This window comes from Streptomyces sp. NPDC002564 (genome assembly GCF_042889645.1).
Taxonomy (GTDB): domain Bacteria; phylum Actinomycetota; class Actinomycetes; order Streptomycetales; family Streptomycetaceae; genus Streptomyces.
This window is the reverse complement of record NZ_JBIARE010000013.1, coordinates 55,211-111,718: the sequence shown is the minus strand read 5'-3', so window position 1 is coordinate 111,718 and position 56,508 is coordinate 55,211. Positions and strand designations below refer to the sequence as shown.

Sequence of the window (56,508 nt, the reverse complement as noted above, 5' to 3'; positions counted from 1 at the left end):
CGGTCCGCCTGGCGGCCTCGCACCCGGGCTTGACGGGCCGCCGCACGTTCAGCCGCCAGTTCGCCGAACTGGCCGGGTCGGTGGGGAGCACGGCCGCGGCCCTCTCCCGCGCGGCGGCCGCCTGGCGCCAGGGCGGCGAGGAGGGCCTGGCGGTCCTGGAGACCCCCTGGGACCCCCCGGCCGGCCCCTTCGACCGGGCGCGCGGCGCACTGATCTCGGCGGACCTCCCGCGCATGACGATCCACCGCAACCACCTCACCAACGAGGAGGGCACGCTCCAACTCCGCTACGGCAGGGACGGCCGCTGGTACCCCTACGAGAGCGAGCCGGGCGCGGCCGACTGGTGGCCGGAGGGCGAGCCGGACACGGACCCGGTGGGCGCGGTGACGGGGATGACCGAGGTGTGACCGGCAACAACAACAATCGGGGCGGTGGCGGTCGTTGCCGTCGTGCGGGTGTCGGCCGGAGGTGAGGCCCGGGGCCGTGCGGTCCGGGGCCGTGAGCCGGGAGGCGCGGTGGCGACGGGGTGGGTCAGAAGTCGACGCGTGTGTGTTCGTCCAGGCGGGCCACCGAGTCCTGGGCGAAGGCCTTCTCGTAGTCGCCGCGGATCTCCTCGATCTGCGCGTCCCGCTTGCCCGCCTCGGGTGTCGGGTACAGCAGGATCAGCTCGTACGAACGCTCGCGCTCGATCTTGCCGTGGGAGTCGCGCCACTGGCCGCGGCCGTCCTGGATGGTGAGGCCGTCGGGGAAGCCCGGCGTGACCTCCTTGTCGATGAAGGCCATGAACTGCTTGTCGGTGACGGCCGGCCCGCCGTCGGGGCGCTCCGTGCCGAAGAAGAGGCGCGTCTCGGTGAAGGGCTTGCCGCGGGAGACCGTCGATGCGGCGGCGGCACGTGCCGAACCGCTCGAACCGCTGTCGTCCAGCGAGGCGTACGCGGCGGGCGCGCCGACGGCCAGGGCGGTGGTGGCGGCGACGGCCACGGCCAGGCGGGTGCCGGAGACGCGGGGGAAGGAGAGGGCCATGGGGCGTTCCCTTTCGGGGAGAAGGTGCGGGGCGGCCGCGGGAGCCGTAGATCCATAACGGCGGCAAACCGTAGCGGACCCGCGCGTGCCCGATGCCCGCCTTCCGGCGGTATGGCCTGATTGGCCGTCATCGGTTTCACACGTGTGTGGCCAGCCCGTCACACAGCCGTCGGCCCGCCCGTCCCCAGCCGGTACTCCGCGAGGTCCCGCCAGCCCCTGCCCGGCCCGTCCGTCACGATCAGCTGGACGGACGTCACATGGCTGACCAGGGGAAGGTGCGGGGCCAGCCGGCGCTCCAGCGCGTCGTACGCCGCCTCGTACGTGTCCGGCCCCTCGTGGTTCGCGAGGGTCAGGTGGGGCGCCAGGGGAGGGTGGAAGATGCCCCGGTAGGGGAGTGCCTCGGGCCAGCGGGTCGTGAGGGAGCGGGTGAGGGCGCGTACGGGGGCGTCCGGGACCGGCGGGAGGTAGAGGACGCCCGGATAGCGGCGGAACTCGCCGAACGTGAACGTGAACGGGTCCTGGGCGGCGAAGAGTTCCGCCAGCTCGGCGTGCGTGGCCGAGGTGAGGCGGGACACGTCGAGGAACGGGTAGAGCACCGTGACGTGGGCCGGGAAGCCCGCCCGCACCAGAGGGTTCGCCTCCGGGACGCGGATCGTGAGGGCCGTGTCGCCGGGAACGTCCGGCCATCCGTCCGCCTCGGCCGCTGCGGCAGAGGAGGAGGCTGCCGACGTCTCGTCGGCCTCCTCCGGCGCTCCCCGGGGATAGCCCCCTCGCGTCCCCGTCGTCCCTGGCTGATCACGTACCTCGGTGTTCACAGCGGGACATCGTGTCACGGGCGGGCGGTCGGGCGGTCGGGCGGTCGGACGGACGTTCGGGGGCCGGGACGGCCCGGTCCGCCCGTCCTTCGCGCCTCCTGCCGCCGGCTAGCCCTTGCGCCGCAGCTCCGCCGCGAGGTGGTGCTGCAGGGGCTGGTCCACCGCCGCCATCTCGTGGGTGAAGGTGAGCGTGTCGGCGTCGGTCAGCGTGTAGCGGCGGCGGGTGGCGGTGACCTCCTTCGCGGTCGGGGTGAGGGCCACCCCGTGCGTGGCGAGGTCGATCGTCCCGTCGGCCGCGGTGCCGACCGCGATCTCGGCGATGCCGGTGGGCTGGGTGACCAGCGCCTCCACCCGCCCGTCGGGCTGCAGCCGCCACCAGCCGCTCTCCCGTGCCGCGGGGCGCAGCGGCCGGTCGTCGGCGTCGACGATCCAGGCGCGCGCCTCGTAGCGCAGGAAGGGGCGGCCGTCGTGGCTGAAGGTGACCTCCTGGGCGTACGAGAAGTCCGCGGGCAGCGTCGGATATGCGCCGCGGCCCCGGCCCTGCCACGTGCCGAGCAGCCCGAGGACGGGCGCGAGCAGCGCGTGCGGCGCGGGCACCGCGTCCGGTCCCTGGTCGAGGCTGTCGGGGTACGGGTGCGCGGACGTGGCGGCTGCGTCGGCTGCGGCTGCGGGGTCGAACACGGTGGCGGCTCCTGGGAGTCGGGAGAGGCGGGTGGGTGGGTGGGTGCCGTGTGGGCGGGATGGGGCGGGAGGTGGTTGAGGGCTGACGGGCGGCGGGGGTCGGCGCCGGTCGGGTGCGGAAGACCCGGCTGGGGCCGGGAGCAGCTTAGGGGGCGTGCCCCCGCGCCCCGCTCGCACCTCTGCGTCGACCCGCACCCCCCTGCCGCGCCCCGCTCGTACCTCTGCGTCGACCCGCACCCCCCTGCCGCGCCCTGCGCGCGTCTCTGCGTCGACCCGCACCCCCCTGCCGCGCCCCGCTCGCGTCTCTGGGCCGTCCGTCCCCTCGCACCTCTGCCGCGCCCCCGCACCTCTGCCCGCTTCGGCGCCACCCCCCCACCCCCGAACCCGGCCCTACGGCTGTATCCGCATCCACACCGGTGCGTGATCCGACCCCGCCGCGTCCCTCCGCGCCGCCGGATCCCCGTCCGCCACCGACGGCAGCGCGGCCGTCGAGGTGCCCGGCGCGCCCGTGCCTGCGCCCCGTACCTGGTCCATCAGGCCGCGGCTGACCAGGACGTGGTCGATGAGTTCGCGGCGGCCCGCGTGGATGCGGGAGAAGCGCTGCTCGGGCGGGATCAGCGGGGCCACGTTCCACAGCCGCGCCGCATCGCCCTTGTCCGGGCGGTCGAAGCCGGGCGTGCCGATCTCCGAGCCGGGCGGGCCGAGCAGGATCTGCGTCGTGGCCGCGCCGACCTCGTCGTTGAGGTCGCCGAGCACGGCGACGTGGTGCTCCCGGCCGTCGCCCTTGAGGAGCCGGTCGGCGACCGCGCGTACGACGGTGGCCTCGGCCGTACGCCGGTACAGGGCGTAGGCGCCGGCCCGCGCCCGCTCGCCCTCGTCGCGCGGCTGGAAACGGCCCCCGGGGTAGGTCAGGAGCTTCGACTTGAGGTGGCAGACGACCGCGTCGAAGAAGAACGCCCGCGTCGTCACCGTCACCGCGAGGATCCCGCGCCCGGCCCGTCCCGTCGTCCGGCCCGCGTCGTCGGCCTGGACCGGACGCAGTTCCTCCGGGAAGGCGGCCTCGTCGGCCTGCACGAACACCGGGAGGCTGGTGAGGAACCCGACCCGGATGCCCCGGTCGTCCGCGTGCTCGGAGAGGGTGACGTGCCAGGTGCCCTCCAGCATGCCCGCCAGGTCCGTCAGGGCGGCCGGGTCGCCGACCTCCTGCACGGCGAGGACGCTCGGCCGCAGCGCGGTGACCGTCGCCGCGAGCGAGCCGAGCTTCGCCTCGTACGCGGCCTTGTCCTTGGGGCCGAACGCCCCGCCGGGCCGGTACAGGTTCTCCAGGTTCCAGGTGCCGACGATCATGGCCGCCTCCCTCGTCCGTCCCCCTCGGCCGATCGGCGGGTGGGGTCAGCGTGCTCGCGAAACCGTCCCCGCGACAGGGCCTCGGGATGCGCACTCGCACTACCGTGAAGAGATGACGCCGCCTCCCCCGCCGGGCCCCGCCGGACTCATCACGCACGGTCCCGCCGACCTCGTCGTCACCGGCTGCACGGCCGTGACCCACGGTCCGCGGGGCGAGATCGTCTTCGTCGACGACGCCACGATCGTCGTACGCGACGGACTCATCGCCTCGGTCACGGCGGCCGGACCCACGGCCGGACCCACGGCCGGATCCACCGCCGGACCCGAGGGCGGGGCAGCGGACAGACCTGTGGACGGACCGCCGGAGGGGGCAGCGGGCGGCCCGCCCCGCGCCGTCGCCCCCGAACACATCGACGGCCGCGGCACCGTCGCCCTCCCCGGCCTCGTCAACTGCCACACGCACACCCCGATGGTGGCCCTGCGCGGCCTCGCCGAGGACCTGCCGGCCCACGCGTGGTTCAACGACTGGATCTGGCCCGTCGAGTCCAACCTGACCGCGCGCGCCGTCCGGCTCGGCGCGCGGCTGGCCTGCGCCGAGATGATCCGCGGCGGCGTCACCACCTTCGCCGACCACTACTTCCATATGGACGAGGTGGCCGCCGCCACCGACGAGAGCGGCCTGCGCGCCCTGCTCGGCCAGGCCTACTTCAGCTCGCAGGGACCCGAAGGACGCGCCGCCTCCCTCGACTTCGCGCTCCGGCAGCGCGGCGCCGCCGACGGCCGCATCACCACCTGCCTCGCCCCGCACGCCCCGTACACCGTCGACGAGGACGATCTCGCCGCGACCGCCCGGCTGGCCGGGGAGCACGGCCTGCCGGTCCATCTGCACGCCGCCGAGAACCGCGAGCAGACCGACAACAGCCTGGCCCGGCACGGTCTGACCCCGGTGGAGATCCTGGCGCGCGCCGGGCTGCTCGACGTCGACCTGCTGCTCGCGCACGCCACCGGCCTCGACACCGCGCGCGACCTTCCCGTCCTGCGCCGCGCGGGCGGCCGTGTCGCGGTGGCGTCCGCGCCGCGCGGGTATCTGAAGTTCGGCTGGGACACCACGCCCGTACGGGCCCTGCGCGAGGCGGGCATCCCGGTCGGCCTGGCCACCGACGGCGCCGCCTCCAACAACACGCTCGACGTGTGGGAATCCATGACGCTCACCGCGCTCGTCCAGAAGTACGTGGAGCGCGACCCGGCCTGGCTCACCGCCCGGCAGGCACTGGACCACGCCACCCTGCAGAGCGCGCGGGCCGTCGGACTCGGGGAGGAGATCGGCAGCCTGGCGCCGGGGCGGCGGGCCGACCTCGTCCTCGTCGACGTGAGCGGACCGCACACCCAGCCCGTGCACGACCTCGCCGCCACGCTCGTGCACAGCGCGCGTTCCGCCGACGTCCGCACCACGGTGGTCGCGGGCCGGATCCTGATGCGCGACCGTGAACTGCGCACCCTGGACGTGCCGGACATCGTCGGTGAGCTGGGCGAACTGCTGCCCGCACTCGTCGACCGCGGCCACGGCGGACGCATCCAGGAGTACGGGGCCTGAGCGCTCCGCCGCCGGGCCTGCCCGCGGTCCCCGTCAACTCCCGGTGATTCTTTGGAACTTCTTCGCCCCAGAGCGATGAGTTCCGCGAAGCCCGCGGGTCCACCCTCCGCAGAGGTACGCGCCCGAAGGGTGGAGGAGACACACCATGGGACTTCCGGACATCGTCACGCGCGAGGAGTGGCTCGTCGCGCGCGAGGAGTTGCTCGCCGAGGAGAAGGCGGTCACCCGCGCGCGTGACGCGCTCCATGCCGCGCGCCGCGGGCTGCCGATGGTCGAGGTCGACAAGGAGTACTACTTCGACGGCTTCGACGGGAAGGCGACGCTGCTCGACCTCTTCGACGGCAGGGACCAACTGATCGTCTACCACTTCATGTTCGCCCCCGAGTGGGACGAGGGCTGCCGCAGCTGCTCCGGCTTCCTCGACCAGATCGGGCACCTCGCGCACCTGCGGGCCCGCAACACGAACTTCGTGGCGGTCTCGCGCGCCCCCTTCACCAGGCTCCTCACGTTCAAGGCCCGGATGGGCTGGACCGTGCCCTGGTTCTCGACGAACGGCGGCGACTTCAACCACGACTTCGGGGCGTCCTTCGAGGAGGAGCCGTACGACGTGCCCGCGATCAACTGCTTCCTGCGGTACGGCGACCGGGTCTTCCACACGTACGGGACGTTCGCCCGCGGCCTGGACGGTATCGGCTCCACCACCAGCCTCCTGGACCTCACGGCGCTCGGCCGGCAGGAGGAGTGGGAGGAACCCAGGGGACGGGCGTCGGTGTTCGGGGCGCCCGCGGGCAGCGCACGGGTGCGCTACCACGACGAGTACGAGGACTGAGCGGGCCGCCCGGGCCGTGGGCCCGGGGAGAACCCCGGGATTCGCCCCTGCTCCGTCTCAGTTCCGTCACGCCGCGCATCCGGAGGGCCTTTTCGCGCGTTCTCCTCCGTACAGGGTCCGCGGACCGCGCACGCGACGGAACGACACGGGGGACAGGGATCATGACGAACGGACGAACGGTACTGGAACGCTTTCCCGCGGGCGGCCCGCGCGGCTCATGGCCCGCGGAGGACTTCGCCCGCGCCCGCCGCCAGGAGGGCCAGCCCGCGGAGGTCGTGATGGACCTCGCGACGGACACCTTCCTGGTGATCGTCGAGGAAGACGCCTGCGCGACGCCCTGACGGGCCTCTTCCGCAGGGACGCCCCACCGGGGCGCCAGGGGCGCGGGGGACCGCGCGCACAGCCCCGCTACCCCGCCCGGCCCGGCGGAGCGCTCACGCGCTGAGGGCCCGCGACCATCCCGGGGTGGTCCCCGTCACCCGGCACAGCGCCAGATACAGCGGAATCGGCGGCGTATAGGGGACGTCGTCACTGGGGCAGTTGATCAGGACCGGCGGACGGCCGGCGTCCCGCACCACTGCCCCCGCCGAGTACGCGACGGGCGCGGGCCACTCCATGGCGACGTCCGAGTCCGCGGGCACGATCCACCACCAGCGCGCCCCCTCCTCGTACACGCACCCCACCCGGGGCAGCCGGGACATGAGGCCGGGGCCGAACGACGCGGGCACCGCCACCGCGTCGCAGCCGAGCGGCTCGGTCATCCCCTCGGGCAGGTCGAGCCGCAGGGGTGGTGGCGTCGCGGCCGCGGACCGCTGTCGCCGTCGCGACAGGCGGACCAGGGTGTTCAGATCCAACGGCCGCACCGTACCCGCGCTCACAAGCCCCCCGCCCGCATCACTGCCACGTTCGATCGATCCGTTCTACGCACACGCCGGCGCCGCCGACGCCGTTCTTGGCAACTCCGCCCACACCGTGAGCCCGACACCGGGCCCCGCGTCGTGAACCCCCCACGCGCTGCTGACCGCGTCGACCAGGAGCAGTCCCCTCCCGTGCTCCTCGTCGGCCCCCCTGTGAGCCGGGCGCGGCGTTCCTGAACCGCAGCCTTCGTCACGTACGGCTATTCGCAGCTTCTCCGAATCCGCGCAGAGCTCGCAGATGATCCGCCGGCTCGCGGTGTGCACCACGGCATTGGTGACCAGTTCGGAGAGGACGAGTGCCGCCGCGTCGCATGCGTCGTCGTCGCGCACCGCCCACCCGTCCAGCTGCTCCCGCATCAGGCGTCTGGCCTGAGCGACGGAGCCCGGACGTGGTGCGAGGGCGAAACTGACGCAGACCTCGGCGGCCTCGGGCCACGCCTCGGCGAGATCGCCAAGACGCCCTTCGGCGGCTTCGGTTCGTAACGGCGCGGGCGGAGTCACGCTCTCCACTATCGCCCCGCCCGGAACACCTTGGCAAGACCCACTCTGAAAAGTGCACAGTGGCGTGTTCCTTCGAGACCTCACATGGCACACTGCTCGCTACGGCTCGCGGTGCGGTGCGGGCCGAGGCACAGCGGAGTCAGGTGGAGGTAGGAGACGTGAGCGAACCGCGGTCCGCGCCGACGGTCGGCCAGGTCGTCCTCGGTCGTCGCCTGCAGGACCTGCGCGAGGGCGCCGGCCTCAAGCGCGAGGAGGCCGCGAAGATCCTTCGCGTCGCCCCCGCCACCGTCCGCCGCATGGAGACGGCCGAGGTCGCGCTGAAGATCCCGTATCTCCAGCTGCTCCTGAAGGCCTACGGCGTCGCCGACGAGGAGGCCGACGCCTTCGTCACGCTGGCCGAGGAGGCCAACAAGCCCGGCTGGTGGCAGCGTTTCCACGACATCCTGCCGGGCTGGTTCAGCATGTACGTCAGCCTGGAGGGGGCGGCCAGCCTCATCCGCTCCTACGAGCCCCACTTCGTGCCCGGACTCCTGCAGACCGAGGAGTACGCGCGCGGCGTGATGCGGTCCGGCGCCATCGGCCAGACCCGGCCCACGGACATCGAGCGGTACGTGGCGCTGCGCATGGAGCGCCAGTCGCTGCTCAGCCGCGAGGACGCGCCCCGGCTGTGGGTCGTGATGGACGAGACCGCGCTGCGCAGGCCCGTGGGCGGCCCGGACACGATGCGCGCCCAGATCGACCGGCTGCTCGAGGCCGCCGAGATGCCCCACGTCACGCTGCAGGTCGCGCCGTTCGCGTCGGGCCCGCACCCGGGGACGTACGGACCGTTCGTGCTGTTCCGCTTCGCCATGGCGGAGCTGCCCGACATGGTCTACAGCGAGTACCTGACCGGCGCCGTCTACCTGGACGCGCGCACCGAGGTGGCCACCCACCTGGAGGTCATGGACCGCATGGCGGCGCAGGCCGCCACCGCACAACGCACGAAGGAGATCCTCCGGGACCTCCGCAAGGAGCTGTGACATGGACCGACATCGAGCCGGAACGCGCCCTGCCGGTCCGCGTTCACCCGGGGCCCGCGACGACTCGCGCAGCGAGATCCGCGAGGCCCGGATCTACAACGGCATGCCCGCCCGTGACCTCGGTACCGAGGGCTGGCACAAGCCGTGGAGCGGCGGCAACGGCGGCAACTGCCTGGAGGCGATGAAGCTGTCCGACGGCCGCGTCGCCGTGCGGCAGTCCGCCGACCCGGACGGCCCCGCGCTCATCTACACCTACGGGGAGATCAACGCGTTCATCCAGGGGGCCAAGGCCGGGGAGGCTGACTTCCTGCTGTCGTGACCACCGCCCGCCGTCGAGCAGGCGGCGGTTGATGCTTGGAGCCCGCATGGCCGATTCGACGTACATCGACACCAGCACGCCTCACCCCGCACGGATGTACGACTGGTTCCTCGGGGGCAAGGACAACTATCCGGTGGACGAGGAGATGGGCCGCCAGCTCGTCGCCATGGACGGCCGGGTGCTGACGACGGCCCGCGCCAACCGCGCCTTCCTGCAGCGCGCCACGCGCTGGCTCGCCTCGCAGGGGGTACGGCAGTTCCTGGACATCGGCACCGGCATTCCGACCGAGCCGAACCTGCACCAGATCGCCCAGCGGATCGCCCCGGAGAGCCGGGTCGTCTACTGCGACAACGACCCGATCGTCCTCGCGCACGCCGAGGCCCTGCTGCGCTCGTCGCCGCGGGGGGCCACCGCGTACATCCAGGCGGACTTCCGCGAGCCGGAGAAGATCGTCGAGGAGGCGGCGCAGGTCCTGGACCTGGAGCGGCCCGTGGCGCTGTGCCTGGTCGCGCTGCTGCACTTCATCGCGGACGAGGACGGGGCGTACGAGCTCGTGGACCGCCTGATGGCGGCCCTGCCGTCGGGCAGCCACCTGCTCCTCTCGCACGGCACCGCCGACTTCAGCCCGCGGACGGCGCAACAGGCGGCCGAGCTCTACGCGGCGCGCGGCATGACGCTGGCGCTGCGCTCCCACGCCGAGGTGGAACGGTTCTTCGCGCGGTACGAGCTGGTGATGCCCGGTGTGGCGGTTCTCGACCGGTGGAAGCCGGAGCTCGGGGAGTGGACACCGCAGTCGGACGAGGGGCCCACGCCCGGGTACGGGGCGGTCGCGCGCAAGCTGTGAGGCCTCCGCGGTGCCGGGCGTGACCCGTCCGGCGTGGCGGCCCCGCCGAGGAGCTCCGTCGCCTCCGCCTCGTTCCGTCGGTACGCCGTCGTACGCGCCCCTCGCGTACGCCCCCAGCACACCCCCCCCGCACACGCCCCCGTCACGCGGTCATCGGGCGGTCGTACGGCGTGATCGGGCACGGGAGTTCCGTCGTGCCCGTCAGCCAGCGGTCCACCGCCGCGGCCGTCGCCCGGCCCTCCGCGATCGCCCAGACGACGAGCGACTGGCCGCGGGCCGCGTCGCCCGTCGCGAACACCCCGGGGACGTTCGTCGCGAAATGGTCGTCGCGGGCGAGCACGCCCCGCCCGTCGAGCTCCACGCCGAGCTGGTCGAGCAGCCCGCCGGGCGTGCGCTCGGGCCCGGAGAAACCGAGCGCCAGCAGCACCAGATCGGCCGGCAGCTCCCGTTCCGTGCCCGGCAGCGGCCGCCGTTCCGCGTCGACCTCCGTCAGGCGCAGCGCCCGCACCCGGCCGGCCCCGTCCCCCTCGAAGCGGAGCGTGGACGCGGCGAACAGCCGGGCGTCGGCGTCGGCCACGGGGGCGGTGCGCAGCTCCCCGGCCTCCTCGTGTGCCGCGGAGAGCCGGTAGAGCCTCGGGTACGTCGGCCAGGGCTCCGCCGTCTCGTCGCGCACGGCGCCGGGGCGCGCGTAGATGTCCAACTGGGTGACGGACGCGGCCCCTTCGCGCACGGCAGTGCCCAGACAGTCCGCCCCGGTGTCGCCGCCGCCCACCACGACGACGTGCCGTCCCGCCGCGCTCAGCGGCGAGCGGTCCAGTTCGCCCGCGCACACCCGGCCCGCCAGCGGAAGGTAGGCCATGGCCTGCTCGACGCCCGCCAACTCGCGTCCGGGCACGTCCAGTTCGCGCCATGCGGTGGCGCCCACGGCGAGCACCACCGCGTCGTGCCGCCCGCGCAGCTCCACCGCGTCCACGTCCCTGCCGACCTCGGTCGAGGTGCGGAACCGCACGCCCTCGGCGGTCAACTGCCCCAGCCTGCGCTCCAGGTGGTGCTTCTCCATCTTGAAGGCGGGAATCCCGTACCGCAGCAGCCCGCCGGGTCTCCCGTCCCGCTCGTACACCGCGACGGTGTGCCCGGCGCGGGCCAGCTGCTGCGCCGCGGCGAGGCCCGCGGGCCCGGATCCGACGACGGCGACCGTCCGCCCGGAGGGGCGCCCCGCGGGCCGGGGCGGGGCGAGTCCGTCGGCCCAGATGCGGTCGGCGACGGCCGCCTCGACGTTCTTGATGGTCACCGCGGGCTGGTTGATCGCGAGGACGCAGCCCGCCTCGCAGGGGGCGGGGCACAGCCGCCCGGTGAACTCGGGGAAGTTGTTCGTGGCGTGCAGCCGCTCCGCCGCCGCGTGCCAGTCGGCGCGCGAGACGAGGTCGTTCCACTCGGGGATCAGATTGCCCAGCGGGCACGCCTGGTGGCAGAAGGGGATTCCGCAGTCCATGCAGCGGTCCGCCTGCCGCTCGACGATCGGCAGCAGGGCCCCGGGGACGTGCACCTCGGCCCAGTCCTTCACGCGCTCCCCGACGGGTCGGCGCGGCCAGTCCTGGCGCCCGGTGGTGAGGAAGCCCTTGGGGTCGGCCATCGCCGTCTCCCTCGCGCAGGCTTTTTGTCACCATACGTCGGGTGGGGGCGGGCGGCGCGCGGGAGAGCAGGGGCGGAGGAGGAGGGCGGGAGAGACCGGGCAGGAGGGGGCGGGAGACCGGGCAGGAGGGGGGCGGCTCAGGTCAGGGCGAGGATGTACGACACCGTCGCGGCGGCCGAGGCGACGCTGCGGACGTGGTTCCACCGGGTCCACTCGCGTACGTACGCATGCCAGTACGCGGCGCCCTCCGCGCTGTCCTGGTCGACCTCGGCGAGGGCATCGTTGCGCGGGATGTTCGCCACGACCGTCACCCCGAACGAGCCGACGAGGAACAGCGCGCTGCCGAGCAGCAGCTCGACCGTGGCCCCGTCCGGCCAGAGCACGAACGTGACGACGGCGAGCACCGCGCAGAGCCCCGTCGCGCCGAGGAAGACGGCCATGAACGCCGGGCCGACCGCGGCGACGTTGATCCGGTTCATCGCGGCGATGCCCTGCGCCGGGGGCAGCGCGGCGAGCCCCTTCATCACGAAGGTCGAGAACGCGGTGAAGACCCCGGCGACGAGGCCGCAGGCGAGCGCCCCCAGCACGGTGAGCACGAAGTACGGTCCGTCGATCATGGCAACTCCCGTGAGGGTCGCGGTGGTGGGTGCGGGACTGGCCGGCCGCTGCGGGATCGAACGGTCGTCGTGCAGGGTGGGGCGAGTGATCCTCCAGGGCCGCCCGGCGTCACCACAAGTCAATTCCCGGGCGCGCGCGATCGCCATACGCGACGCTCGCCGCCGCATACGCGGGAGTCTTCGGACCCCGCCCCGGCGCCCGGCGGGCCCGCGCCCCGCACGGGGCATCATGGGCACGTGCGACTCGAACCGATCACCTGGGAACGCCTGGCCGACTCCCTCGCCGACCGTCTGCTCGACCTGAAGACGGCCGACGGGAGCGCCTGGCCGCGCGTGGCCGTGGACGGGGCGCCGGCCGGCGGCACCGGTGAGCTGGCCGGACGGGTGGCCGACGCGCTGCGCCTGCGGGGGCGGAGCGCGCTGGTGATCGGCACGGAGGGGTTCCTGCGGCCCGCGTCACTGCGGCTGGAGTACGGCCACGAGGACGTGGAGGCGTACTACAGCGGGTGGTTCGACACGGGCGCGCTGTGGCGCGAGGTGTTCGGGCCGCTCGACCCCGGCGGCACCGGGCGGGTGCTGCCCGACCTGTGGGACCCGGCGGCCGACCGCGCTACCCGCAGCCCGTACGCCGAACTCCCGCCCGGTGGCGTGCTGTTGCTGCACGGCCCGCTGCTCCTCGGGCACTGGTTCCCGTTCGACCTGACCGTGCACGTACGGCTCTCGCCGGGGGCCCTTGCGCGGCGCACCCCGCAGGACACGCGCTGGACGCTCCCGGCCTTCGAGCGGTACGAGAGGGAGACCGACCCCGCGGGCGCGGCCGACGTGGTGGTGCGGGCCGACGATCCGCGCCATCCGGCGTGGAACGGCTGAGCGCGCGCCCGGCCCCCGCCGCTCCGGATGCGTGCCGTCGCGGGCGCCGCGAGAATGAGGGGCGCCGGGACCGGCGGCGCCGCCGCGCCGCTCCGGACACCGCCCGGCGACGGGAGGCAGTGATGACCACCGCCGGAGACATCATGCACCGGGGCGCCCGGTGGATCCCCGGACACGAGACCCTGGACCGCGCCGCTCAGCTGATGCGGGAACTCGACGTGGGCGCGCTGCCCATCAGCGACGAGAACGAGCGCCTCTGCGGCATCCTCACCGACCGCGACATCGTCGTCGGCTGCGTGGCCATGGGGCACGACCCGTCCCGGGTCACCGCGGCCGACATGGCGAAGGGCACACCGCGCTGGGTCGACTCGGGCGCCGACGTCGACGAGGTCCTCCAGGAGATGCAGGGGCACCAGATCCGCCGGCTGCCGGTGATCGAGAACAAGCGGCTGGTCGGCATGATCAGCGAGGCCGACCTCGCGGCCCACCTCACCGACGACCAGCTCGCCGGCTGGGTCGGGAGCGTGTACGCCAAGGGGTGACGCGGCGCCGGCCCGCCGCGTCCCGCCGTCCTACAGCCAGCCGCTCCGCCGGAAGCCGCGGTAGAGCGTGAAGCAGGCCGCCACGACCAGCGACATGACGATCGGATAGCCGAACCGCCAGTGCAGTTCGGGCATGTGGTCGAAGTTCATGCCGTACATGCCGCAGACCATCGTCGGCACCGCGATGACCGCCGCCCAGGCGGTGATCTTCCGCATGTCCTCGTTCTGCGCGACGGTCACCTGGGCGAGGTGGGCCTGGAGGATCGAGTTGAGCAACTCGTCGAAGGCGGCGATCTGTTCGGTGGCGCGCTTGAGGTGGTCGTCCACGTCCCTGAAGTACGCCTGTATCTGCGGGGCGATGACCCGCATGGGCTGGGTGGCGAGGATCTGGAGCGGGCGGCCGAGCGGCACCACCGCCCGCTTCAGCTCCAGCAGTTCGCGCTTGAGCTGGTAGATCCGGCCGGGGTCGGCCCGCGCGCCGTCCGGGGCGAACACGTCCGTCTCGACCTGGTCGATGTCGATCTGCACCGCGTCGGTCGCCGCGAGATAGTCGTCCACGACCTGGTCCGCGATGGCGTGCAGCACCGCGGCCGGGCCCTGGGCGAGCTGCTCCGGGGAGGCTTCGAGCTCCTCGCGCAGCGGGCCGAGCGAGCCGTGCCTGCCGTGCCGGACGGTGATGACGAACTCGCGGCCGACGAAGACCATGATCTCGCCGGTGTCCACGACCTCGCTGGTCGAGGTCAGCTCGCCGTGCTCCACGTAGCAGACGGTCTTGAAGACGGCGAAGAGCGTGTGGTCGTACCGCTCGACCTTCGGGCGCTGGTGGGCGTGGACCGCGTCCTCCACGGCGAGGGGGTGCAGGCCGAAGAGGTCGGCGATGTCGGCGAACTCCTCCTCCGTCGGCTCGTGCAGCCCCAGCCAGACGAAGCCGTCGCCGGACTTGCGGATCCGCTCCACCGACTCGACCAGATCGCGGCCCGGCGGCTGGCGCACACCCTCCCGGTACGTCACGCAGTTCACCACCGACGAGCCCAGCGGGGAGCGGGCCGGGTGGCTCAGGTCGACGCGGGCACCGCGGCGGGCCAGGCGCGCGACCTTGCGGAGGCCGCCCACCCTGCGCAGGCCGCCGACCTTGCGCAGATTCCCGACCTTCCGCAGATTGCCTGCCATCGACATAGGGGCTCCTCGCACCGACAACTAGGCGTGCCAGTCTGCCAGTACGGTCCGAAGGCCCGCCAAGGCCTGTGGGAACGGACCACTCCGTTCCGGATTGCCCGGTTCTGCCTCCCGGGAGCAAGCGGGGCAAATGGGATGATCACGGCATGACGCGAATCGACGGTCATCTCCTCGACCCCCGCCGGTACCCCGGTCCCCGGCAGCTCTCCGACCACCGGCAGCTCGCCGACGCCGGGCACACCGAGGCGCGGTCGCGCTCCGACGCCTTCGCCGCCCTCTTCGACCCCACCACCTTCGGGCACATCGAACGCCTCGGCATCGGCCCCGGCTGGCGCTGCTGGGAGGTCGGGGCGGGCGGCACCTCCGTGATCTCCTGGCTCGCCAAGCGGGTCGGTCCCACCGGCCGCGTCCTCGCGACCGACCTCGACACGTCGTGGCAGACCCGGGCCGCGCGCTCGCCCCTCGAGGTGCGCGTCCACGACGTGGCCGCCGACCCGCCGCCCGTCGAGGGCTTCGACCTGGTGCACGCTCGGCTGGTCCTGGCCGACGTGGCCGACCGGGAGCGGGCCCTCGCCGCCATGCTGCGGGCGCTGCGCCCCGGCGGCCGGCTGCTCGTCGAGGAGCCGGACGCCGAGCTCCAGCCGCTGGCCTGCCCCGACGCGCACGGCCCCGCCCAGGAGACGGCGAACCGGCTGCGGCACGGCGTACGGGCGCTGCTCGCGGAGCGCGGCGCCGACCCCGCGTACGGGCGCAGGCTGCCCCGGCTGCTGCGCGAGGCGGGGCTGCGGCAGGTCGAGTCCGACGTGTACTTCCCGCTCGCCTCGCCGGCCTGCGCGGCCCTGGAGACGGCGACGCTGCGCCAGCTCGGCCCCGACCTGGCCGCCGCGGGCCTGGCCACGCCCGAGGACGTCGAGCACCACCTGGCGAACGTGGCGACCGGCGGCCTGGACCTGGCGACCGCGCCACTGATCTCCGCGTGGGGGCGGAAGGGATCGGTGTAGCGGGCGAGCGGATCGGCGCGTCACGTGCTCGCGGGCGGGGTGGGCTTGTGGGGTGGGGCGGGCTTGTGGTGCGCCATGTGCTGGCGGTGCGTGAGGGGCGGCTTGCCCGGGAGGCGTGCGGTCGGCGGTGCGGGGTCGGCCGGGGTGGTCACGGATGGTGGCCGAGGGGAGCCGGGGAGGGGTGGTGGTCGAGCGGAGCCGGATACGGGTGGTGGTCGTAGGGGGCGGGGCGCGGGCCCGCGACGAGCGGGTCGTCCGGCGGTCTGCCGCCGACCAGTTCGACCGCCCGCGCGCCCGCCCCGCACCCCTGCGCCACCGCCTCGCGCAGCCCCGCGCCCCCGAGCCGCGCGGCGAGGAACGAGCCCGTGAACGCGTCACCCGCGCCCGTCGAGTCCCGCACCCGCGCGGGCCGGGCCGGGCAGCGCCCCACCACCCGGCCGTCCCGCGCCACCAGCGCGCCCTCGGCGCCCAGCTTGACGACCACGGCGGGGAAGCGGCGGCTCAGCTCGGCCGCCGCGTCCGCCGCGTCGGCGAGCCCCGTCAGCTGCTCCGCCTCGCCCCGGCTCGGCAGCAGCGTGTCCACCCCGTCCACCGCCGACAGGAACCGCTCCGCGCCCGACTCCGCGAGGAAACCGGCCGACGCCGGGTCCACGCTCACCGGCACCCCCCGCGCGCGGGCCGCCGCCAGCGCCGTACGCGCCGCCGCCCGGCCCGGCTCCGCGAAGAACAGGTACCCGGAGAGGTGCAGCAGGGCCACGCCGTCGAGCAGGTCGGGCGTCCAGTCGGCGGGGGAGAGCCGCAGCGCCGCCCCGCTGTCCGTGAGGAACGTCCGCTCGCCCGCGGCGCCCCGGTCCACCAGGCAGATCACCGTCCCGGTCGCCGCCCCGGGGTCGACGACCAGCCGGGGCCGCACCCCCGCGCGCGTGAGGGCGCCCTCGTGCCACGCCGCCGCGTCGGCGCCGACCCGCCCGAGCAGGCGTACGTCCCGCCGGCCCCCCTGCGCCGCCCAGCAGGCCACGTTGGCGCCCGCGCCGCCCGGCACGGTACGGATGGCGGCGGCCGTGTCGGTGCCGGGCACGAGCGCCGTACGGTGCCGGGCCACGATGTCCGTCACCACGTCGCCGACCACCAGCAGGGCGCCCGGCGCCCCGGGCGTCCCGGCGGCGCCCGTCACCGCCCGGCCCAGGCCGACGCGATCCGTCCCGCCAGGCGGACGTTGCCGCGCACCGCGGCGAGGTTGGCCGCCAGCGATGCGCCTCCGGTGCGCCGCACCAGCTCCGCGAGCAGGAAGGGCGTGATCGCCTGCCCCGTGATGCCCCGTTCCTCGCACGCCCGCAGCGCGTCGGCGAGCACGCGCGCGTGGAGCGCCGGATCGAGCTGCTCCTCGCGCGGCACCGGATGCGCCACGACGAGCGCCGAGTCGGGCCCGCCGAGCGCGTCCTGGGCCCGCATCACCTCGGCGACCTGACCGGGCGAGTCCAGCGTCCAGTCCACCGGGTGCCCGGAGTCCGCGAGATAGAAGCCGGGGAAGCGGTCGGTCCCGAAGCCCGCCACCGTGACGCCCAGCGTCTCCAGGCGCTCCAGGGTCGCCGGCACGTCCAGGATCGACTTCACGCCCGCGCACACCACCGTGATCCTGGTGCGGGCGAGCAGCCCCAGGTCGGCCGACTCGTCCTGCGTCTGGGCCCATTGCCGGTGCACCCCGCCGAGCCCGCCGGTGGCGAACACCCGCACGCCCGCGCGTGCGGCGAGCAGCGCCGTCGCCGAGACCGTGGTGGCCCCGCTCGCGCCGGTCGCGACGGCGAGCGGCAGATCGCGGTGGCCCAGCTTGCGGAAGCCGTCCTCGTTGGCGACCCGCTCCAACTGCCGCTTGTCCAGGCCGACCCGGGGGCGCCCGTCCAGGACGGCGATGGTCGCGGGGACGGCGCCCTCGTCCCGTACGGCCGCCTCGAGTTCCTCGGCCACCTGGAGGTTGCGCGGGCGTGGCAGGCCGTGCGCGATGATCGTGGACTCCAGGGCCACCACGGGGCGTCGCTCCGCGACAGCCGTCTGCACCTCGTCGGACACCATCAGCACGGGCCTGCCTCCTGCCTGTCGGGTCTCCCCTCATCCCTGGCGGGCGGCGCGCCCCGGCAAACCCCGGGCGTGAAGGCCGGTGTGGAGGCGGGCGTGAAGGCGGGCGTGAAGGCCGCCCCCGGCCGACGCGCCTTCGAAGCCCCGGCTAGGGTGACCGGCCATGACCACAAATGATCAGTCTGCCGCGTCGTTTGCCGTGCATATCCCGGATGTTGCGCTGGAGGTCGAGCCGCTCGACCCGGAGCAGATCGTCTCCGGCGACCCGGTCGTGACCGGCAAGGTGCTCTGGGAGTCCGCCGACGGCAAGCAGTTGCGCGGCATCTGGCAGATCACGCCGGGCGTGGTCACCGACACCGAGGCCAATGAACTCTTCGTCGTCGTCAGCGGCCGGGCCACCGTCGAGGTCGAGGGCGGCGACACCCTGGAGATCGGCCCCGGCGACGCCGCCGTGCTGCGCGAGGGCGACCGCACCACCTGGACCGTGCACGAGACGCTGCGCAAGGCGTACCACATCACGCTGCCCTGAACGCGGCCCCGAGCCGGGGCGCGGAGGCGAAGCCCGGCGTCGAGTCCCGGGGCCGGGCGGCTCTTCTCTGTGGCCTGGCGTCGAGGTCCAGGGCCGGGTAGCTCGTCTCTGTGGCCTGGCGTCGAGGTCCAGGGCCGGGTAGCTCGTCTCTGTGGCCCGGCACCGAGGTCCAGGGCCGGGCGGTTCTCCTCCGCGGCCCGGCACTGATGCCCACAGCCGGGCGGTTCTCCTCCGCGGCCGGCACCGATGCCCAAGGACGGGCGGTTCTCCTCCACGGTCCGTCCCGCCGGCCAAGGCCGGGCGCCCCTCCTCCGTAGCCCGGCACCAAGGCAAGGCCCAAAGCCGCCCGCCCCTCCTCCACGGCCCGGCCCGCCGCCGGTCAGGCCTTCTTGACCGCCCTGCGGACGGCGAGCGCGGCCATCGGCAGCAGCACGCAGACGCCGACGAGGTTGAGCCAGCCGTAGCTCGCCCGCGCCACGATCAGGCCCGCCGCGGCGCCGCCGATCCCCGCCGCCGCGTTCATGGTCAGGTCCGACAGGCCCTGCACGGCGGCCCGGGCGGGCGGCGGCACCGAGTCGGTCAGCAGCGCCGACCCCGCGACCAGGCCCGCGGACCAGCCGAGGCCCAGCAGGAAGAGCCCCGCCGCGGTCTGCCCGTGGCTCGGCCCCGCCGTCCCGGCGAGCAGCGCGGCACAGCACAGCAGCCCCACCGCGAGACCGATCACGGAGAGCCGCCCGAACCGGTCCGCCAGCCACCCCATCACCGGCGAAAACGCGTACATGCCCGCGATGTGCCCGCTGATGACCAGGCCGACCAGCTGCAGATCGGCCCCGTGGTGCCCCAGGTCGACCGGGGTCATCACCATGATCGAGACCATCACGGTGTGCGACGCGGCCACCGTCACCAGCGCGAGCCGGGCCATCGGCGACGCGGCCACCGCGGCGATCCCGGCCTTCAGCGAACGGGACTGCACGGACCCGCTCTCCTCCGGCGCCAGCGCACGCGCCGTGAGCAGCGGGTCCGGCCGCAGCAGCACCGCCACCACCAGCGCGGACACCGCGAAGATCCCGGCCGCGAAGAGGAACGGGCCCGCCTCCTTCGGGATGGAGGTGTCGGTGAAGAGCCGGCTCGCGGGCGCGGAGATGTTCGGGCCGAGGACGGAGCCGATGGTGGTGGCCCAGATGACGTGCGAGATGGCCCGGCCGCGGCGCTCGGGCTCGGCGAGGTCGGCCGCGGCGAACCGCGCCTGCAGCGTGGCCAGCGAGCCCGAGCCGAAGGCCGCCATGCCGAGCAGCAGCAGCGCGAAGCTCCCGACGACCGACGCGAGCACCACGAGCCCCCCGCCCACCGCGCCGATCACATACGCGAGGACGAGCCCGGCGCGCCGCCCGCGCGAGTTCATCAGCGCGGCGAGCGGCAGCGAGAGCAGCGCGGTGCCCGCCACCGACGCGGTCGGCGCGAGACCGGACAGCGCCTCCGTCCCGCTCACGTCGGTCGCCAGCACCGGCGCCAGGGCGATGCCGATCGGCACGCCGAGCCCGCCCAGTATCTGACTGGCGATCAGGACCGCGTTCGTGCGGCGGCGCAGGGCGGGCAGCGCCTCGGGAGCGGGTATGTCAGGGGCGTCGACGGTCGAAGTCACTGACGCAGTGTGTCAGTGACTTCGCACGCACGAAACATGCCCGATCGCGTCACGGGAGGCGTCCCGATCCCGTCACCGCAGGCGGGCGGCGTGTCTCGGGTGGCCGCCTTCACCGACGGCGGCCCACCCGTGCGCGGCGGGCGTCAGTACGGCTCAGAACAGCGGCTGCGGCAGCACGCCCTCCAGGGCGAGCAACTGCCGCTTGGTCTCCAGGCCGCCGCCGAATCCGCCGATGCCGCCGTCGCGCTCCACCACGCGGTGGCACGGCACCACGACCGGCAGCGGGTTGGCCCCCATCGCCAGCCCCACGGCCTGGGCCGCGCCCGGCTGGCCGACCCGGCGGGCCAGGTCGCCGTACCCCGCCACGGCGCCGTAGGGCACGCCGGAGTCGAGCTCGCGCAGCACCTGGCGGTTGAACCCCGAGACCAGCGACCAGTCGAGCGGCAGCTCGAAAGCACGGCGATCACCCGCGAAGTACTCCGCGAGCTGCCGTATCGGCTCGGCGAGCAGGGGGGAGCCGGGCGCGTGGACCGGCTCGGTGCCCAGGCGGGAGCCGAGCCGCTCCAGGGTCCTGTCGCGCACCGCGTCCGTGGCGTGGAAGGCCACGGTGACCAGCCCTTCGGCGGTCGCGGCGAGCAGCAGCGGGCCGATGTCGCTGTCGACGACGGCCCACACGGCCGTCCGTCCGTCCTGCGCGGTGGCGTTCATGTCGACCACCGTACGGCGGGGCACTGACAACGCCTCCGGCCGTCCCGCGTGCCGCGTCGGGTCAGCTGTCGCGGAGCGCCTTGCGGACGACGTCCGGAGTGTTGGTGATGATCCCGTTCACCCCGAAGCGCGCGGCGCGCACCGCGGCCGGGCCGTCGTTGACGGTCCAGGTGAAGATCTCCAGCGGCTTGCCGTGCGGCCCCTTGCGGGCGTGGATCGCGGAGACGTAGGAGCCGGAGATCGAGGTGTGCGTCGAGTTGATCTGGTCGGCGAAGCGCGCGTACTTCGGCAGGTCGGCGACCGCGGGGGTGCCCAGGAAGCCCGTCTTCACATCGGGGCGCAGCGCGTGCACCTTCTTCACGCTGTCGGCGCTGAAGCTCTGGACGACCAGCTTGCCCGTGACGTGGTGCCGGTCGAGCCAGCCCGTGTCGCGCAGGACCCGCAGGCCCTGCTTCTCGATGCCCGGGTAGAGCTCGGGCCGCTTGAACTCGAAGACCAGCTTCTGGTGGTTGTGCGACACCCGCCGCAGGTACTGCTTCAGGGTGGGCACGCGCTGACCCGCGTACTTCGGGCTGAACCAGCTGCCCGCGTCGAGCCGGGCGATCTCCTTGGCGGTGAAGTCCGCGACCTTCCAGGGCGCGCGGTCGGGGTAGAGCGCCTCGACGTTGGTCGTGCGCTTCAGGGTGTCGTCGTGCATGATCACCAGTTCGCCGTCCCTGGTCCGCTGGACGTCGTTCTCGACCCAGGTGAAGCCCAGTTCACGGGCCCGGTCGATGGCCGCGAAGGTGTTCTCGGGGGCCTGCGCCGAGGCGCCGCGGTGGGCGACGACCAGCGGCCTGTCGTGCCGGGCGGCGGCGGAGGAGGCGGGGGCGGAGGTGGGGGCGGACCCGGGCTGCGCGGCGGCGGTGCTGAGGGGGAGGACGAGCGCACCGGCTCCGAGGAGGGCGACGGTGGTGGCAGCACGTGCGTACACGGGTACTCCTCGTGTCGAGTTCACGGACCGGACGACAGTGACAGTCCGCGGCCAACGGGAAGCAGGTGCAGGATGGCCACAGGTTGAACGGAGTCATCAAAGTCGAGGACCCCGCGCGTGGGGAACGCGATTCTTTGCCGGAAAATCGTTCGTACGTTCCGGCGTGAGCTTTACTCTCAGCCTCAGCCGACGGCCTTTCAGATGGCGGCCGGCAGGGGGTGAACGGCACGTTTTTACAGCATTTGGGCACGACAGGCGGAAGGGCTACCGCGCATGCAGGGCACGGTCGACGGGTTCAGCTACGGAGTCGTCACACCGGTGGTGGCCTATCTCATGGCCTGTCTGGGAGGGGCGCTCGGGCTGCGCTGCACCACCAGATCGCTGCTCGTCGCGCACTCCTGGCGGCCCGGCTGGCTGGCGCTCGGCTCGGCGGCGATCGGGTCCGGGATCTGGACCATGCACTTCATCGCGATGATGGGCTTCACCGTCGACGAGGCCCCGATCCGCTACGACAAGGCGCTGACCTTCGCGAGCCTCGCCGTCGCCATCGTCATGGTCGGCATCGGCATCTTCATCGTCGGCTACCGCGGCGCCACGGGCACCGCCCTCTTCACCGGCGGGACGGTCACCGGCCTGGGCGTCGCCTCGATGCACTACCTGGGCATGGCCGGTATGCGCCTGCGCGGGACGCTGGAGTACAACACCCTGACCGTCGCCGCGTCCGTCGTGATCGCGATGGTCGCCGCGACCGCCGCGCTCTGGGCGGCCGGGCAGGTCAGAGGCATCCTGTGGAGCCTGGGCGCGAGCCTGGTCATGGGGCTCGCGGTGAGCGGCATGCACTACATGGGCATGGCGGGGCTCAGCGTCCACCTGCACGGCTCGGACGCCATGCCGCCCGGCGACTCGCCCGCCGAGATCCTCGCGCCCATGATGATCGGCCCGCTCGCCTTCCTGCTCCTTGCGGGCGTGATCGTCATGTTCGACCCGCTCATGGTGATGGGCGGCCAGGCCGACGTCAGGAACCCCGCGAGCGGCGGCCGCAGCCGGCAGTCCTACCCCGTCCCGCGCTCCGGCGACCGCCACATGCCGGTCGCCCGCCGCAGGACCCGGCCCCGCTCCCGCACCCGCCCCGGCTCCCGCACCCCGCAGAACTGGTGAGCGGCGGGCCCGGCGACCCCGCCGGGCCCGGCCGCGGGACGCCGCGGGACGGCCGATCCGGCCCGGTTGTCAGTGCGGGGTCGTACGGTGGTTTCCATGCGGCCCGTATCCAAGATCGAACGCACGGTGGCACCCTTCGAGGTCGTCAGCCCGTACCAGCCCAGCGGTGACCAGCCGGCGGCCATCGCCGAGCTGGACCGACGCATCCGCGCGGGCGAGAAGGACGTCGTCCTCCTCGGCGCGACCGGCACCGGCAAGTCGGCCACCACCGCGTGGATGATCGAGAAGCTCCAGCGCCCCACCCTGGTGATGGCGCCGAACAAGACACTGGCCGCCCAGCTGGCGAACGAGTTCCGCGAGCTCCTGCCGAACAACGCGGTGGAGTACTTCGTCTCGTACTACGACTACTACCAGCCCGAGGCGTACGTCCCGCAGTCGGACACCTACATCGAGAAGGACTCCTCGATCAACGAGGAAGTGGAGCGCCTGCGCCACTCCGCGACGAATTCGCTGCTCACCCGCCGCGACGTCGTCGTGGTCGCCTCGGTCTCCTGCATCTACGGCCTCGGCACCCCCCAGGAGTACGTGGACCGCATGGTCCCGCTCAAGGTCGGCGACGAGATCGACCGGGACCAGCTCCTGCGCCGCTTCGTCGACATCCAGTACACGCGCAACGACCTCGCGTTCACCCGCGGCACCTTCCGCGTCCGCGGCGACACCATCGAGATCTTCCCGGTCTACGAGGAGCTGGCCGTCCGCATCGAGATGTTCGGCGACGAGATCGAGGCCCTCTCCACCCTCCACCCGCTCACCGGCGAGGTCATCAGCGACGACGACCACCTGTACGTCTTCCCCGCCTCGCACTACGTGGCGGGCCCCGAGCGCATGGAGAAGGCGGTCAACGGCATCGAGAAGGAGCTCGGCGAGCGCCTGGCCGAGCTCGAGAAGCAGGGCAAGATGCTGGAGGCCCAGCGCCTGCGCATGCGCACCACGTACGACCTGGAGATGCTCCGCCAGATCGGCTCCTGCTCCGGCGTGGAGAACTACTCCATGCACTTCGACGGCCGCGAGCCCGGCTCCGCGCCCAACACCCTCATCGACTACTTCCCGGACGACTTCCTCCTCGTCCTGGACGAGTCGCACGTCACGGTCCCGCAGATCGGCGCGATGTACGAGGGCGACGCCTCCCGCAAGCGCACCCTCGTCGACCACGGCTTCCGCCTCCCCTCCGCGCTGGACAACCGCCCGCTGAAGTGGGAGGAGTTCCTCGGCCGCATCGGGCAGACGGTCTACCTCTCGGCGACCCCCGGCAAGTACGAGCTCTCGCGCGGCGACGGCTATGTGGAGCAGATCATCCGCCCCACCGGCCTGGTCGACCCCGAGGTCGTCGTCAAGCCCACCGAGGGCCAGATCGACGACCTGGTGCACGAGATCCGCACCCGCACCGAGAAGGACGAGCGCGTCCTGGTCACCACCCTCACCAAGAAGATGGCCGAGGACCTCACCGACTACTTCCTCGAGCTCGGCATCCAGGTCCGCTACCTGCACAGCGACGTCGACACCCTGCGCCGCGTCGAGCTGCTGCGCGAGCTGCGGGCCGGCGAGTTCGACGTCCTGGTCGGCATCAACCTCCTGCGCGAGGGCCTCGACCTGCCCGAGGTCTCCCTGGTGGCGATCCTCGACGCGGACAAGGAGGGCTTCCTGCGCTCGGGGACCTCCCTGATCCAGACCATCGGCCGCGCCGCGCGCAACGTCTCCGGCCAGGTCCACATGTACGCCGACAAGATCACCCCGGCCATGGAGAAGGCCATCGACGAGACCAACCGTCGCCGGGAGAAGCAGATCGCGTACAACACCGAGCGGGGCATCGACCCGCAGCCGCTGCGCAAGAAGATCAACGACATCGTCTCGGCCATCGCGCGCGAGGAGGTCGACACCGAGCAGCTCCTCGGCTCCGACTACCGCAAGCCGAAGGCGGGCAAGGGCGCCAAGGCGCCGGTGCCCGCGCTCGGCGGCGAGACGGCCAAGGCCGGCAAGGCGGCCACGACAGCCAAGGCCAAGGGCAAGGGCAAGAAGGCCGCGGAGACCGTTCCCACCGACCGCCCCGCGGCCGAGCTGGCCGAGCAGATCGAGGAGATGACCGCGCGCATGCGCACGGCCGCCGCCGACCTGCAGTTCGAGATCGCCGCCCGGCTGCGCGACGAGGTGTCGGAGATGAAGAAGGAGCTGCGGCAGATGCGGGAGGCGGGCCAGGCCTAGGGGGCGTCTCTCCGATCTTCGCGGGTCCGCGGCGCCTGGCAGGGCACCTCGCCGCACGGCCGGGCCGCCCACGTACCACCAGTACGAGGGCGGCCCGGCCGCACGGCGATGCACCGCACCAGACGCCGCGGCCTGTCCACGAAGATCGGAGAGACGCCCCCTAGGAGGTGCCGCGCCGGGCGCAGCGGGCCCGCGGAGATCGCAGGGCCACCGCCGCCCGGGCAGGAGATGACCGGGGGCACTTCTGGGGCGGCAGATGTGGCGTACTGCCCGGTCTGTTGCAAGACCGCCACAAAGTGCGGCCCGGACTGCTGCTCCGCAGGTCGCGCTACATAGGGTGCTGGGCAACCGCAACAGGCGGTTGCCCAGGCAGTTCGAGAGGGGACAGCGCGTGACGGTCAACATGACCAAGGGTCAGGCCATCAGCCTGCAGAAGGACGACGGGGGCGCCCTGACCGCGGTGCGCATGGGACTCGGGTGGCAGGCGGCCCCGCGCCGCGGCCTGTTCGGCTCGCGCACCCGCGAGGTCGACCTGGACGCCTCGGCGGTGCTGTTCGCGGACAAGCAGCCGGTGGACGTCGTCTTCTTCCGCCACCTGGTCAGCGACGACGGCTCGGTGCGGCACACCGGCGACAACCTCGTCGGCGGCGTCGGCCAGGGCGGCGACGACGAGGCGATCCTCGTCGACCTCCAGCGCATCCCCGTCCACATCGACCAGATCGTCTTCACGGTGAACTCCTTCACCGGCCAGACCTTCCAGGAGGTGCAGAACGCCTTCTGCCGCCTGGTCGACGAGACCAACGGCCAGGAGCTCGCGCGCTACACCCTCGACGGCGGCGGCCAGTACACCGCGCAGATCATGGCGAAGGTGCACCGCGTGGGCGCGGGCTGGCAGATGACGGCCATCGGCAACCCCGCCAACGGCCGCACCTTCCAGGACCTGATGCCCTCGATCCTGCCGCACCTGTAGGCGCCTGCCGCACCTGTAGGCGCCTGCCGCACCTGTAGGCGCGCCCGCGCACCGCACCCGACAGCCGCACACCTGACAGCAGCACCGTCCGTACGGACGCAGTCGACGTACGCAGTACGAGGGCTCGACGGGAGCCCTGCAAGGGGGAACAAGGCGATGACGGCCGAGCTGGTGCGGGGGCAGAACCACCCGCTTCCGGGGACCCGCCTGGAGATCCGCGTGTCGGCCGGCGGGCCGGTCGTGGCCGGTGCCACGCTCGGCGACGAGCAGGGCAGGGTGCGCGGTGTGGAGTGGGTGGCCCACCCGGGCTCGCCCACCCTGCCGGGCCTCGAAGTCTCCCGGCAGGCCGCCGCCGACCACCGGCTCGCCGTGGACCTCGACGCCCTGCCGGACCCCGTCCACCGGGTCAGCGTGCTGCTCGCCCTGCCCGTCGGCGTCGGGGGACCGGCCGGCTTCCGGGCCCTCGCCGCCCCCTTCGTCGCGGTCACCACGCTCGACGGCGCCGAGGCCGCCAGCTACACCATCACCGACCTGGACACCGAGTCCGCCGTCGTCGCCCTGGAGCTCTACCGCCGCCAGGGCGCCTGGAAGGTCCGCGCCGTCGGCCAGGGGTACGCGGGCGGCCTCGCCGAGATGCTCACCGACCAGGGCCTGCCCGAGGCCCGCGAGCTGGCCGGCGCGATCAACGACGCGGTGGCACGGGGCCTGGCCCGGTCCGTCGCCGCGCCGCCCGCGCGGCCCGCCGACGACGCCCGTGTGCGCACCGGCCCCCCGGGCCCGGCCACCCCGGCGCACGGCGAGCCGGTCCCGCCGCCCGGACAGGCCCCGCCGCCCCAGGGACAGCCGGGCAGCACCCCCGCCGACCCGCAGGGAGAGGGCGGCCCGGTCAACTACACCCACCCCGGCCGGCAGACCACCGCACCCCCGCCGCCCGCCCCCACCGCGCCCCCGGCCCCGCCCGGCACGCCCGCGCGGCCCGTCGCGGGCGACGCCACCGGCTGGTCCATGGAGGAGCGGCTCTACAACCAGGTGTGGGGCATGTTCGAGGACCTGGCCCGCACCACGGCCGCCTACCGCAGCGCCGTCGACTTCGCCGACTCCCGCATGGAGCAGGAGCTCGACAAGGTCCTGTCCGACCCGCGCAGCCGTATCGGCGGCACCGGCGACGCCGCGCGGGAGACCGCCCGCGCCCGGCACGCCGACCTGGTCGGCCGGGCCCGGGCCGCCCTGGACCGCGACCTCGCCCAGCTCGCCGCCGAGGCCGACGTCGTCGAGCCCGCCCTGCCCCCGGCGTACGCGGCGTGGAGCAGCCCCGTCTGGCACGGCTACCGCGCGCCCATGGAGATCCCCATGGCGCTGCGCCTCGGCGACCTGCACCTCCCCGAGCGCGTCGACCTGCGGATCCCGATGCTCGTCCGGCTCCCCCTGGAGCGCGGCCTGTGGATCGACAGCGGCAAGGCCCTCACCAACCACGCCACCGACGTCACCGAGCTGCGCCGCCTCGCCGTGGACACCGCGGTCGCGCACGCGGCCCGGCTGCTCGCCGCCTATCCGGCGGGCCGGTTCCAGGTGCACGTCATCGACGCGGCGGGCGCCGCCGCGGCCGCGTTCGCGCCGCTCACGGGCGCCGGGGTGCTCGCCGGGCCCCCGGCCGCGGGGGCGGCGGGGGTCAGCGAGGTCCTCGGCCGGCTCACCCAGCGCGTCGACCTGGTGCAGATGGCCGTCCGCGGCGGTGCCGCCGATGCCCTGCCCCCGGACCTCGACACCGCCGAGCAGCTCCTGATCGTCAACGACTTCCCGCACGGCTTCGACGACCGCGCGGTGACCATGCTGCGCTACCTCGCGGACGAGGGCCCGGCCGTCGGCGTCCACCTCATGATGGTCGCCGACCGTGAGGACGCCGCCGCCTACGGCCCGCTGCTCGACCCCCTGTGGCGGGCGCTGCTGCGCCTGACGCCGGTGCCCGACGACCACCTCGCCGACCCCTGGGTCGGCCATGCCTGGACGTACGACCCGCCGGTGTTCCCGCCCGGCAGCCAGGTCCTGCGGGAGGTCGTCGAGCGGGTGGCCACGGCCCGGCGCAACGGCGGGCGCTGACGGCGGGCGCGGGCTCCCGGACCGCCCGCGCGCCCCGAGGTTGACGTTAAAGCGACTTTTGACCCGCCCTGACCTGGCCTTTTGGCTCTTGTTTGCCATCTCCTTTACCAATGCTTGGTGTTTCGCGTACGCTTCTACCTGCGGAGGGGAGTACTCCCGGCTGCGACGTACCCGTCAATACGGACCGCCATCGGTCCCGGGGCGTCGGCCCGATTCATGGCGGTGACCGCCTCGGGTGGAAGAGACCTCCGGCAGCGACGACGCTGATCAGTAGCCGTACGACGCCGGAGGCGCAGTGGACGTTTCAATGACCCTGTGGGTGACGACCGTTCTCGGTCTGTGTGCCCTGATCGCGGTCGACTTCTTCATCGGGCGCAAGCCCCATGACGTGTCGATCAAGGAAGCCGGAATCTGGACGATCGTCTGGATCGTCCTCGCGGCGCTCTTCGGCGTCGGCCTGCTGGTCGCGGGCGAGAGCCAGGCGTCCGGTGAGTTCTTCGCCGGCTTCATCACCGAGAAGTCCCTCTCCGTGGACAACCTCTTCGTCTTCATCCTGATCATGGCGAAGTTCTCGGTGCCCTCCCACCTCCAGCAGCGCGTGCTGCTGTTCGGCGTGCTGATCGCCCTGGTCCTGCGAGCGATCTTCATCGCCGCCGGCGCCGCGGTCATCGCCAACTTCTCGTGGGTCTTCTACATCTTCGGCGCGTTCCTGATCTACACCGCCTGGAAGCTCATCCAGGAGGCCCGGGCCGACGACGAGGAAGAGGACTGGGAGGAGAACCGCCTCCTGAAGTCCATCGAGAAGAAGTTCGGCGTCTCCGACCGGTACGAGGGCACCAAGCTCTTCATCCGGAAGAACGGCAAGCGCATCATGACGCCCCTCATGGTCGTCATGCTCGCCATCGGCACCACCGACGTCCTCTTCGCGATGGACTCCATCCCCGCGATCTTCGGCCTCACCCAGGACCCGTACATCGTCTTCACCGCCAACGCCTTCGCCCTGATGGGTCTGCGCCAGCTGTACTTCCTCATCGGCGGCCTGCTCAGGAAGCTGGTCCACCTCAGCTACGGCCTGTCGGTGATCCTCGGCTTCATCGGCGTGAAGCTCGTCCTGCACGCCCTCCACGAGAACGGCGTGCACGTCCCCGAGATCTCCATCCCGGTCTCGCTGGGCGTCATCTGCGGCGTCCTGGTGATCACCACGATCACCAGCCTCATCGCCTCCAAGAAGCAGGAGCAGGCGGCGGCCGAGGCCGGCGAGGACGCCGAGAAGGACAGCGTCGAGGCCTGACGGTCCTCGCTCCCCGCCCGGGGCACCGGGCGGGGAGCACCGAGTAGCGGCACCCAGACGCCCGGGGCAGCATCGAGTCATGGTCACTCGGCTCCGGGCGCTCGGCATGCAGTGGACGGCCCTCGTGCCGGTCCTCGCGATCGTTCTCCTCGCGCTCACCTGGGGGCGGGACCTGCCGGGCCTGCTCGTCGCCCTGGTCACGCTGATCCTCGCCGGGGCGGTGCTCGCCGCCGTCCACCACGCCGAGGTGATCGCCCACCGCGTCGGGGAACCCTTCGGCTCCCTCGTCCTCGCGGTCGCCGTCACCATCATCGAGGTGGCGCTGATCGTCACCCTGATGGCCGACGGCGGCGACAAGAGTGCCACCCTCGCGCGGGACACCGTCTTCGCCGCCGTGATGATCACCTGCAACGGCATCGTCGGACTCTGCCTCCTGGTGGGTGCGCTGCGCCACCGCGTCGCCGTCTTCAACCCCGAGGGCACCGGCGCGGCCCTCGCGACCGTCGCCACCCTGGCCACCCTCTGCCTGGTCCTGCCGACCTTCACCACCACCAAGCAGGGCCCGGAGTTCTCCACCGGTCAGCTGACCTTCGCCGCGATCGCCTCGATCGTCCTCTACGGCATCTTCGTGACCACCCAGACCGTGCGGCACCGCGACTACTTCCTGCCCATCACCAAGCAGGGCGAGGTCATCGACGCCGACAGCCACGCCGAGGGGCCCTCCTCCCGGCAGGCGCTGCTCAGCCTCGGGCTGCTCGCCCTGGCCCTGATCGGCGTGGTCGGCCTCGCCAAGGGCGTCTCCCCGACGATCGAGTCGGGCGTGGAGAGCGCCGGCATGCCGCACGCCGTCGTCGGTGTGGTCATCGCGCTCCTCGTGCTGCTCCCGGAGACCATCGCGGCCGTGCGCGCCACCCGCCGCGACCGCGTGCAGACCAGCCTGAACCTCGCCCTCGGCTCGGCGATGGCCAGCATCGGCCTGACCATCCCGGCCGTCGCCGTCGCCTCCGTGTGGCTGTCGGGGCCGCTCGTGCTCGGGCTGAGCTCGACCCACATGGTGCTGCTCGCGCTGACCGTGATCGTCGGCACGCTCACGGTCGTGCCCGGCCGCGCCACCCCCCTGCAGGGCGGCGTCCACCTGGTGCTGTTCGCGGCGTTCCTGGAACTCGCGGTCACCCCGTAGCGGCGCGCGGAGGTGCGGAGATCATCCCGGCGTACGACGGTGGCGCCTGCCGCGCGGAGGCCGCGTGATAGACCTCCCCTATGACGCGCAGCCTCGCCACCGCCCCGATCATGATCCTGAACGGCCCGAACCTGAACCTCCTCGGCCGCCGCCAGCCCGAGATCTACGGCACCGACACGCTGGCCGACGTCGAGGCCCTGTGCGCCGGGGCGGCCGCGGCGCACGGCGGGACCGTGGACCTGCGGCAGAGCAACCACGAGGGCGAGTTGGTCGACTGGATCCACGAGGCGCGCGAGCACCACGCGGGCATCGTCATCAACCCCGCCGCCTACTCGCACACGTCCGTCGCGATCCTGGACGCGCTCAACACCTGTGACGGCATGCCGGTGGTGGAGGTGCACATCTCCAACATCCACCAGCGCGAGGCGTTCCGGCACCACAGCTACGTCTCACAGCGCGCCGACGGGGTCATCGCGGGGTGCGGCGTGCAGGGGTACGCGTTCGCCGTCGAGCGGGTGGCGGCGCTGGTCGCCGCCGGGGCGTGACGCGCGCCCCCGGCATCGCCGGGGCCTGACGTCTCACCAGCCCCGCGCGCGCCACTCCGCCAGGTGCGGGCGCTCGGCGCCGAGCGTCGTGTCGCCGCCGTGGCCGGGATACACCCACGTCTCGTCCGGCAGCGCGCCGAAGATCTTCGTCTCGACGTCGGCGATCAGGCTCGCGAAGGCGTCCGGGTCCTGCCAGGTGTTGCCGACGCCGCCCGGGAAGAGGCAGTCGCCGGTGAACACGTGCGGGTGGCCGTGCGGGTCGTCGTAGACCAGCGCGATCGAGCCCGGGGTGTGGCCCACCAGGTGCCGCGCGGTCAGGGACACCCGGCCCACCGTGACCGTGTCGCCGTCGTCGACCGCGACGTCCGTGGCGACCGGGATGCCCGGGGCGTCCTCGCGGCCCGCGAACGTCCGCGCGCCCGTCGCCGACACGACCTCGGCGAGGGCCTGCCAGTGGTCGCCGTGCTGATGGGTGGTGACGACGGACGCGATGCCGTCGTCACCGATCAGCGTGAGCAGCGTCGCGGCGTCGTTCGCCGCGTCGATCAGCAGCTGCTCACCGGTGGCCCGGCAGCGCAGCAGGTAGGCGTTGTTGTCCATCGGCCCGACCGCGACCTTCGAGATCATCAGATCCTGGAGTTCGTGCACGTCCGCCGGTCCGCCGACCTTCACCGCTCCGCTGTACGTCATGTGCGCCAGCCTATAGCGGGGGCAGCGCGGGCAGGAGGCCGCCTTCGGCCGTCAGCGCGGAACCGTCGCGGCGGCCGGCGAGCCAGCCCACCAGGTCCGGCGCGGGCCCCGAGACGGTGATCTCGGGCTCGCCGTCCCGGCCGGTGCTCCACGCGTGCGTGCCGTCCGTGACGCGGGTGGCGGGCACGTCGGGGTTCCCCGAGAAGCGGGACGCCAGGAAGGTGATCTCGCGGCGGACGAAATCCGCCGGCAGGTCCTCCAGCTCGTACCCGATCCCCAGGTCGACGTGGTGCAGCTCGACCTCCACCCAGCGCCGGAACGGCACGCGGGACGCGGAGTCGGTGACGCCGTTGCGCAGGGTGATCGTGCGCGACCAGTCCGCGGGGAGCGCGGCCTGCGCCTCGAAGCCCGCCGCGCTCTGCCGCACGTCCTCCAGCTGCTCGGCGAGCGCCCGCGGGGCGTCCCGCGCTATGTCCGCGTCCCGGGTCTCGGCACTCGGGTACATGGGGCGCCCCGCGAGGACGTTCACCAGGGCGTCGGCGTTCCGCGCGAGGTGGGCCAGGACGTGGCCGCGGCTCCAGCCGGGAAGCCGTGACGGCTCGGCGGTCGAATCGTTGTTCAGTTTCGCCGCTGCGGTGAGCAGTCGGTCGGTCGCGTCACGTACAGACGCCAGGTCGCGCACATGATCAATCATGCGGTCGACGATAGCCGCGCCACACCTTCGGGTGAAGGTGTCAGGGGCGGCCCGCAAATCGAATGCACGTGCTATATGGTCGGGGGCGGCATCGGGCATTCTTGAAGGTCCGGGTTTGTTGTGTACGTGGAACCAGGGAAGCGGCCCGGCGTTGTCAGTGGCTCGCCCTAGTCTGTGAACGACGGGGGTTTCACCCCTGTCACCACTCTCAAGAAAGGTGCGGACCGGCGTGGCCGACCGTCTCATCGTCCGTGGCGCGCGCGAGCACAATCTCAAGAACGTCTCGCTCGACCTCCCGCGTGACTCCCTCATCGTCTTCACCGGTCTCTCCGGGTCGGGCAAGTCCTCGCTCGCGTTCGACACGATCTTCGCCGAGGGCCAGCGGCGCTACGTCGAGTCGCTGTCCTCGTACGCCCGGCAGTTCCTCGGCCAGATGGACAAGCCCGACGTCGACTTCATCGAGGGCCTCTCCCCGGCGGTCTCCATCGACCAGAAGTCGACCTCGCGCAACCCGCGCTCGACGGTCGGCACCATCACCGAGGTCTACGACTACCTGCGCCTGCTCTTCGCGCGCATCGGCAAGCCGCACTGCCCCGAGTGCGGCAGGCCCATCTCCCGCCAGTCGCCGCAGGCCATCGTCGACAAGGTCCTCGAACTGCCCGAGGGCAGCCGCTTCCAGGTCCTGTCCCCGCTGGTGCGCGAGCGCAAGGGCGAGTTCGTCGACCTCTTCGCCGACCTGCAGACCAAGGGCTACAGCCGCGCCCGGGTCGACGGCGAGACGATCCAGCTCTCCGAGCCGCCCACGCTGAAGAAGCAGGAGAAGCACACCATCGAGGTGGTCATCGACCGCCTGACGGTGAAGGACTCCGCCAAGCGCCGCCTGACCGACTCCGTGGAGACCGCGCTCGGCCTCGCCGGCGGCATGGTCGTGCTCGACTTCGTCGACCTCCCCGAGGACGACCCCGAGCGCGAGCGGATGTACTCGGAGCACCTCTACTGCCCGTACGACGACCTGTCCTTCGAGGAGCTGGAGCCCCGCTCCTTCTCCTTCAACTCGCCCTTCGGCGCCTGTCCGGACTGCACCGGCATCGGCACGCGCATGGAGGTCGACCCGGAGCTGATCGTCCCCGACGAGGACAAGTCGCTCGACGAGGGCGCCGTCCACCCCTGGTCGCACGGCCACACCAAGGACTACTTCGGCCGGCTCGTGGGAGCACTCGCCGACGCCCTCGGCTTCTCCACCGACATGCCCTGGGCGGGCCTGCCCCAGCGCGCCAAGAAGGCGCTCCTGTACGGCCACAAGACCCAGATCGAGGTCCGCTACCGCAACCGCTACGGCCGCGAGCGGGTCTACACCACCGCCTTCGAAGGTGCCGTCCCCTTCGTCAAGCGCCGGCACAGCGAGGCCGAGAGCGACGCGAGCCGCGAGCGCTTCGAGGGCTACATGCGCGAGGTGCCCTGCCCCACCTGTGAGGGAACCCGCCTCAAGCCGATCGTCCTGGCCGTCTCGGTCATGGGGAAGTCCATCGCCGAGGTCTCGGCGATGTCCATCAGCGACTGCGCGGACTTCCTCGCAGAGCTGAAGCTGGGCGCCCGCGACAAGAAGATCGCCGAGCGCGTCCTGAAGGAGGTCAACGAACGCCTGCGGTTCCTGGTCGACGTCGGCCTGGACTACCTCTCGCTGAACCGCGCCGCGGGCACCCTCTCCGGAGGCGAGGCCCAGCGCATCCGCCTGGCCACCCAGATCGGCTCCGGCCTCGTCGGCGTGCTCTACGTCCTGGACGAGCCGTCCATCGGCCTGCACCAGCGGGACAACCACCGCCTGATCGAGACCCTCGTCCGCCTGCGCGACATGGGTAACACCCTGATCGTCGTGGAGCACGACGAGGACACCATCAAGGTCGCCGACTGGGTCGTGGACATCGGCCCCGGCGCGGGCGAGCACGGCGGCAAGGTCGTGCACAGCGGCTCCATGAAGGAGCTCCTCGCCAACGACAAGTCGATCACCGGGCAGTACCTCTCGGGCAAGAAGTCCATCCCGGTCCCGGACCTGCGCCGCCCCGCCGACCCGTCCCGGCAGCTCACGGTGCACGGCGCCCGGGAGAACAACCTCCAGGACATCGACGTCTCCTTCCCGCTCGGCGTGCTCACGGCGGTCACGGGCGTCTCGGGCTCGGGCAAGTCGACGCTCGTGAACGACATCCTGTACACGCACCTGGCCCGCGAGCTGAACGGCGCCCGGTCCGTCCCCGGCCGCCACACGCGCGTGGACGGCGACGACCTCGTCGACAAGGTCGTGCACGTCGACCAGTCGCCCATCGGCCGCACCCCGCGGTCGAACCCGGCGACCTACACCGGAGTCTTCGACCACGTCCGCAGGCTCTTCGCCGAGACGACGGAGGCGAAGGTGCGGGGCTACCTCCCCGGCCGCTTCTCCTTCAACGTCAAGGGCGGGCGCTGCGAGAACTGCTCCGGTGACGGCACGATCAAGATCGAGATGAACTTCCTCCCGGACGTGTACGTCCCGTGCGAGGTCTGCCACGGCGCGCGGTACAACCGCGAGACGCTGGACGTCCACTACAAGGGCAAGTCCATCGCCGAGGTCCTCGACATGCCGATCGAGGAGGCGCTCGACTTCTTCGAGGCCGTGCCCGCCATCGCCCGGCACCTGCGGACGCTCCACGACGTCGGCCTCGGGTACGTGCGCCTGGGCCAGTCGGCGCCCACGCTCTCCGGCGGCGAGGCCCAGCGCGTGAAGCTGGCCTCCGAGCTCCAGAAGCGGTCCACCGGCCGCACCGTGTACGTCCTGGACGAGCCGACCACCGGTCTGCACTTCGAGGACATCAGCAAGCTGATCACGGTCCTGTCCGGACTGGTCGACAAGGGCAACACGGTCATCGTCATCGAGCACAACCTCGACGTGATCAAGACCGCGGACTGGGTCGTCGACATGGGCCCCGAGGGGGGCAACGGCGGCGGTCTGGTCGTCGCCGAGGGCACGCCGGAGGAGGTCGCCGGGGTGCCGACCAGCCACACCGGCAAGTTCCTGCGGGACATCATCGCGGCGGACCGGATCAGTGACGCGCTGCCCTCGCAGGGCCGGGCGCAGGCCAAGAAGGCCGCGGCGAAGAAGACGGCCGCCAAGAAGTCCGCCGCCAAGAAGGCGGTGGCGGCGAGCGCCACGGCCACCAAGAAGACGGCCACGGCCAAGACCGACGCCACGGCCAAGACCGGCACCGCGGCGAAGAAGACGGCCGCCACGAAGACGACGGCCGCCACGAAGAAGGCCGCCGCCACGAAGAAGGCCGCCGCCACCAAGCAGGCCGCCCCCAAGAAGGCCGCCGCCAAGAAGACGGCACGGGCCCGCAAGGCCTGACCGGCCCGCACCCCCGCGGCGCCCCGTCCCTCACCAGGGGCGGGGCGCCGCGCGTACGCCCCGTGGCCAGGAGGCCCGCGGCCCGAACACGCTCTTGTCGGGCGCCCCGTTCCCGTGGTCGGCTTGGCACATGCCCGTACGCAGCGAACGCGCAGGCCCCGTCACCACCGTCGTGCTGTCCAGGCCGTCCGCGCGCAACGCCGTCGACGGGCCCACCGCCCGCGCCCTCGCCGACGCCTTCCGCGCCTTCGACGCCGATCCGGACGCCGCCGTCGCCGTGCTGTGGGGCGAGGGCGGCACGTTCTGCGCGGGCGCGGACCTCAAGGCCATCGGCACCCCCGACGGCAACGACGTGTCCCGGGACGGCGACGGACCCATGGGCCCCACCCGGATGCGGCTGTCCAAGCCGGTGATCGCGGCGATCTCCGGCCACGCCGTCGCGGGCGGACTCGAACTGGCCCTCTGGTGCGACCTGCGCGTCGCCGAGGAGGACGCCGTCCTCGGGGTGTTCTGCCGCCGCTGGGGCGTCCCGCTCATCGACGGCGGGACCGTGCGGCTGCCCCGGCTGATCGGCGAGGGCCGCGCGCTCGACCTCATCCTGACCGGCCGCCCCGTGGGCGCGGCGGAGGCGCTCGGCATGGGGCTGGTCAACCGGACCGTGCCCGTCGGCACCGCGCGCGCCGCGGCCGAGCGGCTCGCCGCCGAGATCGCCGCGTTCCCGCAGACCTGTCTGCGCCGGGACCGGCTCTCCGTGCTCGACCAGGGCGGACGGTCCGAGCCGGAGGCGATGGACGTGGAGCTGGACCACGGCCTGCACTCCCTGGCCGACGCGGCCCGGGGCGCGGAGCGTTTCGCCGCGGGCGCCGGGCGGCACGGGGTGTTCACGGACCGCTGAGGCGGCCGCTCACCGCTCCGCGGCAGGCTCCGCGGCGGCCCCGGCGACGGGCTCCAGGAACTGCATGTCCAGCTGGATCTTCACGACCTCGCCGAGCACTCCCGGGGCGAAGGACAGGCCGAACTCGCTGCGCCGGATCTCGCCCGTCGCCTCGAAACCGGCGTGCCTGCGGTCCTGCCCGGGGAACTCCTCGACGCCGCCGAACTCCACGTCCAGCGTCACCGGCCGGGTCACGTCGCCGATGGTCAGCTCGCCCGCCATCACCCACTCCTCGCCCGCACCCTCGATCCGGGTCGAGCGGAAGGTCATCGTCGGCCGGTTCGCGACGTCGAGCAGGTCCGAGGCGACCACGTGCGCGTCCCGGTCCTTGTTGCCCGTGTCGATCGAAGCGAGCCCGACGGTGGCGGTCACCGAGGAGTCCTCGACGCGCTCACCCACCACCAGCTCGGCCCGCACGTCGGAGAAGCGGCCGCGCACCTTGGAGATGCCGAGGTGGCGGATGGCGAAATTGACGGCGGAGTGGAAGGGCTCGATCTCCCAGACCCCGGCGGCCAGCGGCGGCGCGGGGGTGGCGGAGGCGGTGGTGGCGGGCGTCGATGCGGAGGTTCGAAGAGTCATGCGACCACCTTGCGGCGCCGCCGGGCCGTGAGGAAGGCCGGGCCGATGCTGGTAGTGGCAGGGCCACGATCCGCGCGGCGGGCGCTGGTACGTTCGTACGGTGAGGAACAAGGAGCTGTCCGTACGGTGAGCGACGACCGGTGAGCGACAACGAACTGGGCGCCTTCCTGCGCCTGCGCAGGGAAGCCGTGACGCCGACCGAGGTCGGGCTGCCCAGCGGCCCCCGCCGGCGCACGCCGGGCCTGCGCCGCTCCGAGGTCGCCACCCTCGCCGGGATCAGCGTCGAATACCTCACCCGGCTCGAACAGGGCAGGGACCGCCACCCGTCGGCCCAGGTGCTCGGCGCGCTCGCCGACGCGCTGCGGCTGCGGGTCGAGGAGCGCATCCACCTGCGCCGCCTGGAGAAGGAGGCGGGCGGCAACGACCCCTGCTGCCCCGCGGCCGTGCCGCCCGCGGAGTCGGTCCGCCCCACCGTGCGCGCCATCCTGGACACCCTGGAGCCCGCGCCCGCCGTCCTGCTCAACCGCCTCGCCGACGTCCTCGCCTGCACGGAGGGCTACCGGCGGATCGCCGGGCCGCTCGGCGTCCTGGACGGCGAACGCCCCAACCTCGCCCGGTTCGTCTTCACCGACGAGCGGGCCCGCACCGCCTACCCCGACTGGGACCGTTTCGCCGACGACATGGTCGGCCACCTCAAGACCGACTCGATGCTGGACGACCCGCACGTGCGGGCCTTCACCGACGAGCTGACGGTCTACGCGGGCGCCCCCTTCGCCGACCGGCTCGCCGGTGCGCCCGTACTGCCCCGGCGCAGCGGCGTCGAGCGGCTGACCCACCCCGACGCCGGTCCGCTCCGCCTGGAGTACGAGACGCTCGCGCTGCCCGACAGCGACCCGCAGCGGTTGATCGTCTACGTCCCGGCCGACCCGGCCACGGCGGGCGCCCTCGACCGGCTCAACGGCCGCAGGCCCGGCGGTCTGCACGCGGTCAACGGCTGAGGCCGGAGGCGGCCGGCTCCCGACGGGGACCGGCTCCGCCACGTGCCGCGGCGCATCGCTCGTCCCCGGCCTCCCCTCCGTCCGGGAGGGGACACCCGTGCAAACGGCGCGGCGGGGCGGAACTCATCGGCCGGGCGAGGCCAGCTCGGCGGCGTACGGCGGTTCCGCACCCGCCCGTGAGCAGGTCAGGGCCGCCGCACGGGCCGCGAACCGCAGTACGTCGGTCCAGCCCTCGACGCCCAGGCCGGCCAGCGCACCGGCCGACAGGGCGTCCCGTGCCGCCAGGCCGTGCAGCAGCGCCGCGTTGACGGTGTCGCCCGCACCGATCGTGTCCACCACGTCGACCGCCTCGCCGGGCACGCGCAGCTCCCCGCCGTCCGGCGTGTACAGCGACATGCCGTCGCCGCCGCGGGTGACGACCACGGCCGCGGGCCCCGCCGCGAGCCACTCCCGGGGGCTGCCGCCGAGCCAGTCGGCGTCCTCCTGCGACAGCTTGAGCAGCGACACCGAGGGCAGCCAGCCCCTGAACCGCGCGCGGTAGGCGTACGCGTCGGGGATCAGCCCGGCGCGCACGTTCGGGTCGAGCGCCGTGAAGACACCGCGCGCCGCCGCGTGCCGCAGCAGCTTCTCGTACGCGCTCGCTCCCGGCTCCAGGACGAGGGAGCAGGTGCCGAACGACATGGCCCGTACCCCCTCGGGGAGCCGGTCCGGCGCCTCGAAGAGCCGGTCGGCCGTCCCCTCGACGTAGAAGGAGTACCCGGCCGAGCCGTCCGCGCCGATCGAGGCGACGGCGAGCGTCGTCGGCTCGGGCCCGCGCCGCACCGGCGACACGTCGACCCCGGCCGCCCGGAGACCGTCCAGCAGCGCCTCGCCGAACGCGTCCCGGGACACCCGCGAGCAGAAGGCGACGGGCGAGCCGAGCCGGCCGAGCGCCACGGCGGTGTTGTACGGCCCGCCGCCGAGGCGCGGCGCGAGCGCGGGCAGCCCCGCGTCGCCGTCCGTGTCCTGCGGCACGAGGTCGATCAGGGCCTCTCCTGCGACGACTATCACGGGTGGTTCCTCTCGGGCGCTGCCTGGCTCGGCTCGGGCGTCGCGGCACGCGGGCGCGGCGCCCCGCTCAGGCTAGGCCGTGCGCGGGGCCGCGGGCGGAAGCGGGCGGCACTCGGGCGCGCTCGCGCCGGACCCGGTCGTACGACGCCACGGCAGGGGCGCGCAGGGGCCGCCACCCTCGCGGGGGCCGCGCCCGGCGCGGTCGTGGCACTGTGCACCGGTATCGTCTGATCCGTCACCGACGCACGCCCCTGACCTGTGGAGACACCATGTCCGGCACGCCTCACGCCCGCCGCACCGTGCTGCGGGCCGCCGCTCTCGCTCCGGCCGCCGGGCTCGGGCTCACCGCCTGCTCGTCCGGCGAGGGCGGCAACCGGTCGGCGCCGACCGCGCCGGTGGACCTGGGCGCGTCCGACGAGGTGAAGGTCGGCGCCTCGAAGCTGTACCCGGACCAGCACGTGGTCGTCAGCCGGATCACCGAGGACCGGTACACGGCGTACAGCACGATCTGCACCCACGCGGGCTGCCCGATCAACAAGCTGGAGGGGCACAAGCTGATCTGTCAGTGCCACGGCAGCCAGTTCGACGCCACGAACGGCAAGGTGCTGCACGAACCGGCCGTCGAGCCGCTCGCCGAACTGCCGGTGAAGGTGACCGACGGCAAGATCGTCGCGGGCCCGGCGAAGAAGGACTGACCGCGGGCCGCGGACCCGGCCCGCTCAGTCCCAGTCCCACGCGATCCCGACGATCCCCGCCCGCACCTGCGGCTCCACCAGGTGCACCGAGCGGTGGCTGCCGCTGAGCGTGAGCTCCTGCCGCCCGCCGCGCGGGGCGGCCGCGGAGTGCTGGGTGAAGCGGTGGCAGCGCACGGGCAGGGCCGCCTCGTCGTAGCGGATCTGCAGCGCGTACTGGCCGCCGCCGTAGGTGAAGCCCCGCTGGTACTCGGTGGCGGGTCCGGCCGTGCCGTCCTCGAAGCCGTAGCCGAACAGATGGGTGTCGCCCGCGCGCAGCCGCGCGTCGAAGAGCAGTTCGGCGACGAGCACGCCCGTCCCCTCGTGCCACCGCACGCGCCCCGTCCGGCAGTTCTCCAGGGCGCGGACCAGGACCCGGCCGGGCGCGCACCCGGGATCGCCGTGGTGGATGGCCACATAGCGGTCCACGCCGTCCCGGTGGGCGCGCACCACGTGCTGCGACTCGCGGCCGACCAGCTCGCGCCGGGCGCCGATCCGCACCCGCTCGTGGTGGCCGATGGTGTGCAGCCCGCCGTCGACGGGGGAGCCGAGCTCGGCCAGGAGCGAGCGCAGCACGTCGGACGCCTCCACCAGGGAGCGGTAGGAGCGGGCGGCGGGCCGTGCCCGGTCGACGCGTTCGGCGGGGCGGACGAGCAGCCGGATCAGTGACTCCTCCGGCAGCTGCAGGATCTCCTCCAGGGCGCGGACGGCCCGCAGGGACTCGGCGCGCTGCGGCCTGCGGGCGCCCTGCTGCCAGTAACTCAGGCTGGTCACACCGACGTTGACGCCGTGCCGGGACAGATGGTGGCGGATGCGCTGCAGGGGCAGCCGCCGGGCGGCGATCGCGGTGCGCAGCGCGAGATGGAACGGGCCGGTGCGCAGGGCCGCCGCCAGGTCGGCGGGCACGCCGCCGTCGGGGGCGGCGTCGGGGGCGGCCGGGGGCGACGGGGTGCCCTGCGGGGGGACCGTGGCGCGGTCGCCGTCGGCTTCGTGGTCCCCGTGGTCGTCGCGCCCGCCGTGCTCGCCGCAGGCGTGCGCGTCGATCCGGTCGCCGGGGCCCTCGTGCGTGCTGCGTTCGTCCGCGAGTCGTGTGCCGTGCCGCAAAGCGGACTCCTTCTGTGAACGTTCACTCGTGCGGTTCCGGCGTTCGCGCCGGTGGGGGCGGGCTGCCAGGTGGACGCACGGCCCCCGTTCACATCCGTACGCCGCCGTTCACGCCCCAAGTAATTCCGCATTGAAGCGTGTTGACCTGCACCCGACAACACTCGATGCTCAATCGCAGCGTCCGGACGCGCTCCTCCACACCCCACCTCGCTCGGGAGGAACGCGATGCGCCCACCACAGACCAGGAGCCGCGGCGGCAGGCAAAGACGCCTCTCCGCTCTCGCCGTCGTCGCCGCGGCCCTGTTCGCCGCCCCCGTGGCCACGGCCACGGCGGCCCCGCTCGACACCGCCCCCGTCCCGTCGGCCGCACCCGAGGCCGCCGGCCCGTCCGTCCAGGTCCAGGCCGCCAAGCGGCTGAACATCACCATGCAGGCCCAGCAGAAGACCAACTGGTGCTGGGCCGCGGGCGGCAACACCATCGCGACCTTCCTGGGCCGCAACTACAGCCAGAACCAGTTCTGCAACGCCGCCTTCGGCCGCAACCAGAACACCGAGTGCCCCAACAATCAGGCCACCCTCGGCAACGTGCAGAGCGGCCTGCGCTGGGCGGGCATCAACCCCGGCTCGTACGTCACCGGCTGGCTGCGCTACCCGACCGTGCAGGCCGAGATCGACGCGGGCCGCCCGGTCGAGACCCGCATCCAGTGGTCCAACGGCGGCGGGCACATGCACGTCCTGTACGGCTACGACGACGCAAGCAGCTGGGTCTACTGGGGCGACCCCTGGCCCTCCAACGACCGCTACAACTGGGCCTCGCACGCCTGGTACGTCGACAACAACACCTTCTCCTGGACCCACTCGCTCTACCGGATCGGGGCGTGAGAGCGATGACCCGTCACCTTCCCCGCCACCTGGCCAGGGCCGCGCTCGCCGGTACGGCCGCCACCCTCCTGCTCGGCCTCGCGGGACCGGCGGCCTCCGCCGACTCGGGACCCGCCGCGCCGTCGGCCGCCACCCGCGACGCCGCCCACCGCGCGGCCGCCGCACCCCGGACCCTCGACACGCTCTCCCGCTTCTTCGCCCGGGAGGGAACCCTCTCCCGCACCGCGGCCGACCCGCGGATCGAGGGCGCGGCCGTCCCCGTCTACTACCTCTCCCCGGACTTCGTCGCGGGCAAGAAGGGCGCGCCGGTCGCCCGCCTGGAGTTCCTCGCCAGCAAGGCGGTCTCCTCCGACGGCCAGGAGGCCTCCCTGTGGACCGCCCGGCAGGGCGGCTCCTGGCAGGTCGTGAACATCGCCACCGGCGACGACGAGACCCACTACGCGCGCGTGGGCCACCGCAAGCTGCCCGGCGGCACCGTCTTCCACGAGCCGCAGATCAACGCCTGGTACGTCCAGGACGACGACCACGCGCGCGTGCTGCCCCTCGACCGGGACGCGGTCCGCGCCGTGGGCGCCGACGGCACCTCGCTCGCCGCCTACCGCGCACGGGTCCAGCGGGCGTACGGGGACAAGCTGCCGGGCTCCGCGTACGAGAAGTCGGGCAAGGCCGGCGGCTACGACACCGCGCAGCCTGCGGCGGACTCCGTGCGCGGCCCGGTCACGGTGGCCTCCTCGGTGGCCGGCGCGGGCGCCCTGATCGCCCTCGGCATCTCCGGGACGGCCCTCGTGCGCCGCCGCGCGGCGCGGCGGGACTGACCCGGGAAGGCCCGCGGGGCACAGCAGCGGCGGCCGGGACGCCGGCCGCCGCTGCCGTGGAGTCCGCCTCCGGGCGTCAGCGCAGCGCGCTGCCCGCCCGCCACCGCGTCCAGTCGACGTTCCAGCCGCCGTAGCCGTTGCCCGGCGCCACGGTCTCCTTCGAGCCGACGACCCGCACGATGTCGCCGGGTATCACCTCGTCGTAGAAGCGCCGCGCGGTCCCGTCGGTGGGCAGGCCGATGCAGCCGTGCGTCACGTTGCTCTCCCCGGCGGCCGCGTTCGCGTTCGGGTTCTCGTGCAGGTACGTGCCCGAAGTCGTCAGGTGCACCGCGTAGTTGTAGTAGTCCTTGTACGCCCTCCCGTAGCCCACCGTCCGGGAGTCCATCAGCACCCGGGACTGCTTGTCGAGGACGACCATCGTGCCGTTCCAGGTGTCCATGCCGGGCGCGCCCGCGGTGACCTTCACCCGGCGCGTGCTGCCGTCCTTCACCACCGTCATCGTGTGGCTGCGCACGTCCACGGTCGCGACGAGCGAGCGCCCCACCGCGAACGTCCTGGCGTCCCCCGACCCGGCCCGCACGGTGACCCGCGTGCCGGACTTCCACGGCGCGCGGGGCCGGTAGTCGACGCGCTGCCCGTCGTGCAGATTGCGGTCCTTGACCCAGCTCCACGACCCCGTCACGCCGGGGTCCGCGGTCACCTTCAGGCGCCGCTCCACCGCGGCCCGCTCCCCGGCCGGCACCGGGCGGGCGAAGGTCAGCGATATCGGCATGCCGACGCCCACCGTCTGGCCGTCGGACACATTCATCCGCACGTCCTTGAGGGCCGCCGGCTCCGGGGCGGGCTTCTTCGCGGGCTGCTGCCGCGCGGCCGCCGCGCGGTCCGCCGCCGTCGACGCGGGCTCCGGGCGGGCCGACCGCCCCCCGTCCGCGCCCTGCGGCGCGGAGCACCCCGCGAGCACCAGCGAGCAGAGCACCGCCGCCGCTCCCCACGCGCGCGTGCCGTGTCCCGCCGTCATTCCTGTGGTCATCCGTCCCCCTGGGCTGTGTTTCGATATACGCGACATGTACGCACGGGGCACGCGGCAGGTTGCACACGAGACGCAGGAATTTCCGGACCGGTCGCACACCGGTCGCGGATCACGTGATCCGGCGGGGCCGGACAGGGGCGCGGGGGCATGACGGAGGACGAGTTCGACGCGTTCTACACCACCGCCTTCCCGCGCCTGGTCGGCCAGTTGTACGCCCTGACCGGGGACCACGGGGAGGCGCAGGACGTCGTCCAGGAGGCGTTCGTCCGCGCCTGGGACCGCCGCGACAGCTTCCTGGCCGACGAGGCCCCCGAGGCCTGGATCCGCACGGTCGCCCTGCGCCTCGCGGTGAGCCGCTGGCGCCGGGCCAGGCGCTGGCTCGACCTGGTGCGCAGGAACCCGCCCGCCGACCGCGTCCCCGGCCCGGGTCCCGAGCACACCGCCCTGGTGCAGGCCCTGCGCACCCTGCCGGAGGCGCAGCGCACGGCCGTCGTGCTGCACCACCTGTGCGACCTCAGCGTGGAGCAGGTAGCCTCCGAGACCGGCTCGCCCGTCGGAACGGTCAAGGCCCGCCTCTCGCGGGGCCGGGCGGCGCTCGCCGCGCAGCTGTCCGCGGGGCGGGACGGCGACGACGAGCGGAGCGCGAAGGAGGGTGGCCGTGTCCGATGACCTGAGCGCCGCGCTCCGGGACCTGGCGGCCGACCACCAGACGCCGCCCCCCGGGCCGGGGGCCGAGATCCGCCGCCGGGCCGTCCGGCGCCGCCGCAGGCGCCGTACCGCCGTCGCCGGAGCGGCCCTCGCCACCGCCGCCGTCGCCGCCACGGTCACCGCGGGACTGCTCTCCGGGCCCGACGACCGCCCGCACCGCACGCCCGCACCGGTCGCCACCGACGGCACCCGGGCGCCCGCCGCCACCGTCGACCTGTCCCGGCACCGGATGACCGTCGGCGACCGCACGCTGCCCGTCTCCGCGGGCAGCGCCCGCCACCCCACCCCGGCCGGCCGGATGACCGTCGTCGCCCTGCACCGCGAAAAGCGGCTGCCCGCCGGGGACTTCGGCCTCGGAGGGGAGTACGACCTGACGCTGCCGTGGGTCGTCGAGCTGCGCACGCCGGACGGGCGCACCAACTACGTCGTCGCGCTGACCTACGACGAGAAGGCGCCCGGCGAGCGGGACATCACCCGGGGCTGGCTCGGCCTGCGCACCGCCGACGCCCGGCTGCTGTACGACCGGCTCGCACCGGGCGACGTGATCGTGGTGCGCACCGGCTGACCTCGCCCGGGCCACGCGAGCGCGCTGCGCACCGGGCGGCCGGACGCAGGCCCGCGCTGTCAGCCCCCGCCAGTAGGCTGTCCGACATGGCCGACCCTTCCAGCTACCGCCCCAAGCCGGGACAGATCCCCGACGCCCCGGGGGTCTACAAATTCCGCGACGAGCACCGCCGGGTGATCTACGTCGGGAAGGCCAAGAGCCTGCGCCAGCGCCTGGCGAACTACTTCCAGGACCTGGCCGGGCTGCACCCGCGCACCCGCTCCATGGTGACCACGGCCGCCTCCGTCGAGTGGACGGTGGTCACCACCGAGGTCGAGGCGCTGCAGCTGGAGTACTCCTGGATCAAGGAGTTCGACCCCCGGTTCAACGTCAAGTACCGCGACGACAAGAGCTATCCCTACCTCGCGGTGACGATGAACGAACAGTTCCCGCGCGTGCAGGTGATGCGCGGCGCGAAGAAGAAGGGCGTGCGCTACTTCGGTCCGTACGGCCACGCCTGGGCGATCCGCGACACGGTCGACCTCCTGCTGCGCGCCTTCCCCGTCCGCACCTGCTCCGCGGGCGTGTTCAAGAACGCCACCCGCACCGGCCGCCCCTGCCTCCTCGGCTACATCGGCAAGTGCTCGGCGCCCTGCGTGGAGCGCATCACCCCCGAGGACCACCGCGAACTCGCCGAGGACTTCTGCGACTTCATGGCCGGCCGCACGGGCACCTACATCCGCCGCCTGGAGCGGCAGATGGCCGACGCCGCCGAGGACATGGAGTACGAGCGGGCGGCCCGCCTGCGCGACGACATCGACGCCCTCAAGAAGGCCATGGAGAAGAGCGCCGTCGTCCTCGCCGACGCCACGGACGCGGACCTCATCGCCCTCGCCGAGGACGAGCTGGAGGCCGCCGTGCAGATCTTCCACGTCCGCGGCGGACGCGTGCGCGGCCAGCGCGGCTGGGTCACCGACAAGGTCGAGGCGGTCACCAGCGGCGACCTCGTCGAGCACGCCCTCCAGCAGCTGTACGGGGAGGAGAGCGGCGACGCCGTGCCCAAGGAAGTGCTCGTCCCCGCCCTGCCGGACCCGACAGAGCCGGTCCAGGAGTGGCTGACCGAGCGCCGCGGCGCCAACGTCTCGCTGCGCATCCCGCAGCGCGGCGACAAGAAGGCCCTCATGGAGACCGTCGCGCGCAACGCCCAGCAGTCCCTCGTCCTGCACAAGACCAAGCGCGCCTCCGACCTGACCACGCGCTCGCGCGCCCTGGAGGAGATCGCCGCCGCCCTGGAGCTGGACAGCGTTCCGCTGCGCATCGAGTGCTACGACATCTCGCACCTCCAGGGCGACGACGTGGTGGCCTCCATGGTCGTCTTCGAGGACGGCCTGGCCAGGAAGAGCGAGTACCGCCGCTTCCAGATCAAGGGCTTCGAGGGCCAGGACGACGTCCGCTCCATGCACGAGGTGATCACGCGCCGCTTCAAGCGGTACCTCGCCGAGAAGGAGAAGACGGGGGAGTGGGTGGACGAGGAGACCGGGGAGATCGCCGATCTCGGGCCCACCGAGGAGGACGGCCGCCCCAAGCGCTTCGCCTACCCGCCCCAGCTCGTCGTGGTCGACGGCGGCCAGCCCCAGGTCGCGGCCGCCCGCCGGGCCCTGGACGAGCTCGGCATCGACGACATCGCGGTCTGCGGCCTGGCCAAGCGCCTGGAGGAGGTCTGGGTCCCCGAGGAGGACGACCCCGTCATCCTGCCGCGCACCAGCGAGGGCCTCTACCTCCTGCAGCGCGTGCGTGACGAAGCCCACCGCTTCGCCATCACCTACCAGCGCACCAAGCGGGCCAAGCGCTTCCGGGCGGGCCCGCTGGACGACGTGCCGGGCCTCGGCGACGCGCGCAAGCAGACGCTGATCAAGCACTTCGGTTCGGTGAAGAAGCTCCGATCCGCGACAATCGACCAGATCTGCGAGGTTCCGGGCGTCGGCCGCAAGACGGCCGAGGCCATCGTGGTGGCCCTCGCCCGGGCGGCACCCGCCGCGCCCGCCGTGAACACGGCGACCGGAGAGATCATGGAAGAGGAGGAGCCCGTGACCGCGGGCACCTCGGAGGAACGACGGGGGCAGGAGACATGACCGAGCACGACGAAGGTGGAGAGCAAGTGAGTGCGGGCACGCCGATCGAGACGCCGGGAGTGCCGGACGCCGCGATCCCCGAGCTGGTGATCATCTCCGGCATGTCAGGAGCCGGGCGCAGCACGGCCGCCAAGTGTCTGGAGGACCTCGGCTGGTTCGTGGTCGACAACCTGCCGCCCGCGCTGATCCCCACCATGGTGGAGCTCGGCGCCCGCTCGCAGGGCAACGTCGCCCGTATCGCGGTCGTCGTCGACGTCCGCGGCCGGCGCTTCTTCGACAATCTCCGCGAGTCCCTCGCGGAGCTGGCGTCGAAGAACGTCACGCGGCGCATCGTCTTCCTGGAGTCCTCCGACGAGGCCCTGGTGCGCCGCTTCGAGTCGGTGCGCCGCCCGCACCCGCTGCAGGGCGACGGCCGCATCGTCGACGGCATCGAGGCCGAGCGCGACCTGCTGCGCGAGCTGCGCGGCGACGCCGACCTGGTCATCGACACCTCCAGCCTGAACGTGCACGAGCTGCGCGCCAAGATGGACGCCTCGTTCGCGGGCGAGGAGGAGCCCGAGCTGCGGGCCACCGTCATGTCGTTCGGCTTCAAGTACGGCCTGCCGGTCGACGCGGACCTCGTCGTGGACATGCGCTTCCTGCCGAACCCGCACTGGGTCCCCGAGCTGCGCCAGTACACCGGCCAGAACGAGGAGGTCGCCGCGTACGTCTTCAACCAGCCCGGCGCCAAGGAGTTCCTCGACCGGTACGCCGAGCTGCTCCAGCTCATCGCCGCGGGCTACCGCCGCGAGGGCAAGCGGTACGTGACGATCGCCGTCGGCTGCACGGGCGGCAAGCACCGCTCCGTGGCCATGTCGGAGAAGCTCGCGGCGCGCCTGGCGTCCGAGGGCGTGGAGACGGTCATCGTCCACCGGGACATGGGGCGAGAGTGACACCGAACCGCCGGACCGTCCGCCTGAGCCGACTGGGCCGCAAGCGGGGCACCCAGCCGAAGGTGGTCGCGCTCGGCGGGGGCATGGGGCTCTCCGCCTCGCTCGCCGCGCTGCGCCGCATCACCGGGGCCGGGGACCTCACCGCCGTCGTCACGGTCGCCGACGACGGCGGCTCCAGCGGCCGCCTGCGCGACGAGCTCGGCGTGCTGCCGCCCGGCGACCTGCGCAAGGCGCTCGCCGCGCTGTGCGGCGACGACGACTGGGGCCAGACCTGGTCCCGCGTCATCCAGCACCGCTTCCAGTCCAAGGGCGACCTGCACGAGCACGCGGTCGGCAATCTGCTGATCGTCGCCCTGTGGGAGCAGCTCGGGGACCACGTCCAGGCCCTCGACCTGGTCGGCAGGCTGCTCGGCGCGCAGGGCCGGGTGCTGCCCATGTCGGCCGTGCCGCTGGAGCTCCAGGCCCTGGTCCGGGGCCACGACCCGGAGCGCCCGGACGACGTGGACACCGTCCGCGGCCAGGCCACGGTGGCCCTCACCCCCGGCGAGGTCCAGTCCGTGCACGTGGTCCCGCACGACCCGCCGGCCGTCCCCGAGGCGGTCGCCGCGGTCCTGGACGCGGACTGGGTGGTGCTCGGCCCCGGCTCCTGGTTCTCCTCGGTGATCCCGCACCTGCTGGTGCCGGATCTGCTCGACGCGCTGACCGAGACGAAGGCCCGCAAGGTCCTCCCGCTCAACCTCGCTCCGCAACCGGGAGAAACCGAAGGCTTCTCTCCGCAGCGTCATTTGGAGGTTTTGGCCCGACACGCCCCTAAACTCGCCCTGGACGTGGTGCTGGCCGACGAGGCCGCCGTGCCCGACCGTGAGTCACTGACCGATGCCGCCAAGCGGCTCGGCGCCACGGTCGAGCTGGCGCCGGTGGCCCGGCCCGACGGGACTCCGAGGCACGACCCGGAGCTCCTGGCAGCCGCGTACGACCGTATTTTTCGGATGCATGGAAGGATCGGCCCATGGCGATGACGGCAGCGGTGAAGGACGAGATCTCCCGGCTCCCCGTCACCCGGACCTGCTGCAGAAAAGCAGAGGTCTCGGCGATCCTGCGGTTCGCGGGAGGCCTTCACCTGGTGAGCGGCCGCATCGTGATCGAGGCGGAGCTGGACACCGCGATGGCCGCCCGGCGGCTCAAGCGGGACATTCTGGAGATCTTCGGGCACAGCTCGGAGCTGATCGTGATGGCCCCCGGCGGCCTGCGGCGCGGCTCGCGGTACGTGGTGCGGGTGGTCGCCGGCGGTGACCAGCTGGCCCGCCAGACGGGCCTGGTGGACGGCCGCGGCCGTCCCATCCGCGGCCTGCCGCCGCAGGTGGTCTCGGGGGCCACCTGCGACGCCGAGGCCGCTTGGCGCGGGGCCTTCCTCGCGCACGGCTCGCTCACCGAGCCCGGCCGCTCCTCCTCCCTGGAGGTGACCTGCCCGGGCCCGGAGGCCGCGCTCGCGCTGGTCGGCGCGGCGCGCCGGCTGCAGATCGCGGGCAAGGCGCGCGAGGTGCGCGGCGTGGACCGGGTCGTGGTGCGCGACGGCGACGCGATCGGCGCACTGCTCACCCGATTGGGCGCACACGAATCGGTGCTCGCCTGGGAGGAGCGGCGGATGCGCCGCGAGGTGCGCGCCACCGCCAACCGCCTGGCCAACTTCGACGACGCGAACCTGCGCCGCTCGGCCCGCGCGGCCGTCGCGGCCGGCGCCCGCGTGCAGCGCGCCCTGGAGATCCTGGGCGACGAGGTGCCCGAGCACCTCGCGGCCGCGGGCCGGCTGCGGATGGAGCACAAGCAGGCCTCCCTGGAGGAGCTGGGCGCGCTCGCCGACCCGGCGCTGACCAAGGACGCGGTGGCGGGCCGGATCCGCCGCCTGCTCGCCATGGCCGACAAGCGGGCGCAGGACCTGGGCATTCCGGGCACCGAGTCCAACCTGTCCGAGGAGCTCGCGGACAACATGGCGGTCTGACGCCCGCCCCGCAGGCCTCCTGAGCCGCTGGTGCCCCACCGGGCACCGGCGGCTTTCGCGTGCGTGCCCCGCGCGCCCTCACCCGCCGTATTGACATGATCATGCACTGTCACGAGCCTGGCATCCCGCACATCTGTGCCGGACAACCGCAAGGGGGGCTCATGAGACGAAGAGCGAGCGCGAGATCGGTTCTCGCGTCCTGCGCACTTCTCGTCGGCGGACTCGCCGCAGCACCGCACGCCCAGGCGAGCGGACCGGAAAAGGCGCCGTCGGCCGACGATCCGGCGGCCGTCCAGGTCTACCGGGCAGAGGTCACCAAGCAGCAGATCCCGCTCCTGGCCGCGGCGGGCCAGGACGCCCAGGAACTCGCCGGACAGACGCCGAAGAGCGGCAAGGGCACCGTCGAGCTCTACCTCACCGGGGCCCAGGCGAAGGCGATCGAGCGCAAGGGCATCGAGCTCAGTGAGCACACGGTGTCGACGGCGGCCGAGAAGCGGCTCAAGGCCGCGGGGGACGGCGTCTTCCGCCCGTACAGCGGCCGGGGCGGCCTCAAGGAGGAGATCGTCAGGACCGGGCAGGCGCACCCCGGCCTCACCAAGGTCGTCTCCATCGGCAAGACCCTCCAGGGCAAGGACATCCTCGCCCTGAAGCTCACCAAGAACGCCAAGAAGTCCAAGGACGGCTCCAAGCCCTCCACGCTGTACATGTCCAACCAGCACGCGCGCGAGTGGATCACCCCCGAGATGACCCGCCGCCTGATGCACCACTACCTGGACAACTACGGCAAGGACCGGCGCATCACCCGGCTCGTGGACTCCACCGAGCTGTGGTTCGTGCTCACCGCCAACCCCGACGGCTACGACTACACGCACGCCGCCGACGGCGAGCGCCAGTGGCGCAAGAACCTCCGGGACGTCAACGGCGACGGCAGGACCGCCCCCGGCGACGGCGTCGACCTCAACCGCAACTTCGCCTACAAGTGGGGCTACGACAACGAGGGCTCGTCCCCGGAGTCGACGAACGAGACCTACCGGGGCACCGGCCCGATGTCCGAGCCGGAGACCAAGGCGATCGACCGCTTCCAGAAGCGCATCGGCTTCACGTACGGCATCAACTACCACTCCGCGGCCGAACTGATCCTCTACGGAGTCGGCTGGCAGGTCGCCACGCCCACCCCCGACGACGTGCTCTACAAGGCGCTGGCCGGCACCCCCGAGAAGCCCGCGATCCCGGGGTACCACCCGCAGGTCTCCTCCGAGCTCTACACCACCAACGGCGAGGCCGACGGCCACGCGGGCAACGTCAACGGCTTCTCGATGTTCACCCCTGAGATGTCGACCTGCCAGACCGCGTCCAACGTGGACCCGGACGACGCCTGGAAGCCCGGGGACTGTGCCTCCATCTTCACCTTCCCCGACGACGAGAAGCTGATCCAGCAGGAGTTCGCGAAGAACGTGCCCTTCGCGCTCGCCGTCGCCGAGACCGCGCTCCACCCCGACCGGCCGGTGTCCGTCACCGACATCGAGGCGCCCGACTTCACCCCCGACTCCTTCACCACCTCCTACGCGCGCGGAGCCGACCAGGAGGTCGCCGTCACCGCCCGCAAGTCGGTGCGCGACAAGGAGCTCAACTACCGCGTCAACGGCGGCCGTACGCAGGACGAGGACCTCAGGGCCTGGAAGGGCGGCGAGACCTACGGCGGCGAGGACAACCTCCACTTCGACCAGTACCGCGCCGAGATCGAGAACGCGCGCGTGGGCGACAAGGTCGAGGTCTGGTTCACCGGCCGGACGAAGAAGGGCCGCACCCAGAGCGAGCACTTCACCTACACCGTCGCCGAGCGGCCCAAGACCGGCACGCTCGTCGTCGCCGAAGAGGGCGCGACGGCCACCCAGACCCAGAAGTACGTCGACGCCCTGAAGGCCAACGGCCGCACCGCCGCCGTCTGGGACGTCGCCAAGCAGGGCGTACCGCACCCGCTCGGCGTCCTGTCGCACTTCTCCGCGGTCGTCCACTACACCGGCGACCCGGTCCCGGGCGCACCCACCCAGCTCGCCCTGCGCGACTACCTCAACGAGGGCGGCAAGCTCATCGAGTCCGGCGAGCGGGCCGGCGGCAACGTCGACCTCGGCGCGGCCCTCACCGACGACTTCGCGCAGTACTACCTCGGCGCCTACCAGCGGCTCAACGCGCCCGGCGTCACCGCCTTCAAGGGCAGCGGGGCACTCTCCGGGGTGAGCACACCGCTGGCCGCCGCCGACACCAACCCGCTGGACAAGGCGGGCCGCTTCGCCGTCACCTCCGAGACGCTGCCCGCCCGGCAGTTCCCGCAGTTCAAGAGCGCCGCGGCGGGCGACTACCCCGGCCTCACCAACCCGTACGCGCCCTTCGAGGGGCAGGGCATGGCCTCGGCCACCCACGCCGACCAGGACTGGAAGCGGCTCACCCGCACCATCGACCTGACCGGCGTCACGGCCGCCGACGCGCCCGAGCTGCGCCTCGCCCTCAACTGGAACCTGGAGCCCGGCTACGACCACGGACTCCTGGAGGCGCACACCACGGGCGCCGACGACTGGACCACGCTGCCGGACAAGAACGGCAACTCGTCCGCCGCCGTCCCCGCCGAGTGCGAGGCCGGCTTCTTCATCAACGGCCACCCGTTCCTGCGCCACTACCTGACCCCCGGCGACAGCGGCTGCACGGCCTCCGGCACCAGCGGGGCCTGGAACAGCTTCACCGGCTCCTCCGGCGGCTGGAAGCCCGTCGCCTTCGACCTCAGCGCCTACGCGGGCAAGAAGGTCGAGGTCTCGCTCAGCTCCGTCACCGACCCCTCCAGCGGCGGCCGCGGCCTCTTCGCCGACAACGCGCAGCTGGTCGTCGGCGGCACCGCCACCGAGACCGAAGGATTCGAGACATCGCTCGGCTCCTGGAGCGTCGCGCCGCCCCCCGCCGGAAGTCCCGATATCACGGGCGACTGGTCCCGGACCGGCGAGCTCTTCCGCTCCTTCGCGGCGGTCACAGCGCGTGACAGCGTGCTGCTCGGCTTCGGGTTCGAGCATGTCCCCGGAAAGGCCGAGAGGGCCGCTCTTATGGGCGCCTCCCTGGCACATCTGCGCGGCTGACGCTGCGTAATCGGGACCTAGGTCCCGGTGGCCCGTACTCCTACTGGGGGGTACGGGCCACAGTGCCGCTTACGGCCCCTCTCGATGTCACCTCAGAGGCTTCAGAGAGGTAGGGTCGGAGGCGGTCGGGGACATCCCATACAACTCGCCGGCGTCTAAAACCGGCGTACCAACGAGGAGATCGGTTCGTGACGATCCGCGTAGGCATCAACGGCTTTGGCCGCATCGGTCGTAACTACTTCCGCGCGCTGCTGGAGCAGGGTGCGGACATCGAGATCGTGGCTGTCAACGACCTGGGTGACACCGCGACCACCGCGCACCTCCTGAAGTACGACACCATCCTGGGCCGCCTCAAGGCCGAGGTGTCGCACACCGAGGACACCATCACGGTCGACGGCCACACCATCAAGGTGCTCTCCGAGCGCAACCCCGCCGACATCCCCTGGGGTCAGCTGGGCGTCGACATCGTGATCGAGTCGACCGGCATCTTCACCAAGAAGGCCGACGCCGAGAAGCACATCGCCGGTGGCGCGAAGAAGGTCCTCATCTCGGCTCCGGCCAAGGACGAGGACATCACCATCGTGATGGGCGTCAACCAGGAGAAGTACGACCCGGCGAACCACCACGTCATCTCCAACGCCTCCTGCACCACCAACTGCGTGGCGCCGATGGCGAAGGTTCTCGACGAGAACTTCGGCATCGTCAAGGGCCTGATGACGACGGTGCACGCGTACACCAACGACCAGCGCATCCTGGACTTCCCGCACTCGGACCTGCGCCGCGCCCGCGCCGCCGCCGAGAACATCATTCCGACCACGACGGGCGCCGCCAAGGCCACCGCCCTGGTCCTGCCGCAGCTCAAGGGCAAGCTCGACGGCATCGCGATGCGCGTCCCGGTCCCGACCGGCTCGGCCACCGACCTCGTCGTCGACCTGCAGCGCGAGGTCACCAAGGACGAGGTCAACGCCGCGTTCAAGAAGGCCGCCGACGACGGCGCCCTCAAGGGCATCCTCTTCTACACCGAGGACCCGATCGTGTCGTCCGACATCGTGAGCGACCCGGCCTCCTGCACCTTCGACTCCTCCCTGACCATGGTCCAGGAGGGCAAGACGGTGAAGATCCTCGGCTGGTACGACAACGAGTGGGGCTACTCCAACCGCCTCGTCGACCTCACCGTCTTCGTCGGCGGTCAGCTCTAGTCACCAGAGCAGGCACGTAGATGTGAGCACAGGGTCCGGACCGCGCAACGCCGCGCGCTCCGGGCCCTGTTGCGCGTCAGCCCACCCAAGGAGTCCAGTTCATGAAGACGATCGACGAACTTCTCGCCGAAGGAGTCGACGGCAAGCGGGTCTTCGTCCGCGCCGACCTCAACGTGCCGCTCGCCGAGGGCACCATCACCGACGACGGCCGCATCCGCGCCGTGCTGCCGACCGTCAAGGCCCTCGCCGACGCGGGCGCCAAGGTCGTCGTGGCCTCGCACCTGGGCCGCCCCAAGGGCGCCCCGGACCCGGCCTTCTCGCTGCTGCCCGCCGCCGAGCGGCTCGGTGAGCTGCTCGGCGCGCCCGTGGCGTTCGCGCAGGACACCGTCGGCCCGGCCGCCCACGACGCCGTGGACGGCCTGCAGCCCGGTCAGGTCGCCGTCATCGAGAACCTCCGCTTCAACGCGGGCGAGACCGCCAAGGACGACGCCGAGCGCGGCCGGTTCGCCGACCAGCTCGCGGCCCTCGCGGACGTCTACGTGGGCGACGGCTTCGGCGCCGTGCACCGCAAGCACGCCTCCGTGTACGACCTGCCGGCCAAGCTGCCGCACTACGCGGGCTACCTCATCGCCACCGAGGTCGGCGTCCTCAAGAAGCTCACCGAGGACGTCAAGCGCCCGTACACCGTGATCCTCGGCGGCGCCAAGGTCTCCGACAAGCTCGCCGTCATCGACGAGCTGCTCGGCAAGGCCGACCGCCTGCTCATCGGCGGCGGCATGGCGTACACCTTCCTCAAGGCCAAGGGCTACGAGGTCGGCATCTCCCTCCTCCAGGAGGACCAGCTCCCGACCGTCACGGAGTACATGGAGCGCGCCGAGAAGAACGGCGTCGAGCTCGTCCTCCCCGTCGACGTGCTGGTCTCCACGGACTTCCCCGACCTGAAGACGAAGGCCCCCGCGGACTTCAAGACGGTCGAGGCGGACCAGATCCCGGCGGACATGGAGGGCCTGGACATCGGCCCGAAGTCCCGCGAGCTGTTCGCCGCGAAGATCGCCGACGCCGAGACCGTGTTCTGGAACGGCCCGGTCGGCGTCGCCGAGCACCCCGACTACGCGGGCGGCACCTCGGCCGTCGCGCGGGCCCTGCTCAACTGCGACGGCTTCACCGTGGTCGGGGGCGGCGACTCCGCCGCCGCCGTCCGTAACCTGGGCTTCGACGAGAATGCCTTCGGCCACATCTCGACCGGCGGCGGCGCCTCCCTCGAATACCTCGAGGGCAAGACGCTCCCCGGCCTCGCCGCACTGGAGAACTGACACTTCATGACTGACAAGACCACCCGCACGCCGCTGATGGCGGGCAACTGGAAGATGAACCTCAACCACCTCGAGGCCATCGCCCACGTCCAGAAGCTCGCCTTCGCCCTCGCCGACAAGGACTACGAGGCCTGCGAGGTCGCCGTCCTGCCGCCCTTCACCGACCTGCGCTCGGTGCAGACCCTGGTCGACGGCGACAAGCTCAAGATCAAGTACGGCGCCCAGGACATCTCGGCGCAGGACTCCGGCGCCTACACCGGCGAGATCTCGGGCCCGATGCTGGCCAAGCTGAAGTGCACCTACGTCGCCGTGGGCCACTCCGAGCGCCGCCAGTACCACAACGAGACCGACGAGATCTGCAACGCCAAGGTGAAGGCCGCCTACAAGCACGGCCTGACCCCGATCCTCTGCGTCGGCGAGGGCCTGGACATCCGCAAGGCCGGCCAGCAGGTCCAGTACACGCTGAACCAGCTCGACGGCGGCCTCAAGGACGTCCCGGCCGAGCAGGCCGAGACCATCGTGA

54 protein-coding genes (2 of these 54 only partly in view) are annotated in these 56,508 nt (G+C 72.9%); 34 read left to right on the top strand and 20 right to left on the bottom strand.

The features are described 5' to 3' along the window. On the top strand, positions 1–407 hold the final stretch of the coding sequence (locus ACFYXE_RS33400) for an SWIM zinc finger family protein (protein ID WP_389319067.1). It extends 1,285 nt beyond the left edge of the window; 407 of the gene's 1,692 nt are visible here — the last part of the coding sequence; the start codon falls outside the window, past its left edge; the stop codon is at positions 405–407. A 124-nt stretch (positions 408–531) separates the two neighbouring features. Here ACFYXE_RS33400 and ACFYXE_RS33395 read toward each other — a convergent pair whose 3' ends face one another. From ACFYXE_RS33395 to ACFYXE_RS33380, 4 genes are all read right to left on the bottom strand, one after another. Beyond that, on the bottom strand, positions 532–1,023 hold the full coding sequence (locus tag ACFYXE_RS33395; protein ID WP_389319065.1) for a DUF3574 domain-containing protein: 492 nt from the start codon (positions 1,021–1,023) through the stop codon (positions 532–534). Positions 1,024–1,181: 158 nt separating this feature from the next. Beyond that, positions 1,182–1,838 carry a 2'-5' RNA ligase family protein gene (locus tag ACFYXE_RS33390; protein WP_389319063.1) on the bottom strand — a complete coding sequence of 219 codons (657 nt, stop codon included), beginning with the start codon at positions 1,836–1,838 and terminating at the stop codon, positions 1,182–1,184. A 108-nt stretch (positions 1,839–1,946) separates the two neighbouring features. Further along, on the bottom strand, positions 1,947–2,519 hold the full coding sequence (locus ACFYXE_RS33385) for an FABP family protein (RefSeq protein ID WP_361171697.1): 573 nt from the start codon (positions 2,517–2,519) through the stop codon (positions 1,947–1,949). A 390-nt stretch (positions 2,520–2,909) separates the two neighbouring features. Then, complete coding sequence (locus ACFYXE_RS33380) at positions 2,910–3,866, bottom strand: endonuclease/exonuclease/phosphatase family protein (RefSeq protein ID WP_389319060.1); 957 nt, start codon at positions 3,864–3,866, stop codon at positions 2,910–2,912. Between the two features lie 112 nt (positions 3,867–3,978). Here ACFYXE_RS33380 and ACFYXE_RS33375 point away from each other — a divergent pair, with 112 nt between their 5' ends. The 3 genes from ACFYXE_RS33375 (at position 3,979) to ACFYXE_RS33365 (ending at position 6,630) form a co-directional block, all read left to right on the top strand. Beyond that, complete coding sequence (locus ACFYXE_RS33375) at positions 3,979–5,460, top strand: amidohydrolase (RefSeq protein ID WP_389319058.1); 1,482 nt, start codon at positions 3,979–3,981, stop codon at positions 5,458–5,460. 145 nt (positions 5,461–5,605) lie between these two features. Further along, a complete protein-coding gene (locus ACFYXE_RS33370) occupies positions 5,606–6,289 on the top strand; it encodes a DUF899 domain-containing protein (RefSeq protein WP_389319056.1) in 684 nt (227 codons plus the stop codon). A 161-nt stretch (positions 6,290–6,450) separates the two neighbouring features. After that, on the top strand, positions 6,451–6,630 hold the full coding sequence (locus ACFYXE_RS33365) for a hypothetical protein (protein ID WP_389319054.1): 180 nt from the start codon (positions 6,451–6,453) through the stop codon (positions 6,628–6,630). A gap of 93 nt (positions 6,631–6,723) precedes the next feature. Here ACFYXE_RS33365 and ACFYXE_RS33360 read toward each other — a convergent pair whose 3' ends face one another. Then, positions 6,724–7,137: a hypothetical protein gene (locus ACFYXE_RS33360; RefSeq protein ID WP_361171733.1), complete on the bottom strand. Its 414-nt coding sequence runs from the start codon at positions 7,135–7,137 to the stop codon at positions 6,724–6,726. A 72-nt stretch (positions 7,138–7,209) separates the two neighbouring features. After that, a complete protein-coding gene (locus tag ACFYXE_RS33355) occupies positions 7,210–7,707 on the bottom strand; it encodes an ATP-binding protein (protein ID WP_389319052.1) in 498 nt (165 codons plus the stop codon). Between the two features lie 158 nt (positions 7,708–7,865). On the opposite strand from ACFYXE_RS33355, the gene ACFYXE_RS33350 reads away from it, so the two are divergent. From ACFYXE_RS33350 to ACFYXE_RS33340, 3 genes are all read left to right on the top strand, one after another. Further along, positions 7,866–8,726, top strand: coding sequence for a helix-turn-helix transcriptional regulator (locus ACFYXE_RS33350; protein WP_361171679.1), 861 nt, complete (start codon positions 7,866–7,868; stop codon positions 8,724–8,726). Between the two features lie 103 nt (positions 8,727–8,829). Further along, on the top strand, positions 8,830–9,045 hold the full coding sequence (locus ACFYXE_RS33345; protein ID WP_361171730.1) for a DUF397 domain-containing protein: 216 nt from the start codon (positions 8,830–8,832) through the stop codon (positions 9,043–9,045). Positions 9,046–9,091: 46 nt separating this feature from the next. After that, positions 9,092–9,889, top strand: a complete 798-nt coding sequence (locus tag ACFYXE_RS33340) for an SAM-dependent methyltransferase (protein ID WP_389319049.1) — start codon at positions 9,092–9,094, stop codon at positions 9,887–9,889. 142 nt (positions 9,890–10,031) lie between these two features. Here ACFYXE_RS33340 and ACFYXE_RS33335 read toward each other — a convergent pair whose 3' ends face one another. After that, positions 10,032–11,522 (bottom strand): glutamate synthase subunit beta, encoded by a 1,491-nt coding sequence (locus ACFYXE_RS33335; protein WP_389319047.1) that lies wholly within the window; start codon positions 11,520–11,522, stop codon positions 10,032–10,034. Between the two features lie 137 nt (positions 11,523–11,659). Continuing rightward, positions 11,660–12,139 carry a DUF1772 domain-containing protein gene (locus ACFYXE_RS33330; protein WP_389319045.1) on the bottom strand — a complete coding sequence of 160 codons (480 nt, stop codon included), beginning with the start codon at positions 12,137–12,139 and terminating at the stop codon, positions 11,660–11,662. 237 nt (positions 12,140–12,376) lie between these two features. Between ACFYXE_RS33330 and ACFYXE_RS33325 the strand changes: the two genes are divergently transcribed. Continuing rightward, positions 12,377–13,009 (top strand): uridine kinase, encoded by a 633-nt coding sequence (locus ACFYXE_RS33325; RefSeq protein WP_389319043.1) that lies wholly within the window; start codon positions 12,377–12,379, stop codon positions 13,007–13,009. A gap of 122 nt (positions 13,010–13,131) precedes the next feature. Then, on the top strand, positions 13,132–13,551 hold the full coding sequence (locus ACFYXE_RS33320) for a CBS domain-containing protein (RefSeq protein ID WP_361171665.1): 420 nt from the start codon (positions 13,132–13,134) through the stop codon (positions 13,549–13,551). 30 nt (positions 13,552–13,581) lie between these two features. Here ACFYXE_RS33320 and ACFYXE_RS33315 read toward each other — a convergent pair whose 3' ends face one another. Next, entirely contained in the window at positions 13,582–14,709 is a 1,128-nt protein-coding gene (locus tag ACFYXE_RS33315; protein ID WP_389319162.1) for a magnesium and cobalt transport protein CorA, read from the bottom strand. Between the two features lie 164 nt (positions 14,710–14,873). On the opposite strand from ACFYXE_RS33315, the gene ACFYXE_RS33310 reads away from it, so the two are divergent. Then, positions 14,874–15,728 (top strand): methyltransferase domain-containing protein, encoded by an 855-nt coding sequence (locus tag ACFYXE_RS33310; protein ID WP_389319040.1) that lies wholly within the window; start codon positions 14,874–14,876, stop codon positions 15,726–15,728. A gap of 148 nt (positions 15,729–15,876) precedes the next feature. Here the strand turns inward: ACFYXE_RS33310 and ACFYXE_RS33305 are convergent, their stop codons facing one another. Both ACFYXE_RS33305 and ACFYXE_RS33300 read right to left on the bottom strand, forming a co-directional pair. After that, entirely contained in the window at positions 15,877–16,902 is a 1,026-nt protein-coding gene (locus ACFYXE_RS33305; protein WP_389319038.1) for a carbohydrate kinase family protein, read from the bottom strand. Further along, complete coding sequence (locus ACFYXE_RS33300; RefSeq protein WP_361171727.1) at positions 16,899–17,798, bottom strand: pseudouridine-5'-phosphate glycosidase; 900 nt, start codon at positions 17,796–17,798, stop codon at positions 16,899–16,901. The genes ACFYXE_RS33305 and ACFYXE_RS33300 overlap by 4 nt, the downstream gene beginning before the upstream one ends. Positions 17,799–17,964: 166 nt before the next feature. Here ACFYXE_RS33300 and ACFYXE_RS33295 point away from each other — a divergent pair, with 166 nt between their 5' ends. Continuing rightward, entirely contained in the window at positions 17,965–18,330 is a 366-nt protein-coding gene (locus ACFYXE_RS33295) for a cupin domain-containing protein (RefSeq protein ID WP_389319036.1), read from the top strand. A 379-nt stretch (positions 18,331–18,709) separates the two neighbouring features. Here ACFYXE_RS33295 and ACFYXE_RS33290 read toward each other — a convergent pair whose 3' ends face one another. The 3 genes from ACFYXE_RS33290 to ACFYXE_RS33280 all read right to left on the bottom strand — a co-directional run bounded on the left by ACFYXE_RS33290 (position 18,710) and on the right by ACFYXE_RS33280 (position 21,653). Next, positions 18,710–19,972 carry an MFS transporter gene (locus ACFYXE_RS33290; RefSeq protein WP_389319034.1) on the bottom strand — a complete coding sequence of 421 codons (1,263 nt, stop codon included), beginning with the start codon at positions 19,970–19,972 and terminating at the stop codon, positions 18,710–18,712. Between the two features lie 153 nt (positions 19,973–20,125). Continuing rightward, positions 20,126–20,680: a methylated-DNA--[protein]-cysteine S-methyltransferase gene (locus ACFYXE_RS33285; protein ID WP_389319032.1), complete on the bottom strand. Its 555-nt coding sequence runs from the start codon at positions 20,678–20,680 to the stop codon at positions 20,126–20,128. A 61-nt stretch (positions 20,681–20,741) separates the two neighbouring features. Continuing rightward, positions 20,742–21,653 carry a glycerophosphodiester phosphodiesterase gene (locus tag ACFYXE_RS33280; protein ID WP_389319030.1) on the bottom strand — a complete coding sequence of 304 codons (912 nt, stop codon included), beginning with the start codon at positions 21,651–21,653 and terminating at the stop codon, positions 20,742–20,744. 273 nt (positions 21,654–21,926) lie between these two features. Between ACFYXE_RS33280 and ACFYXE_RS33275 the strand changes: the two genes are divergently transcribed. The 7 genes from ACFYXE_RS33275 to aroQ all read left to right on the top strand — a co-directional run bounded on the left by ACFYXE_RS33275 (position 21,927) and on the right by aroQ (position 31,153). Beyond that, a complete protein-coding gene (locus ACFYXE_RS33275) occupies positions 21,927–22,811 on the top strand; it encodes an MHYT domain-containing protein (RefSeq protein WP_389319028.1) in 885 nt (294 codons plus the stop codon). Positions 22,812–22,907: 96 nt separating this feature from the next. Continuing rightward, positions 22,908–25,070 carry an excinuclease ABC subunit UvrB gene (gene uvrB / locus ACFYXE_RS33270; protein WP_389319026.1) on the top strand — a complete coding sequence of 721 codons (2,163 nt, stop codon included), beginning with the start codon at positions 22,908–22,910 and terminating at the stop codon, positions 25,068–25,070. Between the two features lie 391 nt (positions 25,071–25,461). Continuing rightward, a complete protein-coding gene (locus ACFYXE_RS33265; RefSeq protein ID WP_389319024.1) occupies positions 25,462–26,040 on the top strand; it encodes a TerD family protein in 579 nt (192 codons plus the stop codon). Between the two features lie 156 nt (positions 26,041–26,196). Then, positions 26,197–28,137 carry a TerD family protein gene (locus tag ACFYXE_RS33260; protein WP_389319022.1) on the top strand — a complete coding sequence of 647 codons (1,941 nt, stop codon included), beginning with the start codon at positions 26,197–26,199 and terminating at the stop codon, positions 28,135–28,137. Positions 28,138–28,432: 295 nt separating this feature from the next. Beyond that, a complete protein-coding gene (locus ACFYXE_RS33255) occupies positions 28,433–29,428 on the top strand; it encodes a TerC family protein (RefSeq protein ID WP_389319020.1) in 996 nt (331 codons plus the stop codon). 79 nt (positions 29,429–29,507) lie between these two features. Continuing rightward, the gene (locus ACFYXE_RS33250) at positions 29,508–30,608 is read left to right on the top strand and encodes a calcium:proton antiporter (protein ID WP_361171626.1); all 1,101 of its coding nucleotides are present in this window, start codon (positions 29,508–29,510) and stop codon (positions 30,606–30,608) included. Between the two features lie 80 nt (positions 30,609–30,688). Beyond that, entirely contained in the window at positions 30,689–31,153 is a 465-nt protein-coding gene (aroQ, locus tag ACFYXE_RS33245) for a type II 3-dehydroquinate dehydratase (RefSeq protein ID WP_361171623.1), read from the top strand. 33 nt (positions 31,154–31,186) lie between these two features. On the opposite strand, the gene ACFYXE_RS33240 is transcribed toward aroQ, so the two are convergent. Continuing rightward, on the bottom strand, positions 31,187–31,843 hold the full coding sequence (locus tag ACFYXE_RS33240; protein ID WP_389319017.1) for an MBL fold metallo-hydrolase: 657 nt from the start codon (positions 31,841–31,843) through the stop codon (positions 31,187–31,189). 10 nt (positions 31,844–31,853) lie between these two features. Then, the gene (locus ACFYXE_RS33235; protein WP_389319015.1) at positions 31,854–32,537 is read right to left on the bottom strand and encodes a maleylpyruvate isomerase family mycothiol-dependent enzyme; all 684 of its coding nucleotides are present in this window, start codon (positions 32,535–32,537) and stop codon (positions 31,854–31,856) included. A 229-nt stretch (positions 32,538–32,766) separates the two neighbouring features. On the opposite strand from ACFYXE_RS33235, the gene uvrA reads away from it, so the two are divergent. Next, on the top strand, positions 32,767–35,913 hold the full coding sequence (gene uvrA, locus ACFYXE_RS33230) for an excinuclease ABC subunit UvrA (protein ID WP_389319013.1): 3,147 nt from the start codon (positions 32,767–32,769) through the stop codon (positions 35,911–35,913). 130 nt (positions 35,914–36,043) lie between these two features. Then, positions 36,044–36,808 (top strand): crotonase/enoyl-CoA hydratase family protein, encoded by a 765-nt coding sequence (locus tag ACFYXE_RS33225; protein ID WP_389319011.1) that lies wholly within the window; start codon positions 36,044–36,046, stop codon positions 36,806–36,808. Between the two features lie 9 nt (positions 36,809–36,817). Here ACFYXE_RS33225 and ACFYXE_RS33220 read toward each other — a convergent pair whose 3' ends face one another. Beyond that, positions 36,818–37,426 carry a YceI family protein gene (locus ACFYXE_RS33220; protein WP_361175189.1) on the bottom strand — a complete coding sequence of 203 codons (609 nt, stop codon included), beginning with the start codon at positions 37,424–37,426 and terminating at the stop codon, positions 36,818–36,820. A 140-nt stretch (positions 37,427–37,566) separates the two neighbouring features. Here ACFYXE_RS33220 and ACFYXE_RS33215 point away from each other — a divergent pair, with 140 nt between their 5' ends. Further along, positions 37,567–38,424, top strand: a complete 858-nt coding sequence (locus ACFYXE_RS33215; RefSeq protein WP_389319009.1) for a helix-turn-helix domain-containing protein — start codon at positions 37,567–37,569, stop codon at positions 38,422–38,424. 123 nt (positions 38,425–38,547) lie between these two features. Here ACFYXE_RS33215 and ACFYXE_RS33210 read toward each other — a convergent pair whose 3' ends face one another. After that, entirely contained in the window at positions 38,548–39,474 is a 927-nt protein-coding gene (locus tag ACFYXE_RS33210; RefSeq protein WP_389319007.1) for a carbohydrate kinase, read from the bottom strand. A 269-nt stretch (positions 39,475–39,743) separates the two neighbouring features. Here ACFYXE_RS33210 and ACFYXE_RS33205 point away from each other — a divergent pair, with 269 nt between their 5' ends. Further along, complete coding sequence (locus ACFYXE_RS33205) at positions 39,744–40,169, top strand: Rieske (2Fe-2S) protein (RefSeq protein WP_389319005.1); 426 nt, start codon at positions 39,744–39,746, stop codon at positions 40,167–40,169. Between the two features lie 24 nt (positions 40,170–40,193). Here ACFYXE_RS33205 and ACFYXE_RS33200 read toward each other — a convergent pair whose 3' ends face one another. Further along, the gene (locus ACFYXE_RS33200) at positions 40,194–41,111 is read right to left on the bottom strand and encodes a hypothetical protein (RefSeq protein ID WP_389319160.1); all 918 of its coding nucleotides are present in this window, start codon (positions 41,109–41,111) and stop codon (positions 40,194–40,196) included. 423 nt (positions 41,112–41,534) lie between these two features. On the opposite strand from ACFYXE_RS33200, the gene ACFYXE_RS33195 reads away from it, so the two are divergent. Both ACFYXE_RS33195 and ACFYXE_RS33190 read left to right on the top strand, forming a co-directional pair. After that, a complete protein-coding gene (locus ACFYXE_RS33195) occupies positions 41,535–42,191 on the top strand; it encodes a papain-like cysteine protease family protein (RefSeq protein ID WP_389319003.1) in 657 nt (218 codons plus the stop codon). A 5-nt stretch (positions 42,192–42,196) separates the two neighbouring features. Further along, positions 42,197–43,006: a hypothetical protein gene (locus ACFYXE_RS33190; protein WP_361175174.1), complete on the top strand. Its 810-nt coding sequence runs from the start codon at positions 42,197–42,199 to the stop codon at positions 43,004–43,006. 76 nt (positions 43,007–43,082) lie between these two features. On the opposite strand, the gene ACFYXE_RS33185 is transcribed toward ACFYXE_RS33190, so the two are convergent. Further along, a complete protein-coding gene (locus tag ACFYXE_RS33185; protein ID WP_389319001.1) occupies positions 43,083–44,036 on the bottom strand; it encodes a L,D-transpeptidase in 954 nt (317 codons plus the stop codon). A 147-nt stretch (positions 44,037–44,183) separates the two neighbouring features. Between ACFYXE_RS33185 and ACFYXE_RS33180 the strand changes: the two genes are divergently transcribed. From ACFYXE_RS33180 to tpiA, 10 genes are all read left to right on the top strand, one after another. After that, complete coding sequence (locus ACFYXE_RS33180) at positions 44,184–44,705, top strand: SigE family RNA polymerase sigma factor (protein ID WP_389318999.1); 522 nt, start codon at positions 44,184–44,186, stop codon at positions 44,703–44,705. Then, positions 44,695–45,309 (top strand): L,D-transpeptidase, encoded by a 615-nt coding sequence (locus tag ACFYXE_RS33175; RefSeq protein WP_389318997.1) that lies wholly within the window; start codon positions 44,695–44,697, stop codon positions 45,307–45,309. The genes ACFYXE_RS33180 and ACFYXE_RS33175 overlap by 11 nt, the downstream gene beginning before the upstream one ends. Positions 45,310–45,395: 86 nt before the next feature. Beyond that, complete coding sequence (uvrC, locus tag ACFYXE_RS33170; RefSeq protein ID WP_389318995.1) at positions 45,396–47,420, top strand: excinuclease ABC subunit UvrC; 2,025 nt, start codon at positions 45,396–45,398, stop codon at positions 47,418–47,420. Continuing rightward, positions 47,417–48,352: an RNase adapter RapZ gene (rapZ, locus tag ACFYXE_RS33165; protein WP_389318993.1), complete on the top strand. Its 936-nt coding sequence runs from the start codon at positions 47,417–47,419 to the stop codon at positions 48,350–48,352. Before uvrC ends, rapZ begins: the two co-directional genes overlap by 4 nt. Continuing rightward, positions 48,349–49,371 carry a uridine diphosphate-N-acetylglucosamine-binding protein YvcK gene (yvcK, locus tag ACFYXE_RS33160; RefSeq protein WP_361175157.1) on the top strand — a complete coding sequence of 341 codons (1,023 nt, stop codon included), beginning with the start codon at positions 48,349–48,351 and terminating at the stop codon, positions 49,369–49,371. The genes rapZ and yvcK overlap by 4 nt, the downstream gene beginning before the upstream one ends. Further along, positions 49,362–50,351 carry a DNA-binding protein WhiA gene (gene whiA, locus ACFYXE_RS33155; RefSeq protein ID WP_361175154.1) on the top strand — a complete coding sequence of 330 codons (990 nt, stop codon included), beginning with the start codon at positions 49,362–49,364 and terminating at the stop codon, positions 50,349–50,351. The genes yvcK and whiA overlap by 10 nt, the downstream gene beginning before the upstream one ends. A gap of 161 nt (positions 50,352–50,512) precedes the next feature. Continuing rightward, the gene (locus ACFYXE_RS33150; RefSeq protein ID WP_389318990.1) at positions 50,513–53,473 is read left to right on the top strand and encodes a M14 family zinc carboxypeptidase; all 2,961 of its coding nucleotides are present in this window, start codon (positions 50,513–50,515) and stop codon (positions 53,471–53,473) included. A 188-nt stretch (positions 53,474–53,661) separates the two neighbouring features. Continuing rightward, on the top strand, positions 53,662–54,672 hold the full coding sequence (gene gap, locus ACFYXE_RS33145) for a type I glyceraldehyde-3-phosphate dehydrogenase (protein WP_361551786.1): 1,011 nt from the start codon (positions 53,662–53,664) through the stop codon (positions 54,670–54,672). A gap of 101 nt (positions 54,673–54,773) precedes the next feature. Further along, entirely contained in the window at positions 54,774–55,985 is a 1,212-nt protein-coding gene (locus ACFYXE_RS33140) for a phosphoglycerate kinase (protein WP_389318987.1), read from the top strand. A 6-nt stretch (positions 55,986–55,991) separates the two neighbouring features. After that, on the top strand, positions 55,992–56,508 hold the 5' portion of the coding sequence (gene tpiA, locus ACFYXE_RS33135; protein WP_389318985.1) for a triose-phosphate isomerase. Its footprint extends 269 nt past the window's final position; 517 of the gene's 786 nt are visible here — the first part of the coding sequence; the start codon lies at positions 55,992–55,994; the stop codon falls past the right edge of the window.

Excerpts from the sequence above, each read along its gene's own strand:
- ACFYXE_RS33395 (WP_389319065.1), bottom strand. The coding sequence starts at position 1,023 with ATGGCCCTCTCCTTCCCCCGCGTCTCCGGCACCCGCCTGGCCGTGGCC.
- ACFYXE_RS33380 (WP_389319060.1), bottom strand. The coding sequence starts at position 3,866 with ATGATCGTCGGCACCTGGAACCTGGAGAACCTGTACCGGCCCGGCGGG.
- ACFYXE_RS33375 (WP_389319058.1), top strand. The coding sequence starts at position 3,979 with ATGACGCCGCCTCCCCCGCCGGGCCCCGCCGGACTCATCACGCACGGT.
- ACFYXE_RS33370 (WP_389319056.1), top strand. The coding sequence starts at position 5,606 with ATGGGACTTCCGGACATCGTCACGCGCGAGGAGTGGCTCGTCGCGCGC.
- ACFYXE_RS33365 (WP_389319054.1), top strand. The coding sequence starts at position 6,451 with ATGACGAACGGACGAACGGTACTGGAACGCTTTCCCGCGGGCGGCCCG.
- ACFYXE_RS33345 (WP_361171730.1), top strand. The coding sequence starts at position 8,830 with ATGCCCGCCCGTGACCTCGGTACCGAGGGCTGGCACAAGCCGTGGAGC.
- ACFYXE_RS33340 (WP_389319049.1), top strand. The coding sequence starts at position 9,092 with ATGGCCGATTCGACGTACATCGACACCAGCACGCCTCACCCCGCACGG.
- ACFYXE_RS33335 (WP_389319047.1), bottom strand. The coding sequence starts at position 11,522 with ATGGCCGACCCCAAGGGCTTCCTCACCACCGGGCGCCAGGACTGGCCG.
- ACFYXE_RS33330 (WP_389319045.1), bottom strand. The coding sequence starts at position 12,139 with ATGATCGACGGACCGTACTTCGTGCTCACCGTGCTGGGGGCGCTCGCC.
- ACFYXE_RS33320 (WP_361171665.1), top strand. The coding sequence starts at position 13,132 with ATGACCACCGCCGGAGACATCATGCACCGGGGCGCCCGGTGGATCCCC.
- ACFYXE_RS33310 (WP_389319040.1), top strand. The coding sequence starts at position 14,874 with ATGACGCGAATCGACGGTCATCTCCTCGACCCCCGCCGGTACCCCGGT.
- ACFYXE_RS33300 (WP_361171727.1), bottom strand. The coding sequence starts at position 17,798 with ATGGTGTCCGACGAGGTGCAGACGGCTGTCGCGGAGCGACGCCCCGTG.
- ACFYXE_RS33295 (WP_389319036.1), top strand. The coding sequence starts at position 17,965 with ATGACCACAAATGATCAGTCTGCCGCGTCGTTTGCCGTGCATATCCCG.
- ACFYXE_RS33285 (WP_389319032.1), bottom strand. The coding sequence starts at position 20,680 with ATGAACGCCACCGCGCAGGACGGACGGACGGCCGTGTGGGCCGTCGTC.
- ACFYXE_RS33275 (WP_389319028.1), top strand. The coding sequence starts at position 21,927 with ATGCAGGGCACGGTCGACGGGTTCAGCTACGGAGTCGTCACACCGGTG.
- uvrB (WP_389319026.1), top strand. The coding sequence starts at position 22,908 with ATGCGGCCCGTATCCAAGATCGAACGCACGGTGGCACCCTTCGAGGTC.
- ACFYXE_RS33260 (WP_389319022.1), top strand. The coding sequence starts at position 26,197 with ATGACGGCCGAGCTGGTGCGGGGGCAGAACCACCCGCTTCCGGGGACC.
- ACFYXE_RS33250 (WP_361171626.1), top strand. The coding sequence starts at position 29,508 with ATGGTCACTCGGCTCCGGGCGCTCGGCATGCAGTGGACGGCCCTCGTG.
- aroQ (WP_361171623.1), top strand. The coding sequence starts at position 30,689 with ATGACGCGCAGCCTCGCCACCGCCCCGATCATGATCCTGAACGGCCCG.
- ACFYXE_RS33240 (WP_389319017.1), bottom strand. The coding sequence starts at position 31,843 with ATGACGTACAGCGGAGCGGTGAAGGTCGGCGGACCGGCGGACGTGCAC.
- ACFYXE_RS33235 (WP_389319015.1), bottom strand. The coding sequence starts at position 32,537 with ATGATTGATCATGTGCGCGACCTGGCGTCTGTACGTGACGCGACCGAC.
- ACFYXE_RS33225 (WP_389319011.1), top strand. The coding sequence starts at position 36,044 with ATGCCCGTACGCAGCGAACGCGCAGGCCCCGTCACCACCGTCGTGCTG.
- ACFYXE_RS33220 (WP_361175189.1), bottom strand. The coding sequence starts at position 37,426 with ATGACTCTTCGAACCTCCGCATCGACGCCCGCCACCACCGCCTCCGCC.
- ACFYXE_RS33205 (WP_389319005.1), top strand. The coding sequence starts at position 39,744 with ATGTCCGGCACGCCTCACGCCCGCCGCACCGTGCTGCGGGCCGCCGCT.
- ACFYXE_RS33195 (WP_389319003.1), top strand. The coding sequence starts at position 41,535 with ATGCGCCCACCACAGACCAGGAGCCGCGGCGGCAGGCAAAGACGCCTC.
- ACFYXE_RS33190 (WP_361175174.1), top strand. The coding sequence starts at position 42,197 with ATGACCCGTCACCTTCCCCGCCACCTGGCCAGGGCCGCGCTCGCCGGT.
- ACFYXE_RS33185 (WP_389319001.1), bottom strand. The coding sequence starts at position 44,036 with ATGACCACAGGAATGACGGCGGGACACGGCACGCGCGCGTGGGGAGCG.
- ACFYXE_RS33180 (WP_389318999.1), top strand. The coding sequence starts at position 44,184 with ATGACGGAGGACGAGTTCGACGCGTTCTACACCACCGCCTTCCCGCGC.
- uvrC (WP_389318995.1), top strand. The coding sequence starts at position 45,396 with ATGGCCGACCCTTCCAGCTACCGCCCCAAGCCGGGACAGATCCCCGAC.
- rapZ (WP_389318993.1), top strand. The coding sequence starts at position 47,417 with ATGACCGAGCACGACGAAGGTGGAGAGCAAGTGAGTGCGGGCACGCCG.
- whiA (WP_361175154.1), top strand. The coding sequence starts at position 49,362 with ATGGCGATGACGGCAGCGGTGAAGGACGAGATCTCCCGGCTCCCCGTC.
- ACFYXE_RS33150 (WP_389318990.1), top strand. The coding sequence starts at position 50,513 with ATGAGACGAAGAGCGAGCGCGAGATCGGTTCTCGCGTCCTGCGCACTT.
- ACFYXE_RS33140 (WP_389318987.1), top strand. The coding sequence starts at position 54,774 with ATGAAGACGATCGACGAACTTCTCGCCGAAGGAGTCGACGGCAAGCGG.